This window comes from Mesoflavibacter sp. (genome assembly GCF_964226795.1).
Lineage (GTDB): Bacteria > Bacteroidota > Bacteroidia > Flavobacteriales > Flavobacteriaceae > Mesoflavibacter > Mesoflavibacter zeaxanthinifaciens.
Map to the genome: position 1 here is coordinate 230,685 of NZ_CAXQQP010000006.1, position 57,671 is coordinate 288,355.

Sequence of the window (57,671 nt, forward strand, 5' to 3'; positions counted from 1 at the left end):
AATAGATACTGTTAGTCGTAGACAATATACCATAAAAATTAAAAATTTAATTACTGGAGAGATTTTAGATGATACTATTGAAAATACTACAGGTAGTTCTACTTGGGCTAGTGATAATAAAACTATTTTCTATGCTAAAAAAGATGAAGTTACTTTAAGATCGGATAAAATTTTCAGTCATAAAATAGGAGAAAAGGTTGAAGATGATAGATTGGTTTTTATTGAAGAAGATGAAACCTTTCATACCTATGTTTACAAGTCTAAATCAAGAAAATACTTAATTATTGGAAGCTCTAGTACACAAACTTCTGAATATCAAATATTACCAGCTAATAATCCTGAAGGCGACTTTAAAGTGTTTCAATCTAGAGAACGAAATCTAGAATACTCTATAGCTCATTATGATGATAGTTTTTACATAATAACCAATAAAGATGGAGCGACTAATTTTAAAGTCCAAAAAACATTAGAAACAGCTATAGCAAAAGAAAACTGGGTAGATGTAATACCTCACAGAGAAGACGTCCTAGTAGAAGACATTGAAATTTTTAAAAATTATTTAGTCGTTAACGAGCGTAAAAATGGACTAAACCACTTACGTATAATAAGTTGGGATAAAAAAGAAGATTACTATCTTGATTTTGAAAGCGAAACTTATACAGCAAGCATAGGTAATAACCCAGATTTTAATAGTAATGTTTTAAGGTATACATTTAATGCATTAACACAACCAAGTTCTGTAATAGACTATAATTTTAAGACTAAAACTAAAGAAATTAAAAAGGAACAAGAGGTATTAGATAAAAGTTTTGATAAAAACAATTACACTTCCGAAAGGATTTGGGCGACAGCCAGAGACGGAAAAAAAATACCAATGTCTGTTGTTTATAAAAAAGGTATCAAATTAGATGGAACAAATCCTTTGCTTCAATATGCTTATGGAAGTTACGGCTCTACAATAGATCCTTATTTTTCCACAATAAGATTAAGTCTGTTAGATAGAGGTTTTATATATGTAATAGCTCATATTAGAGGTAGCGAATACTTAGGAAGACCATGGTATGAAGATGGAAAACTTCTAAAAAAAATGAACACATTTACAGACTTTATAGATTGTTCAAAATATTTAATTGAAAAAAAATATACATCTTCAGAGCATTTATACGCAATGGGAGGAAGTGCAGGAGGATTATTAATGGGAGCAGTAATAAACTTAAACCCAAAATTATATAAAGGTGTTATTGCAGCAGTGCCTTTTGTAGATGTGGTAACAACTATGTTAGATGACACTATTCCATTAACCACAGGAGAGTATGACGAATGGGGTAATCCTAACAATAAAGATTATTATCATTACATGAAATCCTATTCACCGTATGATAATGTAGTAGAAAAAGAATATCCTAATTTATTAGTCACTACAGGACTACACGATTCTCAAGTACAGTATTGGGAACCAGCTAAATGGGTAGCAAAATTAAGAGAATTAAAAACAGACAATAATTTGTTATTGTTAAAAACAGACATGGATGCAGGACATGGTGGCGCATCCGGTAGATTTGAAGCTTTAAAAGAAGTTGCTTTAGAATATGCTTTTTTATTCTATTTAGAAGGAATTACCGATTAATAAAAAAAAATGCTTATTTTTGTCAGGTTTTAGTAATTAAAACCAAAAAATAAGTAGCTTTTAAACAGCATTTATGGAACAAAGTAAACAAGTTTTTAATAGCGCATTAGATCTAATAGGTAATACGCCGCTAATAAAACTAAACAAAATGGCGACTGAGTTTAAAGGAAACTACCATGCTAAGGTAGAAGCTTTTAACCCAGGTCATTCTTCAAAAGATCGAATAGCATTATACATTATTGAACAAGCAGAAAAGCAAGGTATAATCAAACCAGGTGACACCATCATAGAAACTACTTCTGGTAACACAGGATTTAGTTTAGCAATGGTAAGTGTTATTAAAGGTTACGATTGTATTTTAGCAGTAAGTTCTAAGTCTTCAGCAGATAAAATAGACATGCTTAAAACTATGGGTGCAAAAGTATATGTTTGTCCAGCAAACGTAAGTGCAGATGACCCAAGAAGTTATTACGAAGTAGCAAAACGATTACATAGCGAGATTAAAGGATCGGTTTACATTAACCAATACTTTAATCAACTAAATTTAGATGCACATTACAATTCTACAGGTCCAGAAATTTGGAATCAAACTGAAGGTCAAATTACACATTTAGTAGCTTGTAGTGGTACAGGAGGAACAATTTCTGGTACAGCAAAATACTTAAAAGAACAAAATCCAAACATCAAAATTATTGGTGTAGATGCTTACGGTTCAGTATTAAAAAAATACCATGAAACACGTGAGTTTGATAAAGATGAAATCTATCCATATCGTATTGAAGGTTTAGGTAAAAATTTAATACCTACAGCTACAGATTTTGATGTTATTGATAAGTTTGTTAAAGTAACAGACGAAGAAAGTGCACATACAGCAAGAGAAATAGCATTAACAGAAGGTTTATTTGTAGGGTATACTTCTGGAGCAGCAATGCAAGCCTTAAAGCAACTAAACGAAGAGGACTACTTTAAACCAACAGACAAGGTAGTAGTTATCTTTCCTGATCATGGTTCAAGATACATGAGTAAGGTTTATAGTGATAAATGGATGAACGACCAAGGCTTTTTTGATAGTCAAAATGAAGCAGCAGCACAAAGCATTCAATACGTTAAGTAACGTGTAAAAAATATAAAATTAAAGTTAGCCATAATGAAAATTCATTTTGGTTAACTTTTTTGTTAATAACAGATTGACAATTTATTATGCAAGAATAGTAAAATTGCCTAATTTTGCCCAATCTAACTAAATACTAATAGCTTAAGCCATAGGCTTAATAATCATTTAAAGATGAAAGACTTATTTGAGAAAATATACAAAGACAAAGGACCGTTAGGAAAATGGGCGTCGCAAGCAGAAGGTTACTTTGTATTTCCAAAATTAGAAGGACAAATTTCTAATCGTATGAAATTTCAAGGTAAAGAAGTAATTACTTGGAGTATCAACGATTACTTAGGTTTGGCAAATCACCCAGAAGTAAGAAAGGTAGATGCAGAAGCAGCAGCAAAATATGGTTCTGCTTATCCTATGGGAGCACGTATGATGTCTGGTCACACAGATTTACACGAAAAACTTCAAAATGAATTAGCAGAATTTGTTAACAAAGAAGCGGCTTACTTATTAAATTTTGGTTACCAAGGAATGGTATCTACAGTAGATGCGTTAGTATCTAAAGACGATATTATTGTTTATGATGTAGATGCACATGCATGTATAATAGATGGAGTTAGATTACATCATGGTAAGCGATTTACTTACAAGCATAATGATATAGAAAGTTTAGAAAAAAACTTAGAACGTGCTACAAAAATGGCAGAGCAAACAGGTGGAGGAATCTTAGTGATTTCTGAAGGTGTTTTTGGTATGCGTGGTGAGCAAGGACGTTTAAAAGAAATTGTAGCGTTAAAAGAAAAATTCAACTTTAGATTATTTGTAGATGATGCTCATGGATTTGGAACATTAGGTGCAACAGGAGCAGGAGCAGGAGAAGAGCAAGGTGTACAAGACGATATTGATGTATATTTTGCAACTTTTGCAAAATCTATGGCTAGTACAGGAGCATTTATTGCAGCAGATCAAGAGATTATAGATTATTTAAAATATAATTTACGTTCTCAAATGTTTGCAAAGTCTCTACAAATGCAATTAGTAGAAGGAGCTTTAAAGCGTTTAGATATGTTACGCACAATGCCTGAGTTAAAACAAAACTTATGGAAAATTGTAGACGCTTTACAATCTGGGTTAAAAGAGCGTGGTTTTGATATAGGTACTACACAAAGTTGTGTAACTCCTGTATACCTTAACGGAAGTATTCCAGAAGCTATGGCGTTAGTTAAAGATTTAAGAGAAAATTATGGTATTTTCTGTTCTATAGTTGTTTATCCAGTAATACCAAAAGGATTAATCTTATTACGTATGATTCCTACTGCGACTCATACTTTAGAAGATGTAAATGAAACATTAGATGCTTTTGATGCAATTAGAGAACGTCTTTTAAATGGAACTTACAAGCGTATGTCTGCAGCATTAATAAAAGCAATGGGCGAATAATTTTCCCTTACATACAAAATAAAAAATCCGATTTAAATATTTAAATCGGATTTTTTTATCTATAATGTTTTTCTGTAAGTGCTTCGTTTTTTTATAATTTTTGGATCAAAGTTTTTCCAGATTTTATGTATAGCTTCATTGTTTTCTAATTCTGGCGTGCGGTAACAATCTTCTATACCCTTTTCTTTAAAAATAGGGTAATATTCGTTAAAAATAATACCGTGTACACCTTTGTTTTGATAATCAGGATGTACACCAATTAAATAAAAGTTTACGCTCTTACTTTCTTTTTTAGCTTTTAAAAGTTTTAAAAATCCAAAAGGAAATAATTTACCATTCATTTCTTTTAATGCTTCAGTAAACCTAGGCATAACAATAGCAAAAGCAACTAGATTATTTTCTTGATCTACAACAAATTTGATGTATTCTGGATTAATAAAATTGATGTATTTTTTCTTAAAATATTCTTTTTGAATGTCAGTAATTTCAACAAAAGAAGATAGTTTAGCATAAGATAGATTAAACAAGTCAAACATCTTATCTACATAAGGCATTATCTCTTTAGTCTTAGTAAAATTAAGTGGTTTTAATTTGTAACGTCTTTTAACTAAATCTTGAATTTTACTAAAAGCTTCAGGATTTACATTACTAAATTTAAAGGTGCTTTCTATATAAGTTTTTTCAATATTAAAGCCTAACGTTTGATAATGCTTTTGGTAATAAGGATAGTTATACCAAGTAATCATATCATTAGGATAATCAAACCCTTCAGTTAAAACACCAACTTTATCTAAGTTAGAGAAACCTACAGGACCTTCAACAAACTCTAAATTATTGTTCTTTCCTATCTTGATTACTTCTTCTATTAATGCTTTACTAACCTCTAAGTCATCAATAAAATCAAACCAGCCAAAGCGCATTTTTTTATCGCCTTGTTTGTTTACTTCTAACCAATTAATAATCGCAGCTACACGACCAACTATTTTACCTTCTTTGTAAGCTAATAATAATGTTGCTTCTGCATCATTAAACACAGGGTTTTTTTCAGTGTTAAAAACCTCTAATTCTTGACTTATTATTGGCGGAATCCAATACTTACAATCGTTATAGATTTTAAAAGGAAATTTTACAAAAGCTTTATAATCTGCTTTAGACTTTACTTCTTTAATGGTTATCATAGATTATAAAATAGGATTATTCGTCGTCAAAATTGATGACTTGTGTTTCTTTCTTGCGTTTTCCATCGTCAGCATTATTGTCATCACCTTTTTTCTTTTTCTTATTTCTGTTTCTGTTAGCTTTTCTTTCGTATTCATCCATCACATTAGTACCATTATCTACTTTAGGATCTTTATGAAAATCAAGCCTGTAAGATGCACCAAAGTTTAAACTAAACACAGAAGGTGTATCTTTAGTATTAAATGTAAGTGCTGTATCTAACTGAAAATCTTTTCCAAAAAGGTAAGCTCCACCAAATCTAAATAAATTATCGGCATAATAATCTCCGCTAATACCTTGAGTTTCTCCAAATAGAACAAATTTTTCGTTTAGAGCTTTTGTTAGTGTTAAAATATATTGAAAGCTAGAAAAATCTGTACCTAACCTTTCCATAGAAAAATTAGTGACAAATACCCAACCGCTACTAAAGTTATTTTGCGTAGCAACCATAGCTTTAAAATTAACGCCACCTTCATAAGCAGGACTTGTAAATGGGTTAGAATAAGGAACGTAAATATTATCTTTTGCATCCAAATTAACGCCACCGTAAACAGCTACTGCAGGAATTAAATTACTCCACTTAAATTTTCTATTAGCATGATAACTATATAAATTAGGTTTTTCTTCTTCTTTATTTTTATAAGGATCATAGACTAAATACTTGGCTCCTAAAGCAAAGTTTCTAAAGTTAGATCGGTTTGTTTCATTTGGAGAAAGTGAAGATCTATTATCTGTAAACGTATCGTTTTGATAAGTTCCTTCTAGATTAATTTCTAACTCTTCCCAAAGTAAACCGTAGCGTAACGCAAAGTCAATACCAAAACCTTTAGCTTCATTCTTTAAAGGTGTATGTTTTTCGTTTACAGTGTAAGGTCCAGCTTCAATTTGACCAACATTTACACCAACAGCAAAAGCGCTTTTAGACTCGCCAGGTCTGTTAGAGTTTATAACTTCTGTATACTGAGAAAATGCTGAAATACTGAAGAAAAATAATATGTATTTACAATAGAATTTTGGGTTAAGCATAGCTATTTGTTTAAAGTCAAATATAGAGATTTTATATTTTTTTTAGCTATTAAATAACGAAATTAAAATTAGAGAATTGTATTTTTGTATTTATAGAATAAAATTTGAATTATGGGTTTATTAAGAACCATTTTAATAATATTATTAATCTACTACGGATTTAAAATCTTATCAAGAATTTTTGCGCCTGTCTTATTTAAATACGCTGCCAAAAAAGCTGAAGAACGTTTTGGTGGTGCATTTAATCAACAACGTCAAGAACCAATTAATAAAGAAGGTGAAGTGACTATAGACAAAATGCCAGAAAATAAATCTTCAAATAAAAATGTTGGTGAGTATGTAGATTACGAAGAAATTGAGTAATTTTCAACCTCATTGAATTTATAATTATTTATGCCGTTTTCTTTCAAAAAGTTGTTGCCACACATTATTGTGTTGGTAAGTTTTATTGTTTGTGCTTTATTATATTTTAATCCTGTTTTGCAAGGAAAAACTATTTTCCAAAGTGATATTGTTCATTACCAAGGTATGGCAAAACAGCAAAAAGATTTTAAAGCTGAAACTGGAGAAGAAACCTATTGGACAAATAGTGCATTTGGCGGTATGCCAACCTATCAATTAGGCGCAAAATACCCAAATAATTATATCAAAAAAATAGATTTATCATTACGCTTCTTGCCAAGACCAGCAGATTATTTATTTCTTTACTTTTTAGGGTTTTATATTTTGCTTTTAGTGCTAAAAGTAGACTGGAAATTGGCTGGATTAGGCGCGTTAGCGTTTGGTTTTTCAACTTATCTTATCATAATACTTGGCGTTGGTCATAATAGTAAAGCACATGCTATTGCTTATATGCCTTTAGTGTTAAGCGGTATTATCCTCACCTTCAGAAAAAAATATATCGCTGGTTTTTTACTAACAGCTGTTGCAATGGGATTAGAGCTTGTTGCAAATCACTATCAAATGACGTATTATTTACTATTGCTAGTTATAGTTTTAGGTATAGTGTATTTAATAGACGCTTATAAAAAACAAGAATTACCACATTATTTTAAGTCTCTTGGTATTTTAGTTGTTGCTGTAATTTTGTCTGTAGGCCTTAATGCTACAAATATTTTAGCTACAAAAGAATATGTTAATGAAAGTACACGTGGAAAATCTGAGTTAACCATTAATCCAGACGGTACAAATCGAGAAAACACAAACGGTTTAAGTAAGGAGTACATCACAGAATATAGTTACGGTATAATTGAAAGTTTTAATCTATTTATTCCAAGATTTTATGGTGGCGGAAGCGGTGAAGATGTTGGCGAAAACTCTGCAATGTATAAATTTTTTACAGATAGAGGCGTATCACCAGCAGAAGCTAAAGAATACGCAAAAAATACACCAACATATTGGGGCGATCAAACCATAGTAGAAGCGCCAGCATACATTGGTGCGGTTGTGATTTTTCTATTTGTATTAGGATTGTTTTTAGTAGAAGGTCGAATAAAATGGTGGCTTGTTGGAGGCACAGTTTTATCACTTCTTTTATCCTACGGAAAGAACCTAGAATTTCTAACCGATTTCTTTATAAACTTTGTACCGTTATACAATAAATTTAGAGCAGTAAGTTCAATACAAGTTATTTTAGAATTGTGTATTCCTATTTTGTCAATAATTGCAATAAAAAAATTATTTGATAATACTTCTGATGAAGAAAAGCTAAACGCACTAAAGAAAACAACAATGATAACTGCAGGATTTGCAGTTTTAATTCTGTTAGGAAAACTATTTGGAGTATTTGATTTTGTTGGTGGTAATGACGGGTATTATCGTCAAAATTACGGTCAAGAATTTGTAGATGCGTTGCGTGAAGATCGTGCTAGTTTCTTAACTATGGATACGTTTAGAACGTTGATTTTCGTATTGCTTTCCGCAGGAATTATCTATTTATTCTTAAAGAAGAAATTTACCGAAACTAAAGTCATTCTTGCGTTTGCTGTTCTTATTGTAATAGATCTTGTAAGTGTAGATAGACGTTATGTTAACAATGACGATTTTGTTTCTAAAATTAAAATGGAACGTCCATATCAAGCTAATAAAGCCGATTTACAAATCCTAAAAGACGATTCTAATTATAGAGTGTATGATTTAACTTCAGGTGGCGCAAAAGCAAGTTATTTCCACAATGCTTTAGGCGGTTATCATGCTGCAAAACCTAAACGTTATCAAGATTTATACGAATTTTACCTATCAAAAAATAACATCAATGTTCTTAATATGCTTAATGCTAAGTATATTATTGGACAAGGTGAAAACGGAGAGCCTTTCCCATATCTAAACAATGACGCTAACGGAAATGCTTGGTTTGTAAAACAACTTAAAAACGTTAAAAATGCAGATCAAGAAATAAAAATATTAGATAGTTTAGATAATAAAAATGTAGCTGTTTTTAGTATAACAGATCTTAAAGCAAAAACTTTCAAAGTAGATTCTACAGCATCTATAAAAGTTGAAACTTATAAACCTAACTATATCAAATACAGTTCAAATAATTCAAATGATGGTTTTGTAGTATTTTCAGAAATGTATTATGCCAATGGTTGGAATGCTTATATTGACGGAAACGAAAAGCCTCATTATAAAGTGAATTACGCTTTAAGAGGTTTACAAATACCAAAAGGCAATCATACTATTGAGTTTAAATTTGAACCAAAAGTAGTTAAAACTGGTAGTCAGATTGCTTTAACAAGTTCGGTAATATTATTTCTTTTAATAATAGGAGGATTATTTTATCAGTTTAAAACAAGTAAACCAGAATAATATGCCTAAACGTGTTCTTATAGTTACTTACTATTGGCCACCAGCTGGAGGACCAGGTGTACAACGTTGGTTAAAATTTGTAAAATACTTACCAGAACACGATATAGAACCAATAGTTTATTGTCCTTCTAATGCTAATTACCCTATAATTGATAAGACTTTAAAGGATGAAATTCCTGAAAATGCAATCATTTTAAAACAACCCATAAAAGAGCCATATAAATTAGCTAATTTGTTTTCTAAACAAACCAAAACAATTAGTAAAGGGATTATAAAAGAAAAAAACAAGCAAAGCATACCAGAACGTTTGTTGTTATTTATTAGAGGTAACTTTTTTATTCCAGACGCCAGAAAACAATGGGTAAAACCATCTACTAATTTTTTAACAACTTATATTCAAGATTTTAATATAGATACAGTAATTACAACTGGTCCGCCACATAGTTTGCATTTAATTGGTTTAAAAATTAAACAAAAATTAGATGTTAATTGGATTGCAGATTTTAGAGATCCTTGGACAAGTATAGGTTACCATAAGCAGCTTAAATTAACCAATTATGCAAAAAAGCAACACAAGCAATTGGAAAGCAAAGTGCTTAATCAAGCAGATCAGATTGTGGTAACAAGTCCAAGTACAAAAACTGAATTTGAAACTATTACAGATAAGCCAATTAGCTTGATAACAAACGGTTACGATAAAGAAAAAGTAATAGTTAACGATTTAGATGAAAAATTTACCATATCTCACATAGGTTCTTTATTATCTAAAAGAAATCCTGAGATTTTATGGCAAGCACTTTCTGAATTTGTTAAGGAAGATGAAAATTTCGCAAAACATTTTCAGTTAAATTTAGTAGGTGAAGTAGGAGAGAACGTGTTAAACTCTTTAAAACATCATAATCTAATTGATTATGTAAATAAAGTTGGGTATGTTTCACATAGTGAGGCTGTTAAATTTCAAAAAAAATCACAAATATTGTTGCTTATTGAAATAAATTCTGAAGATACTAAAGCTATTATTCCTGGTAAATTATTTGAATATATGGTGTCTAATAGACCAATATTAGCAGTTGGACCTAAAGGAGCGGATATTGAAACAATTATTAAGCAAACAAATACAGGACAGTTTTTTGATTACTCAGAATTTTCAGCTTTAAAAACAGCTATAAAACAACTTTTTGAAGATTATCAAAATAATTCTTTAAAGGTTAATGCTATTGGATTACAACGTTTTTCGCGACAAGCGTTAACAAAACAATTAGTAGATTTGATTAATAATCTATAAATTTCAACCACAAAATTTAATTTGTAAACTTAATGGGTATAGTCGTTAATCAATCCATAAAAAACACGGTAATTACTTACCTTGGTTTTGGTATTGGTGCTATTAATGTAGTGTTTTTATATACTAAATTTTTATCCGACGACTATTTTGGATTAATTACTTTTATACTCTCTACAGCCAATATTTTAATGCCTTTAATGGCTTTTGGTACACATAATACGATAATTAAATTCTTTTCGTCATTTAAGACTAGACAATCACAAAATGGGTTTTTAACCTTAATGTTATTTTTGCCTTTAATTGTCATTATTCCGTTAGGTTTTATAGGTGTTTTAGCATATGATACCATTGGAAATTGGCTTGCAAAAGAAAACCCAATAATCAAAGATTACAGTTGGTTAATTTACGTTTGCGCTATTGCTTTTGCTTACTTTGAGGTGTTTTATGCATGGAGTAAAGTACATTTACATAGTGTGTTTGGTAATTTTATGAAAGAGGTTTTTCATAGACTTTGTATTTCTATTTTGTTGTTAGCACTTCATTTTAGATATTTAAATGTACAGCAGCTTATTTATGGTATAGTTATCGTTTATATTGTAAGAATGGTCGTGATGAAACTTTATGCATTCAATTTAAAACTACCAGTATTTAAATTTGTTAAAATTCCTAAATTATCAAGTGTTTTAAAATACTCTTCATTAATAATTATTGCAGGCTCTATCGCAAATATCATTCTTGAAATTGATAAGTTTATGATTGGTCAGTTTGAAGCGTTAAATAATGTAGCTTATTACGGCGTAGCCATTTATATAGCTACGGTTATTGGTGTACCATCACGATCTATGCACCAGATTACAAACCCATTGACAGCACAGTTTTTAAACGAAAAAAATAAAGTTGAACTTAAAAAATTATACCAAAAAAGCTCGTTAAATTTATTTATAATTAGCGGATTTATCTTTTTAGCAATTATTGTAAATATCAATCAGCTATATACAATGATTCCTGATAATTACTCAGAAGGTTTTTTAGTAGTTCTAGTTATTGGTTTAGCTAAACTATTTGATAATCTTTTAGGAAACAATAACGCTATTCTTTTTAATAGTGATTATTATAGAATGGTATTGGTCTTTGGAGTTATGTTGGCTATTTTAACCATAATTTTAAATCTGTTTTTTATTCCCGTTTACGGTATTAATGGTGCAGCTTACGCAAGTTGTATAACCATCTTTGTGTACAATACTGTAAAGTTGTTATTTGTTTATAGTAAATTTAAAATTCAACCGTTTACCAAAGAAACATTAAACTCTGCGTTACTAATTTTAGTTTGTGCTTTTGGTTTATTCTTTTGGGAATTTCCTTTTCATTCAATAATTAACATAGGTTTAAAATCAATACTTCTTGTATTAATTTATGGATTAAGCGTTTATAAGCTTAATTTATCTTCAGAAATTACAGAAATTTTAAATTCATTTTTAAAGAAATAAAAAAGCCCTATAACTTAGGTTTTATAAACCATTGTTATAGGACTTATAGTAAGTGTTATAAATATTTTATCCTCTTCTTCCAGATCTAGAAGACGATCTTGATGTACTTCTTGATTTAGAACTTGATCTGCTTGAAGAAGCTTTTGATCTTGAGTTAGATCTATTTGTAGTTGCTTTAGTAGATGTTTTTGGTCTACTTGTGTTAGCTCTAGTTTGTGTTCTAGTTCTAGGCTTAGAAGTAACAGTGTTATTTCTAACTGCTCTTGGTTTGGAAATATTACTATTACTGCGTGTTCTAGGTTTTGTAATATTTTTTGAATTACCTCTAGTTTTTGGAGCGCTAATAGAGTTATTTCCTCGTGTTCTAGGTTGCGTAGCAGAACTATTTCCTCTAGTTCTTGGTCTAGAAGCTACTGCGTTTCCTCTTGTTCTAGGAGAAGAAGTAGTTGCATTACTACGTGTTCTAGGCACATTATTTCTTGTAATATTTCTTACAGCTCTACCATTACCACGAGTAGCTAAACTTCTGTTTCTTGATATTGTATTACCACGTCTTGTTGCTACAGCAGTTGTACGTCTGTAATTGTTTACAAAAGGTCTTGTATATGCATATCTAATAGGTCTATAATATCTTCTGTATGGTGTGGTATAAACAACTCTGTATAATGGTGCAGGTACTACATAATATGAATGCCAAGGTCTATATACATAAACTCTATTATAAATATTTATAAATCCTGTACAGTGAGAAAAGCGGTTGTAACGGTTATAATGAACATAAAGTCCGCCAACTCTAGTAACAAAACCACGATTATTATAGTTAATCCTAACGTTACCAATTTGATTTACACGTCCATAATAATCATAGAATATTGGTGTGTTTTCAACTTGTATAATAGCACCATACTCATCATATTGAACATATGGGTTGTAATCATAACCAGTATTGAAACTAATAGAAGCATTTGGAGTGTTTACTGAAACATTTACGTTAGGACCATAATTTGGTATATAAAAATCAAATTGCCCATCTGCAAAAACTGAAAACTCAATTCCAGCTTCTGTAAAAATGAAAGAATTGCCATAACCTCGGTTATAAGATTCGTTTATAGTTAAACTTTCAGCGTTTTTTGTTGTGTCTGCATTAACAGCAAAAATACTTAAAGTAAATGCTGATAATAAAAGGAATAATTTCTTCATAACTAATTGTTTTATGATTGAACATTTAAATATTTACAAGCATCATGCCAAAAACCAAAACAGCCATAATTGTTATTAGGTTGTAAAATGAAAAAACCTCGTAAATAAAGACTTACGAGGTTTTTTTGTTTTGATTGAAATTATTTTTTCAATTTAGGTTTTTCGGTTTTTACACCATTTCTATAGTAGTAAAAATCGTCATTATTATAATTGTAATCATAATTATTATCTATTGGTGATCCGTATGGATTTCCGTAGTTATTATCTAACACAAAAGACGTATTGTATCTATTTACATGACCAATTGTTCTAATTAACCTTCCGTGTCTGTTATAAATCAAACGCATTCCGCCAATACGACTTACCAAGCCTTGTCTATTATAACTTACATAAACAGACCCTAATCGTTTAACCTGTCCTTGTCTATTATAATTTAAAAACACATAGCCAACACGTCTTACTTTACCAGATCTATCATGTAAAACAATGGTTCCGTTGTTTGTTGGTCCATAGTAGGTATTGTAAGTGCCTGGTGCTCCATAAGTACGATTTATACTGCTACGTCTTGTGTTTACATTTACATTGCTACGTCTGTAATAATTATCACCTTGTGTATAATCTAATTGAGTATTAAAATCAAAGCTTCCATCAGGAAAGATTAAAAATTCTACACCACGTTCTACAAACATAATAGGTTGTACAAAACGGTTTGGGTTAACAACTAAATCTTCACCTTGCGATGCAGACTTATTTTCTGCTGTTACAGTGGTTAATCCCATTAACACACCTGTAATTAATAGTACTAGTTTTTTCATAGTATTAAGGATTTAGATTTTGCCTACTATTTAGCGTTTCGGCAATCGCTATTTGATAAATTAGTTTCAATAGCTGTGCCAAACTTGAAACACGTTGGTTTTACTGGTGTTTTGATACGATATTAGATTTCTACTATTTCAATTTTAAAAAAGAAATTAGGCATCTTTTAAAGTTTATTTTTACATTTACCTAAACAATCAACCAACATGTCACTTCAATATAAAGTTTGCGAAAACTGTGAAACAGAATTTAAAGATAGCTTTAAGTTTTGTCCTTGTTGTGGTATGAAAAATAGAGAAGAGTTAACAGTTAGAAGTCTTTTTTATAATACTATTAATAACTATTTACTATGGGATTCTAAATTTTTAAAGAGCTTTTTGCCTTTAATGACAAAACCTGGGTTTTTACCAAAAAAGTTTCTACAAGGTAAACGTTTAACATATTTACATCCTGCACAGTTTTATTTATTTGTTTCGGTAGTTTTTTTCTTCATCTTCTCATTTTATATTAGAGAAACTAGAACAAAATTAGATAAAGCTATACAGGAAGAATTAGCAGTAAAAAAGGAAAAAGAATACCGTGAAGCTTTTGAAAGAGTAGCAGATTCTATAAAGTTAGATTCTTTAGTAAATGAAAAAATAGACGCTAAAGATCGAAAAGCTAATGGTAGTGTTTTTGGAACTTCTTTTACTTATGATGAAAAAGAAATAGATTCTTTAATTGATGCAGGAGCAGACAAAAAAATTATCCTAAAAAAGATGGGAATGCCTGAAGATGCAGGTTATTTAAAACGAAAGTTTTTTGAGCAAATGTTTAAATTTCAGAAAGAAAAAGGTGTCGGGTCTATTTATCAAACCATTACAGATAGTTTTCCTATAGCTATGTTTTTTTTACTACCAATTTTTGCGTTCCTTTTAAAGGTTTTCTATTTTAATAAAGGAAGATATGCTTACCACTTGGTATTTAGCTTTTATTTTTTCTCTTTTATATTTGCGGTAATGGCTATAGATTTAGGCATAAACTGGTTTTATGATATGCCCGATTGGTTAGACTTTTTATTGGTTTTATCTACCTATTTCTACTTTTTTATAGCAGTCAAAAAGTTTTACGATCAAGGTTGGTTTTTAAGTTTTATAAAAAGCGGAGCTATAACTACAATTTTTATGGGCATGATTATTCCTTTTGCTTCAATATTAATTGCAGTGTTAGCCTTTATGATTTATTAAATCTTATCTTTTAAGTATTTAGCGGTTGCGCTTTCTTTAACTTTTGTAACTTCTTCAGGTGTACCAAATGCTACTAATTGTCCTCCATTTTCGCCACCTTCAGGACCAAGATCTACAATGTGATCTGCACATTTAATCAAATCTAAATTATGCTCGACAACAATAATAGAGTGTCCTTTTTCAATTAAAGCATAAAACGATTTTAGTAATTTTTGAATGTCATGAAAATGCAAACCTGTTGTAGGCTCATCAAAAATAAATAAGGCTTTGTCTTTAGTATTTCCTTTACCTAAAAATGTAGCTAGTTTTATACGCTGTGCCTCGCCACCAGAAAGGGTAGAACTACTTTGACCTAGTGTTACATAACCTAAACCAACATCTTGTAAGGGCTGAAGCTTGTTTTTTATTTTATTTTGTTTGTGCTTGTCGAAGAAAGAAATAGCGTCGTCAATAGTCATATTTAATATATCATCAATGCTTTTATCTTCAAAAGTAACTTCTAAAACTTCCTTTTTAAAACGTTTACCATTACAGGTTTCACAGACTAAATGTACATCTGCCATAAATTGCATTTCTATTGTAACTTCGCCTTCACCTTTACAGGTTTCGCAACGTCCACCATCAACATTAAAACTAAAATGTTTAGCAGCAAAATTTCTTATTTTACTTAGTTTTTGTTTAGCAAACAAAGCTCTAATATCGTCATAAGCTTTTATGTAAGTTACCGGATTAGAACGTGATGAACGACCAATTGGGTTTTGGTCAATAAACTCAATATGCTTGATGTTACTAAAATTTCCTTTTAATTCTGAAAATTGACCAGCTTTATCACTAAATCCAGTTAGTTTTTTTTGAATGGCAGGAAATAGAATTTTTTTAACTAATGTACTTTTTCCGCTTCCTGAAACACCTGTAATAACGGTTAACATTTCTAAAGGAAAAGTAACATCAATATTTTTTAAATTATTTTCTCTAGCACCAACAATTTCTATGCTATACTTACTTGTACGACGTTTTTTAGGGACTTCAATTTTTAAAGTTTCGTTTAAATATTGAGCAGTTAGTGACTTTGATTTTAAGATGTCTTTAAACGTTCCTGTTGCAACAACTTCACCACCAAAAGTACCAGCTTCGGGACCAATATCTATAATGGTATCGGCTTGTTTCATTATATCTTCATCATGCTCTACAACAATTACTGTATTACCCAAATCGCGTAAAGATTTTAATACAGATATTAGTTTTTCTGAATCCTTTGGATGTAAGCCAATACTAGGTTCGTCTAATATATACATAGAACCAACTAAGCTACTTCCTAGTGATGTTGCTAAATTAATACGCTGACTTTCTCCTCCTGAAAGTGTGTTAGATCGTCTGTTTAAGGTTAAATAATCTAAACCAACGTTGCTTAAAAAGTTTAAACGGTTTTTTATTTCAATAAGTAAACGTTCGGCAATTTTAGTGTCATAATCATTCAATTCTAATTGGTTGAAAAAATTAGACAATTTACTTAATGGCATTTCGACTAAATCTGTAATTGTAGCATTACCCACTTTTACATAACTAGCTTCTTTACGAAGACGTTTACCACCACAAACGTTACATTTTGTTTTTCCGCGATAGCGAGATAACATTACACGATTTTGAATTTTATAAGCTTTGCTTTCTAGTTCTTCAAAAAAGCTATTTAAACCTTCAAAATACTGATTACCTTCCCAAATTAAATTTTTATGTTCTTGACTTAATTGAAAATAGGGTTTGTGTATAGGAAAATCGAATTTATGCGAATTGTTTACCAATTGATCACGGTACCAACTCATACTTTCTCCTCGCCAAGGGAAAATAGCCTCTTCATAAACAGAAAGCGCAGTATTTGGGATCACTAAATCCTCATCAATACCAATAACATCACCATAACCTTCACATTTTGGACATGCACCGTAAGGGTTATTAAAGCTGAATAGATGCACATTTGGCTCTAAAAACTGCATGTCATCCAATTCAAATTTGTTACTAAAATGTCTTATTGAGTTATCTTTTAAAGTTTCAATATAGCAATTGCCTTTACCTTCAAAAAAAGCAGTTTGTATGGCATCTGCTAATCGGTTATAAAAATCTTCGTCATCTTTGGTTACAATTCTATCTACAACTAAAAATATATCTTCTGTAGATGTTAAATCTTTTACTTGATCAATTCTTACAACTTCATCTTTTACTTTAATTCTAGAATATCCTTGAGCATTTAAGGCGCTTAGTTTATCCTGAAGTGCTCTACCTTCTTCTAAATAAATAGGAGCTAGAAGTAAAAGTTTTTCTTTTAAATCAATAGTTTTTATAAATTCTAAAACATCTGTAACAGTGTCTTTTTTTACCTCGTTACCAGAAATAGGAGAGTAGGTACGACCAATACGCGCAAAAAGTAGTTTTAAATAGTCATAAATCTCGGTTGTCGTTCCGACAGTAGAGCGTGGATTAGTAGAGTTTACTTTCTGTTCTATAGCAATTGCAGGCGCAATACCTTTAATATAGTCTACTTTAGGTTTGTTAAGTCTACCTAAAAATTGTCGTGCATAACTACTAAGACTTTCTACATAACGACGTTGTCCTTCTGCATACAACGTATCAAATGCTAAACTAGATTTACCAGAACCTGATAGACCTGTTATAACAACTAATTTACGTCTAGGTATAACAACATCTATATTCTTAAGGTTATGTAATTTAGCACCTTTAATTATGATGTTCTCTTTAGGGTTTACTTCAGAAAGCGTAGTCTTCATAGTCAATTTTCGTATAGATTTGCAAAGATAACACAACAAATTCAGCTTAAAAAATAGATTATTGTGCATTAAAATGTTAAAACTTGAAATTATGTTTGCATTTTTGGAATAATTGTTGTTACATTTGAAACATATCAATTAACCCACAAACACTTTTGCCTATAGCAAAACATTACTTTTTTAATTTATAAACCCCAAGCCCGAAACACGTTTTCTGTGCAAAAAAAGTAATGATTATGCAAAAAGAATTAATCTCTGATGCTCAATTAGTGAGTAATTATATAAGAGGCGAAGAATCTGCTCTAGAAGTTTTAATTACAAGACATAAACAAAGAATTTACAGTTTTATATACTCTAAAGTTTTTGATAGAGATATATCTGAAGATATTTTTCAGGATACCTTTATCAAAGTAATAAGAACTTTAAAAAGAGGTAAATATAACGAAGAAGGTAAGTTTTTACCATGGGTAATGCGTATTGCCCATAATTTGGTTATAGATCATTTTAGAAAAAACAGTCGTATGCCTAAGTTTGACAATTCAGGAGATTTTAATATTTTTTCTGTAATAAGTGATAATGCTTTAAATGCAGAAAAAACAATTATTAAAGGTCAAGTAGAAGCAGATGTAAGACGTTTGATTGACGAGTTACCAGAAGACCAAAAAGAAGTATTGGTAATGCGTATGTATAAAGATATGAGTTTTAAAGAAATATCAGAACGCACAGGAGTAAGTATAAATACTGCTTTAGGACGTATGAGATATGCATTAATTAATATGAGAAAAGTAATAGAAAAGCACAATATTGTTTTAACAAATTAGGATAAACAATAAAGTTAAATCGTATCCGTTATAATGTAGTAACAAACTAAAAACCTACATTAAATGGCAAAACTTTACTCTAAAAAACCTAAATCAGATTTTAAATTGAATCCAAAAGATGAAACTATAAGTTTTATCCTTAATTACTCTAAGGCTTTAAGTGTTATAAATTATAAAAGCATGAAGTTTGAATCACTTCAAAATTAAAAGAAAAACGTCCTAAAACATTAGGACGTTTTTTTATGATATTCTTTTAAAACAGTAGCTCTTCCAATAGTTTTTGTAATAATATCTTTATCTAAATCCCAACCACGAGCAGGAGAATATTCTCTTCCATACCAAATGATTTGTAGATGTAAATCGTTCCATAGTTCTTTAGGAAATAAGCGTTTAGCGTCTTTTTCGGTTTGAGCTACGCTTTTTCCATTAGATAAATTCCAGCGATACATCAAACGATGGATATGTGTGTCTACAGGAAAAGCAGGTACACCAAATGCTTGACTCATTACAACACTAGCTGTTTTGTGTCCAACAGCAGGTAACTCTTCTAAAGCTTCAAAAGATTGCGGGACTTCACCGTTATGTTTTTCTATTAAAATTTTTGAAAGACCGTAAATGCCTTTACTTTTCATTGGTGATAAACCACAAGGTTTTATTATCTCTTTAATTTCTTCTACAGATAATTTAATCATATCATAAGGGTTATCTGCTTCTGCAAATAATAAAGGCGTTATTTGGTTAACTCTAACATCTGTGCATTGAGCAGATAATAAAACAGCAACTAAAAGTGTGTATGGATCTTTATGATCTAAAGGAATAGGAATTTCAGGATATAACTTATTTAACGTATTTATAACAAAATGTACCTTTTCTTGCTTAGTCATTAATTTGTATTTTTGAATAAATCAAAATTACAACTATGAATACATTAAAACAAGGTGATAAAGTACCAAATTTTACAGTTAATGATCAAGATGGTAATGCTGTATCTTTATCTGACTATAAAGGAAAAAAATTAATTGTTTTTTTCTACCCAAAAGCAAGTACGCCAGGATGTACTGCAGAAGCATGTAACTTAAGAGATAATTATACGATTTTACAAGATAAAGGGTTTGAGTTAATAGGTGTTAGTGCAGATTCTGAAAAAAGACAAAGCAATTTTAAGAACAAATATGAGTTTCCTTTTCCTTTATTAGCTGATGAAGAAAAAGAAGTAATTAATGCATTTGGTGTTTGGGGATTAAAAAAGTTTATGGGTAGAGAATATGACGGTATACACCGTAAAACTTTTTTAGTTGATGAAGAAGGAGTAGTAGCGCATGTTATTGATAAAGTAAAAACTAAAGATCATGCAGCTCAAATTTTAGAATTAGTTTAATTGAATTTAATCTTTAAAAATAAAAAAGGCACTAATTTATATTTAGCGCCTTTTTTATTTATTGTAAACTGTATTATTTATTCTGAATTTCTTCGGTTTCGCAACCAAACAAGCTTTGTTCTGCAATTAATTTAGAGACACCTTCAGGTAACATAGGTTGCCAACCATCTTCACCTTGGGCAATCATTTTTAAAACTTTTCTTGAAAATACACTTAATGTTGATGGATCATAGTCTGCAATATCAACAACTTTACCATTGTATTTAAAGAATTTATAAAGTTCTTTCATACGAGGATGTACTTTTAAGTTATCACTTGTGGTAATGGTTCCATCTTCATTTTCCATAGGGTAAAGATATACACGTAAATCTTTAAAGAATAACTTACCAAAAGCTTCTAAAATACCACCACTTAAATGACGATAATACTTCTCGTCAAAGATATCTACAAGATTATTTACACCCATTGCTAATCCCATACGGTTTTTAGTGTATTGAGAGAAATATTCTACTAATTTATAGTACTCTTGGAAGTTAGATATTAATACGGTTTGTCCTAAAGAACATAGTAAACGTGCTCTATCCATAAAGTCTTGCTCGTCTATTTCTCCTTCTGCTCTTAGGTTTGATAAAGTGATTTCAAAAATTACTTGTGTTCTTTCTTCGTCAACTTTATTTTCTTTAATAAACATATCTAAAGACTTCTGGTACATGTCCATATTTACCTTTGTTACAGGTCTAAAACTACCACGAAGTGCTAAAATGTTTTTCTTATATAAAACTCTTGCAGGAAGTACGTTATTACCGTCTGGAGCAAACATTACAGCGTCAGTCATTCCATTTTTAACTAGCTGTAAACTCATTAAACGGTTATCTACGTTTTTAAATACAGGACCAGAAAAGTTAATTGTATCAATTTCTAATTGATCTTTATCTAAATGGTCGTATAAATATCTTAATAATTTTTTAGGTTCGTTGTATTTATAGAATGCACCGTAAATTAAGTTAGTACCTAATATACCAAGAGTTTCTTGTTGTAATCTTGCGTCATTTTCTTTAAAACGAATATGTAGAATAATTTCGTTTACTTCTTTATCTTCAGGATCGATTTGGTATTTAATTCCAACCCAACCATGTCCTTTATATTTTTTTGCAAAATCTATTGTAGCAACAGTATTAGCAAAACTAAAAAACATTCTATGTGGGTTACTTTCTCTGCCTATACGCTCTTCAATTAATCTATATTCATGATGAAGCATTTTGCGTAACCTAGCTTCGGTAACGTAGCGTCTATCATCTTCAATACCATAAATAGCATCGCTAAAACTTTTATCATAAGCAGACATTGCTTTTGCGATAGTACCAGATGCGCCACCAGCTCTAAAAAAATGTCTTACAGTTTCTTGTCCAGCACCAATCTCGGCAAAAGTACCGTAAATGTTTTCGTTTAAGTTAATACGAAGCGCTTTATCTTTTAAGGATGGAATATTTTCAAATTCTTTATCTCCTTTTAGCGTAATTTCCATAAAAAAATCCCTATAAATTTAGTGTTACAAAGGTACCAAATAACTATAGTAAACAAAAAAATTAACTTATTTTTGTTTTCAAATTTTATAGATTTTGAAAATTACTTTTTTAGGTACTGGTACATCTCAAGGAATTCCTATTATAGGAAGTACGCATCCAGTGTGTTTAAGTAAAAATCCTAAAGATAAACGTTTGCGTGTTTCAATTTTGGTAGAATGGGATGATTATACTTATGTTATAGACTGTGGACCGGATTTTAGACAACAAATGCTTCGAGCTAATGTAAATAAAATTGACGGAATCATTTTTACGCACGAACATGCAGACCATACCGCTGGTTTGGATGATATTAGACCCTTCTTTTTTAGACAAGGCGATATACCTATTTACGCACATAAAAGAGTAGTAGAACAACTTAAGCAACGTTTTGCTTATATATTTGCTACAGAAAATAAATATCCAGGCGTACCAAACCTACAGGTGAATGAAATTGAAAACAAACCTTTTAAATTGAATAATTTAGAAGTGCTTCCTGTAGAGGTTTTTCATCATAAATTGCAAGTATTTGGATTTAGATTTAACAACTTTGCTTATTTAACAGATGTTAAAACCATACCTGATGAAGAAATGGAAAAGCTAAAAAACTTAGATGTTTTAGTAATTAATGCCTTAAGAGAAGAGACTCATATTTCGCATTTAAATTTAGAAGAAGCATTACAAATTATAAATACACTACAACCTAAAAAGGCTTATTTGACGCACATAAGCCATTTATTAGGTTTTCATGAAGAAGTCCAACAAAAGCTACCTAAAAATGTGTTTTTAGCTTACGATGAGCTTCAAATTAAACTTTAAAATCAAATATTATAATGAAGAATAAAATTTTTATGTACTTGTTTATCTTTACGTTACTTGTTGTTTTGTTTCAGTACGTAAACACTAAAAACTATGTAAAAGCTAATGATAGTCAGTTTAAAAGCTTAAAAGAAAAAAATATAAGAATGAAAGATTCTTTAGCGCTTTTAAACAATCAGCTAAATGATTTTATCATGTTTGATTTTAGGTATAACCAAGAAGCTAAGGATTATTTTTATGATAGAGGTATTGATACTGATAAGCTTACAATACTTATAGAAAATGAATTATACGATTTAACAGACGCACCTGGAGAAGAACATCCGCTAATTCCTTATGCAGCTTCAGGTGGCAAAAAAATGCAATTTAATTCTATAAAAATACTAAACCATAAATGGGTTATAGCAGATTTTTCTGATGGTGTTTTTTGGGGAGAATTACTAATTAAATATGAAATTACTCCTGATAATCAGTTAAACTTTAAAGTTTTAGATCACTTATTATATCCTACAAATTAGAGTTTGCTTTTAGCCATTCTCTAAACTCATAAAAATTTTGTGGTGCAACACCATGACCAACAGGAAACTCGCTATACTTATAGTTAACTCCTAATTGCTCCATAAACGGTTTGGTTTGTCTAGCCCAATCTACAGGTATAACTTGGTCAACACTACCGTGTGAACAATAAAAATTAAGATTTTTATATGTTTCTGGATCTTTTAATTCAAATAAATCAGGATTTACATAACCGCTTAAAGCAATAACATTTTTAACTTTTTCAGGATATGTAAATGCTACAGCATAACTTAAAATAGCACCTTGACTAAAGCCTAAAAGCGTTACATTATTGTTATCTGCACTGTATTTAGCTAAAATTTCATCTATAAAATTAGCAATCAAATCTCTAGATTGTTTGGCTTGCTCGTTATCACTCCATTTTCCTTTTTCAGCATCAAAATTTATGGCATACCATGCATTACCAAAAGGCTGCATTGGGTAAGGTGCTTTAGCAGAAATTATTAAAAACTCTTCAGGTAATTCTGATGCAAAACTAAATAAGTCGTTTTCATCACTTCCATAACCATGAAAGAGTAGAAGTAATGGTGCGTTTTCTTTTAAAGAAGAAGGTCTTGATATATATTCTAAGCTTAAATCTGTCATGTTTCTATTTTCCTAATGATGAAAAAATTTTTTGAAAAAAAGGTCCTACTAAAGGTACAGCTTGCATTTTACCGCTAATAGCATTTATAATTCCGTAGAAAAATAATAAACCCATTCCTACCCAAAAAGCGACAGAGATTTGCATGTTATCAAATTGACTAATAAAATATCCAATAATCATATACATTAAACAAAGTCCTAAACCTTGACGGTTATGAAATGCTGTAAACTCGTTTTTCTTTTCATTATTCATTATGATAGCAATAACACTACCAATAATGGTTAAGTAGCTTACTACTGCTAATGTTTTTCCTTCTTCTGCTGTATTTTGATTCATTATAAAACTATTTTTTTGTTGGCATAAATACCATAAACTTTTCCTTTTAATTCTTGTCCTATAAAAGCACTATTTTTTGATTTTGATAGAATGTTTGACTTACCAAATACGTATTTTTCATTTGGATTAAATAGCGTGATGTTTGCAACTTCTCCTTCTTCAATTTTAGAAGTTATAGTACCAAAACGTTCTTTTCCTTTAGTTAATAGTTGAATAGATTTTTTTGTAGAAAATATCTGGTTTAAAGCACCAAAAGCACTTTCTAATCCAATAGTACCGTAGTTGGCGTGGTCAAATTCTACTTTCTTTTCTTCTATGGTTTGCGGGTTATGATCACTGGTTACCATATCTATTGTACCGTCTTTTACGCCTTCAATTAAAGCATCTATATCGTCTTGAGTACGTAATGGTGGATTGACTTTGTAACGTGTATCAAATTCGTTTAAAACATCGTCAGTCAAAAACAAATTATGTATAGCAACACTACAAGTAACGTCTAATTTTTTTTGTTTGGCTTCTCTAATTAGCTTTACACTTTCCTTAGTTGAAATGGTAGGAATATGAAGTTTACCACCAGCATATTCTAATATGTATAAATCTCGAGCCACTTGTAAAGATTCGGCTAAATTTGGACTTCCTTTTAGACCTAACATAGTGCTAGAAACATGCTCGTTAACAATACCTTTACCAGCAATTTTTTGTTCTAAAGGAAAACTACATACCAAGCCATCAAAATTACTAGCATATTGTAAAGCAATCTTTAATAGATTAGGGTTAGTAATTGGTTTTTTATAATCGCCAAATGCTACTGCACCAGCGTTTTTCATGTCAAAAAGTTCTGCTAAGTCAATGCTTTCGCTATTTTTTGTTAATGCGCCAATAGGTAACAAATCAACGGGTTGTGATTGTGCTTTTGATAAGACAAAAGTAACGTCAGAGCTAGTGTCGATAATCGGATTAGTATTTGCTTGCAATGCAATGCTTGTAAACCCAGACTTTGCAGCTGTTTTTAAACCGTTTTCTATAGTTTCTCTATCTTCAAAACCAGGTTCGCCAAAGCAAACGCTAGAGTCAAACCATCCTTGAGAGATGTGTAAATTTTCTAACTCAATTTCTTTATAACTGCTAGTGTTTTTAATAGATTTAGCAATTTGTGAAATCTTTCCTTTTTCAATTAAAACATCAACAATTTGATTATGAAACTTGCTTGATGTATCAATTACTGTTGCCGATTTGATTAAGACGTTCATTTAAAATATTTTAAGATGAGCATTTCTATGATTAAAAACACTAAAGCCAAAATTACAAACCATTTCCATAACTCATCAACTTTAGTGTCATTTTTTATTGTGTTAAAAGCTTCTTTAACAGAGTTTGAAACAGTGATGCCTTCTATATTTTCAAGGTTTTGATAGGTTAAATCACTTTCGTTTCTGTTATAATTAAAGCTTACGTATTCTAAAATTTCATTTTTATTCTTTACTTCATAAACACCAGCGTTTTCTGGCAAATCGTTAGTTTTTATAACCACTTTATTGTTGTAGTATTGCTGTTCTGGTATTATAGATTCGTCACTATTAACAAGAGTTAACACAGTGTCTGGTTGTAAATTTACAGACACATCAAATTGATTATTTTGACCAATTGTATAATAAAGTTGGGCAGCATTTAAGCTTTGTTTTGCAATGTTGTAAAATGTAGGTACAATTAGATTTATATTTTTAAAGTTTGAATTGTCCTCATTAATCGCAGCGCTAAAAACAAACACATTATTACGTTGAGATAAAAATGGTTTGTTATCTTCAAATTGAAGGATAGCAGTACTTTGAGATGCATTTTGAGGAAAATACAGATTGACTTTTGGATACTGAAAGTTATCTATACGTTTTTCAAAAACACCATTAGCGTAAATTGGATGTGCATAATTTATGGATGTAATGCGCTTTTCTTGCTCTAAAATTGAATTAAAACCACTAAAGTTAAATTGTTGTAAAAACGTGTTGTAGTCTGATAGATTTCCTTTAATGTTAGGTATAAAAGCAACGACGCCACCTTTGTCTGTAAAGACTTTAAGAGCAGTAATTAAAGTATTTGGTAGGTTTTCAATTTCGTTTAATATTACTAGGTTTTGTGTATCAAAAAGGGCATAATCTAATGTGTTTGGTGTTTTTTTTGTAAAATTAAACTCGTCTTCAGTAAAAATTCCATTTAAATAGTTGGCGTCATCGTTAGACACAGCTAAAACATTAATTTTTGAAGGCGTATTTATACTAAAATATAAGGTGTTATCAAATTGAAGCTGCGCCTCATCAATAGTAATTTTACCTTTTGTAGTTTGATTGTTAGGTATTGTAAAAATAGCTTTGTTTTCGTCTTTAATTTCAACTGAAACTTTTGAGACTAATTGATCATTATTATATAAAGAAACAGGTAAATTAATAGTAGTAGTTTGATTACTTTTTAATAAAGCAGTCAACTCATAATTAGTTGCGTTTTGTTTAGAAATATACAAACTATCAATAAACGCATTTGTTTTACTTACAGGGTTTAACTGAATAGAACTTAAAGTAATACTTGAATCTTTTTCAATACTAAATTCTTGTGTTTTTTGCTGAAAATCTGACACAAAAATCAAGTTTTTAGTGCTATTTGCTTTATTAGAAAATAGCTTTTTAGCTTTCAATAAAGCAGCGTCATAACTTAATTGATTTGAAGAATATTCAAGTTGAAGTAATTCGTTTTTAATTGCCTTTATAGTTGTGTTTCTATAACTATCAGTATTGGTAATTAGTGAGAATTTTTCATTCTCATCAATAGAAGTAATGATATCTTGTATTGCACGTTTTAAAAGTGGACCATTATTACCTTTAGCTTGCATACTAAACGAGTTGTCTAGGTATATAACGGTTTCCTTTTCTGTGTTAAAACTATTAGTTTTTGAAAAATAAGGCTGAGCAAAAGCAATGATAATAGCGGTTAAAAGTAGTAGCCTAGTTAATAAGACTAGCCACTTTTTAATTAGTTGACTTTTACGTGTTTGTAATTGTACCTTTTTTAAAATAGCAACGTTTGTAAAGTATTCTTTTTGAAACTTTCTTAGTTGAAATAAGTGAACAATAACGGGAATTAGCAGTAAGAAAAGCGCGTAAAGAAGTTCTGGGTTTTTAAACTGCATGTGTTATTAAAAGTTTGTCAAAGATAATAATTGAACAATTAAAAACAGCAATAAGAAATTAACATTTTAACAAAATCTTAATCTTTACGATTGTAACAAATTTTACTTTTGAGCGTCTTGTTACCAAGACCATTAACAAATAATATTTAAATATGAAAAAACTCCTATTATCAACACTTGCTTCAGGACTTTTACTAGTAGGTTGCGGTGGATCTAAAACCACTACAAGTCTTTTAGCAACACAAACACCTATTGAAACTTCAATAGACTTATCTAAAGTTACAAACGACAAAGTACCAGTAACCATTAACCCTGGTCGTTTTACTACAGAAACAGTAACTTATAGACTGCCAAGAGTTGTACAAGGAACATACTCGGTAAGCGATTTTGGTAAATATATTGATAGTTTTAAAGCTTTTAATTATAAAGGAGAAGAGTTATCTACAAGTAAGGTAGACACAAATACCTGGACAATTACTAATGCTAAAGACTTAGATTATATTACCTATTATGTAAATGATACTTTTGATCAAGAAGTTGAAGGAGGAATAGGAGGCGAGCAACCTTTTTCGCCAGCAGGAACAAACATAGAGCCAACAAATTATGTAATGAATTTACATGGATTTATAGGATATTTTGACAGTTTAAAAAACAGTCAATATAAATTAGATGTAACTGCGCCAGCAAACTTTAAACGTACATCTGCTTTGCAGGAAACTTCAAATAAAACAAGCGAGGACGGAAGCTTAATCACATCAAGCTACTTTGCACCAAGATATTTTGACATTACAGATAACCCAATGTTTTATGGTGAATTAGATGTAGAAGAATTTCAAGTAGGAGACATTAAAATTGTATTAAGTGTTTACTCTCCTAACAAAGTACATTCAGCTACAGAAATTAAAGGTGTTGTTGAAAAAATGATGCAAGCTCAAAAAACATATTTAGGCGATATAAACAGCACACCTCGTTACGATATCTATTTATACTTATCTGATGGATCAGAAGGTTCTCCTAAAGGATTTGGAGCTTTAGAGCATCATACGTCTACAGTAGTTGTTTTACAAGAAGATATGCCATTTGATGCTTTAGCAGAAAGTATGATAGATGTCGTATCTCATGAGTTTTTTCACATCGTAACACCATTAAGTGTACATTCAGAAGATGTACATTATTTTGATTACAACCAGCCAACATTTTCTAAGCATTTATGGATGTATGAAGGCGTAACAGAGTATTTTGCAACGTTATTTCAAGTAGATCAAGGTTTAGTGGATAACCAAGAATTTTACGGTGATATTTTACAAAAAATACAAACCGCTAAAAACATGAATGACTCAATGAGTTTTACCGAAATGAGTGAAAATGTTTTAGACGAGCCTTACGCACCACAATATTATAATGTTTATATGAAAGGTGCTTTAATCGGTATGTGTATTGATATCATTATGCGTGAAGAAAGTAATGGACAGCGTGGTATTTTATCTTTAATGAAAGAATTATCTAACAAATACGGAAAAAACAAACCATTTGAAGACGATAAATTAATAGACGAAATCACTGCAATGACTTACCCAAGCGTTGGAGAGTTTTTAAATACACATGTAGTTGGAGGAACACCAATAGACTATAATGTATATTTTGAAAAAGTAGGCTTAATGATGAGTGAAGGAAAAGTAAAAACTAACTACATCCAGAATGGTGGCGAGTTAATTTTTGCTCCTAATCAAGAAACTATGAAACTTCCATTTTCTGAAGCTGTAAAAAACAACAGTTTTTGGGCAGATAATGGTGTACAACCTGGAGATGTAATGAAAACCGTAAATGGTGAAGCCTTTTCTTTTATGACTGCGCAAAAAATCTTAACAGATATGTATATGTGGAAACCAGGACAAGAAGTAGAAGTTGTTATTGATAGAAATGGTAAAGAATATACTGTAAAAACAAAACTAACACAGTCTTATACTACAGGAAAAAATATTACCGAAAACCCTGAAGCAACACAAAAACAAAAAGAAATTAGACAAGCTTGGTTAAAAGGCTAATTTTATAGTAAATAATTTATAAATACTTAAAAGGCTTGGTTTTGTACCAAGCTTTTTATTTTGGTATAATAAGTGAATAATAAGTTAAATGTAAAATCAAACAGTAAAAAATTATTATATTTATTAATATTAAAATCTAAATAAGATGAAACAAATATTCCTTTTTATATTTGCTCTGTTTATAACAACAGGAGCAGTTATGGCTCAAGATAAAATGCAGGTAGAAGACGCCAATTATGTTATTTTACTAAATGAAAAAGTTTTTCATTATAAAAAAACAGGTGTAGAGTTACTCAAATCTGATTTAAAATTAAATAATGGAACAGTTGTTAAAACAGATGGAAGCTATATTACAAAAGAAGGAGACAAAATGATGCTTAAAGATGGGCAGTGTTTAGGGATGAGTGGTAAATTATACAAGGATCAAGCTACATTATCCAAAAAGCTTAAAAAAGAAATGAAATAAATAAAACATTATAATATTGTGAAAAAGCCTGATAATAATATCAGGCTTTTTTTATTTTTCTACAGAAAAACTAAAAGTCGTTCCTTCATTAACTTTTGATGTTAGACTAACTTCACCACCTAATTTTTCAACTAAAGTTTTTACAGTATACAATCCAATTCCTGTACCCTTATTTCCATACTTATCTGAATCATGCGCTGTATTAAACAGGTCAAATAAAGATTCTTTTTTACTATCAGGAATACCATTACCATTATCTGAAACAGAAAAGTGATGGTGCGTTTCATTTTCCTTATAATCTAAAACAACTAATGGATTATTGTTTGTGTTATATTTAACTGCATTATCTACCAAATTAAGAATAATTTGAGTTATAGCAGATTTATTGATGTCTCCTAAGTTGGAATTATTTTTTAACTTAAACTGAGTATCTTTTAAGCTAAGCATCTGTTTTACATCATTAAAAATATTAGACAAATCTATTGTTTGTTTCTTATCTTGTAGTAACGCTTCAGATTTATAATGTTTTAAAATTCCGTCTATGTATGCTCTTAACGTATCTGCAGACTCTTCAATAAAGTCTAAATATTCTAAATTTATTTCAGGATTAGACGCTTTTAATTCATCTTTAAATAATTGAGATAATGATGTAATGTTAGCTAAAGGCGATTTTAAATCATGAGACACTTTTCCTGCAAAAGTTTTTAAGGATTGATGCCTTTCATCTAACAAATAATATGCGTTGGTTAGTTGATTGTTTTTTAATCTTAACTCAAATAGATTAACAACTTGTTTAGCTAAAATAATCATAGCTTCTTGTTGTTGTTTTGTCAGTTTTTTGGGTTTTACATCATAAACGCATAATGTTCCTAAAGGAAAACCTTCTGGATTGATTAATGGTACACCTGCATAAAATTTAACGTTGTGATCCTTTATTAAAGGATTGTCGTAAAAACGTTGATCTTTAGTAGCATCTTCAACAATAAAAATGGAATTGTTTTCTAAAATAGCATGACCACAAAAAGATATATTTCTTGGAGACTCATTAAAAGGTATGCCATAATGAGATTTTAAAAAATTTCTGTCAGCATCTAAAAGAGTGATTAATGAGATTGGTACATCGCAAATATTAGCTACAAGGTTAGTTATATTATCAAAATCTTCTTCTGGTAATGTGTCTAGTAGTTTATATTCTTTTACTGCTTTTAAACGCTGTTTTTCGTTTTTTGGTAATTTGGGTGCAATCATTATTTGTGTAGGTAAGCTTGGTTTGTGATAAGCTTACGTAAATATAAGAGTCTAGGTTTTGAATTATGTTAAAACTTTTCGAAAACTCCTAAACCAAATAAAGCAAAGTCGTATTTAACAGGATCTATAGGATCTAATAGTCTTAAATTTTTATCTAATTCTTGTAAAGCCTTAGCATCATTTTGTTTTCTGCTTAAAAGCCCAAGTTTTCTAGCTACATTGCCAGAGTGCACGTCTAAAGGACAAGACAATTCTGAAGTTTTAATACTTTTCCAAATTCCAAAATCTACACCAGTATTATTAGGCCTTACCATCCAACGTAAAAACATGTTAATACGTTTTGCTGCACTATTTTTTAAGGGATCACTAATATGTTTTTGAGTTCTTGGTAGGTGATTAATCTCAAAAAAAATCTGTTTAAATTGAGAAATAGAATGCTGTAAATTTTCATTATTACCTTTACTGAAAACAGCTTCTAAACCATTGTGATTATTATAAATATTTTGAAGTGCTTTTATAAAAGTAATACAGTCTACACTATTAAAAGTGCGATGTACAAAGTTGTCAAAGCGTTGTAAGTCTTCTTCTTTATGGTTTAAAATGAAATCGTGTGGTGAATGATCTAATAAATCCATTAATTTATTAGCGTTATTGATTATACTTTTACGATTTCCCCAAGCAATTGTAGCGGTTAAAAAACCTGCTATTTCAATATCTTCTTTTTTAGAAAATTTATGCGGAATTTGAATTGGATCACTAACAATAAACTTAGGATTATTATAAAGAATAACTTTTTCGTCTAAAAACTCTTTGAGATTATCTATAGTCTTCAATTTTTATTTTTTGATAGAAAATTTAAAAGTACTACCAACACCAACTTTAGAATTTACTGTTATATTTCCACCTAAATTAGTAACTAATTTTTTTACTGTAGATAAGCCAATACCATGACCTTTTTGACCAAATCTATCGGTCTCTTCAATGATAGAAAATAACTTAAATATTTTTTTCTGCTTTTTTTTAGGTATACCAATACCGTTATCTTTTACTGTTATAAAGTTAAGATCTTCCTGGGTTGTGTCTAACTCTACATCTATTATAGTTTCTTCTTTATCGTTGTATTTAAGACTGTTGGTAATTAAATTAAGTAAAATAAGCTCTAAAGCAGCTCTGTTACTTGTTATATCAAAGTCTTTTTCAGGTAAATTAATGGTGCAGTCTACTTTGATATTTATAATATCTATAACTTCTTCTAGTAAATGATTAAAAGAAAAAGTATCTACAGAAGTTGAAGATGTATTACTATTTTCGTAATAGTTTAATAGGTTATTTATATAGCTACTTAAAGATAAAGATGAAGATTTAATGTTTTGTAAATAATTAATACCAGTATCATCTATATGCTTTTTATATTTAGATTTTAATATGTCTGTAGTTAAAATCATGTTAGCTAAAGGCATCTTCATGTCATGTGCTACTTGAGATGCAAATCCTTTTAGCATTTTATTTTTTTTAGTTAGTTTTTTCTTAGTTTGTTTAAGATTAAGATTACTTTTATTAAGCTCTATTAATTTTACAACTTGTTGTGCTAGTAGTTTTAGTGCTTCTTTTTGATCTTTATTTATTGCATTAGGTTTATGATCTATCACACATAAAGTACCAAGTTTATGGTTGTCTTTATCTGTTAGACATACACCTGCATAAAAAGCTATAGATTTATCTCCGTTTTTAGTATAAGGATGGTTTACAAAACGCAAATCTTTTTTTGTGTTTTCTACTATGTAAACATCATCATCACTAGCTATTGCATAACTACAAAAGGATAATTCTTTTTCAGAGCTGCTAATTTGCATGCCTTTTGCAGATTTAAACCAAACTTCGTCCTTATCTACTATAGAAATTAATGAGACAGGCATATTGGTTATTTTTGTAGCCAGTGCAGTTATATTGTTAAAACTAATGTCTTTTTGACATCTGTTTAGCTTATAACTTTTTACAGCTAAAAGCCTTTCTTTATCATTTTTAGGAATCGTGTTTAGCTGCATTATTTTGAGAGTCAGAAATTTTGTTTAACTAAATTAGTAAAAATATAAACACGGATAACAAAAAAGTTAAACAATTTTTCCATCAACCATTGTAAGTTTTCTATCTGCTAGATTGGCTAACTCTTCGTTGTGTGTTACAATCACAAAGGTTTGTCCAAATTCATCACGAAGTTTAAAGAATAGATTATGAAGGTTTTCTGCACTTTCGCTATCTAAATTACCAGAAGGTTCGTCTGCAAAGATTAGTTCTGGGTTGTTAACTAGTGCTCTTGCTACTGCAACACGTTGTTGTTCTCCTCCAGAAAGCTCGTTAGGTTTATGGTTGTATCTGTGTGACAAACCTAAAAAGTCTAATAATTCTTTAGCGCGTTTATTGGCTTCTGTTTTATTAGTTCCTTTTATAAATGCAGGAATACATACGTTTTCTAAAGCTGTAAACTCTGGTAATAATTGATGAAACTGAAAAATAAAACCTATGTGCTTGTTTCTAAATTCTGCTAATTGTTTTTCGTTTAAATCAGTAATATTTTTATCATTAATAATTAGCTCTGTTTCTGAGCTTTTATCAATAAAATCTAAAGTGCCTAATATTTGAAGTAAGGTGGTTTTTCCTGCTCCAGAAGCACCAACTATAGAGACAATTTCACCTTTTTTAATAGTAACGTCTACACCTTTTAATACATGTAAATCGTCATAATATTTATGAATGTTTTTTGCTTTAATCATAGGCTTATATAAAGCTTGAAAATTACTACTTTAAATTAGCTTTAGCAAGGTTAGATTAAGTTACTTTTTTTAGTAAATACCTTTTTTAAATCGTTATAATCTATAAAATAAACCATTCTTAAAGATACAGTGTTACGCTGCTTTTGCTTAAACAAATCGTCTAAAGTATCAAAATAACTAGCTTCTGAATTTGAAGATTGATTAAAAATCTGATTACGGTATAATGCGGTTAATTGGCTACCAGGAGCAAATTGCCAAGTATAGCTTAAGTCCAAATTCCATGTATTAAAATTAATGTCTGGATTAAAATTAGGATTGTAACTTATGTTATCTTTTGTATAAACTTCAGACTGTACAAGACTACCGTTGTTTTGTAATACATACATTTGAGAGTCATAGGTTACAGTACTTACATAGTTTCTAAAACTTAGTGTTAATGCGTTAAAAGAGTTAAAATTGTAGCTGCCGGATATATTTGAGGTTATTTGCTTTCTGTCGCGTTGACCAAATATTATACGATCGTAAATTTGTTGTCCGTTTACATAACCTCTATCTGCTGTGTAATCGTCATAATCAAAACCTAGTAATAGTAAAAACTTGTCATTAAACTTAAACCTTGGATTGATACCAAACCAATAATTATTAAAATTATCTCGTTCTTTATCAAAAAATCGACCGTAACCAAAGTTAGCATCTATTGCAAAAAAATTGTTGTAATTGGAAGAAATCCACATGTTTGCTTGAGCGTAATTTTTGGTTGTAAAGAAGCTATTAAAACCATTACGAGGCTCGAAGTAGTCATGTTGTTCGCCAATATTCCAATTACCATTAATACCAAAACTGTGTAGTTTTTTATTAGTTGCATTAAAGTTAAAACCAGTGTTTTTTCCTGTATACACGCTTGGCGTAGCTAGCATGTTATAATTAAACCATGTGCCTAAATACATATTGTTTAGATGCTTAGTAGGCTCAAAAATACGGTAACTAGCGTCAAAGCTATAGTTACTGTAGTTATTCCTGAATTGAATACCTAAATCGTTTGGATCAAAATTAACATCTGCATAATTATAGTCTAAAGATACACGATATTTACCACTAATTTTTCCAATTCCTGCTTCTACAGCATAGCCGTTTTGTTTATTAGATACGTCATTAAATGTGCTCATCTTTCCGTTGGCATAGACGCCATAAGTGTTCTTTTTATTAACGATATTGGTTAAAAAACCAGTAACGTTAGCATCTCTAAAATCGCCATCTCTTGTAACATTGGTGTTGATTAAAGTTACAGACGAGTTTTTATTAAACTGCTGGTCTAAAACCATGATATTGTAGTTTGCTAATGGCTCTACTATAGCGCGTCTATTAGATTTTCTAATTTCTTCAGCTTCAGAATTTGGGTTTAAAACTTCTGTTTTTTCAATATCTACATAGGTTTTTTCTGTAATAGCATTAAAAAACCCAATACCTAAACCGTTTTTTGTGCGTCCGGAAATTTTAACTGCATTTAATAGCTGAACTTTTTCAGGATATTCAACAATATCTTCATCTTCATCTAAAATAGGAAATCCGCTAGGCGCATCACCAATACGTCTAGAGTAGAAGAGGTTACCTTTGCTAAATAAATCTATACCTTCTGTAAAAAATTGGCGTCTTTCTGAAAATTGTTGCTCAAAAGGACCAAGGTTTAATATTACATTGTCAAAACCAGCTTGGCTAAAATCTGGTATTAAAGTAGCATCTAAAGTAATATTTTCTGTAATCCCATATTTTACATCCATACCTGCAGCAAGTTCGGTTTCTGTTTCTCCGTCAAAAGAGCTTGTTAAACCAGATGCGTAAGGAAAAAAACTAAGTCTTATTGGAGGCGAAATGTTTTTTAATCCCTTTAATTCTGCATGATATAATCCATTATTTCCTTTTGTTGGATCTAAAGGATTCCATGTCATTTGCTCTCTTGTTTTACGATAATGTCTATGAAATTGTATACCCCAAGTTGGGTTTTCTTGTTGTGTAAAACGTAAAGCTCTATATGGTATTTTAACCTCTACAATCCAACCGTCATTTTGCATTTTTACACTACTTTCCCAAACAGCGTTCCAGCCTAAATCTTCACCATTATTTGGGCTTTCTACAGCATCTGCTTGTGTACCAGAACTAAATACAAAAAAATTAGTGTTGTTTTGCGCATCATTATTTGGATTAAAAATAATACCAAAAAAGTCTGATTGTCCAAAGTTATCACGTTGTGTAAACTGCGTCATTATATCTTCTGGATTATCATAGCAGTAAGCTGCAATGTAAATTCCAGAATCATCATAAGTCATTTTAACTTCTGTTCTTTTCTCTTTACTTGGTAAATCGCCTAAATCAGGTCTAAACTCGGTAAAATTTGTAGCAATTTGTGCGTCATTCCAGGCTATATCATCTAGAATACCATCTATTTTTGGAGCTATATCAGTACGTTTGATTTGATAAGTTTTTTTGTCTTGAGCTTGTAATTGACAACTTAAAAAAATGAAAAATAGCGCTTTAAATAAAATTTTCATGATGGTTTAAAAATTTCGGTATTCTCAATAAAGAGTATACAAAACTAAAAATGTTACACTTACGGACACAAAACTAACTTTGTTGTTATACTTTTCTCATAATATAACGTTAAAATCTTTTTTGAGACTATAGATTATAGCCTGTAAATTAACAGAAAACAATATTTTTATTGTAAAGTGATTTGACATTATGTTATATCAAGGATTTTAATATAAAGGTCAAAATTGATGTTTATAAAGAGCAATTTACATTAATAGTGAGTAATAATGGTGACTAATTAAGGTTAGTAATTTACTACTATTTTATCTTGTTTATTTTGGAACACTATTTGCTTATAACTTGTTACAATTTAAAATCTTATAAATGAACAACACAAACAAATACACAAAACTGTTTTTAGGTTTGCTTTTTGATGCTTTAGGATATGTTACTTTTATTATACCTGGTATTGGCGAATTTGGTGATATTATTTGGGCACCAGCATCTGCATGGTTAATGACCAAACTTTATAAAGGTAAAACGGGTAGAGTAGCAGCAGTAGTGTCTTTTATAGAAGAGGCGTTACCTGGTTTTGACGTTATACCAACCTTTACCATTATGTGGTTATACACTTATGTGTTTTCAGGTAAAAAACAAGATAAAACTATTGAAGTGAAATAGGATTAAAACCTTAAATTATAAACTAAAAAATCCCGCTATTTGCGGGATTTTTTAATATAAAAGTGTTTAACAAATTACTGTACAGTAACATTAAAAGTTACTTCAATATCTGTTTCTCCACCTGCATTTGTAATGTCTCCAGCGCTTACACCAGCAGCATCTTTACTAGGCTCGTGTCTTAAAGTAATAGTAAATGCTTCTGTACCAGTTGTAGCATCTGTTGTAACGATAAAATCTAATCCAATTGGGTTACCGTCTGCATCCATATCATCATAAGCTACGCTAAATAAATCGTTAGATACATCAAAGAAAAATTGGTGTTCTAAAGCTTCTTCTTCAATTTCTTCTGTAATAGACTCAGCAGGAGATTCAGTTTCATTTAATAAATCTAAGCTACCGCTGTAAGTTGTATTTGCAGCTAAATTACCAGATATAGTAATTACAGGTGCATCTGGTCCGTCTCCATCTAAATCTTGAGATTGTAAAGTAACAACTGTACCACCACCAGCAGGTGTTAAAGTAGCTGTTACAGTTGTAATTACTTCTTCTTCGTTTACAGGATCAGGAATGTTGTTGTTATCGTCATCATCAGAACATGATACAAAGATTAAAGAAGCGATTAATAAGTAAGATAAATGTTTTAAAGTTTTCATTTTTGTGTTTTTAATAATTATACTGAATTTTTAAAGTGAAATTTCTTCCTACGTCATCAGCAAAAAAACGTAATCTGTTTAAGTAAGACCTGTATTTTGTGTCTAATAAGTTAGATACACCAAACGCAAGATTTAATCTAGAATTTTCTGTTATTTTAAAATCTACATTACTATCAAAGTGTAATAAATGATAGGCGCTTGGTGGCGTACTTATGTCTACTAATACATTTTGGTTTGTTGTTGGGTTTAGTGTTTCAAAATTAAAATTTGGATAATCTGTTTGTTCTAAAACCCATTCACTTTTTAGACTAATACTTAAATTATTTAAGTCTGAATTAAAGTACTTTATTTGATTAGATATGTTTATTGGTGGTATATCAATAAGGTCTTGGTTGTCGCTTAAGTCGTTTCCTTTTGTAAAAGAAGACTTGTTTGTAAAACTAAACCTATCATTTAATTGATAGTTAACCGCTAGATCTAAACCGTACAAAGCAGCATTTGTGGTTTGGTATTCCCATACCGGAAATGCACCTCTAATAGTAAACTCTACACCTGTTGGCTTTAGATAAATAAAATTATTTATGTGATTATAAAAACCTTCAATATTTAGTTGAAACTTATTTTTTGAGTAATTGTAAGTTGAAGAAATTCTGTTAGAAACTTCATGTTTTATTCTTAAATCACCTAATTCTATTCTTGCTGCCGAATGGTGTAAACCATCACTAAATAACTCTGATGGGTTTGGTGGACGTGTAGTTAAACTATACTGTCCGTTTATATAAGAGTTGCTATTTAAATTATATTTTGCACCAGCGCTAAGCGATATATTATGAAACGTAAACTCTGGATTAACCAATAATTGTGTGCCAAGATCATCAATAATTAAATCATTAAACTCTTGATCATAATTACGTTCTTCCCATCTACTTGTTTTATAATACTTGTATGCATTTATAAAGTTGTAATCGTATCTTATACCAGCATCAAGACTTAAGTTACTATTTACATTCCAATTAGTTGTAAAATAAGCACCAAAATCATATTTTTCGTAATCTGGTATTAAACGTCTTACACCAGTGTCTGGATTAGCAAAATTATCTTGAAATCTAAATAAAACACCTGCGTTGTGCTCAAAATTATTTTTTGCATCTAAAAGTATATTACTTGTTAGTGTATGTGTTGTTAAATTAAGGTCTAAAGCAGGTTTATCACGATCGTCACCAACTCTTATGTCATACTCAAATCGTTGGTTTTCTTGATAATCATACTGAATATCAATTTTACCAAAGTTTTTAAAACGCTTATAATAATTAGCTTTAAAAATTTGATGTGTAACGTCTTGTTTTGGATTGTTAATATCATAGCTAAAATCTTCGGCAACTAATGGTTGATTAGAGTTAATAGCATTGATTAAATCGTTAATATTTCCTATATGAGATGCTCTTAAAATACCTATTTCGCTATTTAAATAGCTGTAATAAGCCTCAAAACCAGACTCAAAAGATTTTTTACCTGCTCTTAGCGTTATTCCTTTAGAATTTAAACCTGTGTTGGTTAAATAATAATCAGGAGACTTTAAATCGCCACTTTTTTTAAAGCTTCCTTGTACATTGGCAAACCAACCACTTTTAAAGCTTTTGTTTAAAGATGAATTTATTAAAAATCCACGACCATTACTATAACCATTAATAGAGGTTTTACCGTATAATGTATCTTTAACAATAACACGGTTTGGATTAACAACAATTATACCTCCAATAGCATCTCCACCATAAGCTAATGTACCAGAACCTTTAATTACAGAGATTTGATCTGCGGAATTTATATCTATATTTGGCGCGTGCTCAATTCCCCAATCTTGGTCTTGTAACCTAACATTATTGTTTAAAACAATTAGTCTGCTACTATGTAAACCATTAATTACAGGTTTAACAATAGTACTTCCTGTATTTATTGAAGATACACCAGGCACTTCTTTTAGAGCATCACCTAAGCTTAAGGTGTTGTATTTGTATATATCTTGAGATTTTAAGATAGTTTCTTGACCAGAATTAGTGTTTTCTTTAACAGTTTTACCGTTAATTGTTACTTCTTCTAAATCTTCAATATGATGTTCTAATAAAATGGTTTCATAAGTATCAGAATTAATGCTAAATGACACAGATTTTGTATCACAAGCTACATGACTTATGGTCAAATTTAAATTACCTTCACATAGGTTTTCAATTTTAAATTTTCCATTAACATCAGATACAACATATTTATCCAAATTCTCTATATGTACAGTAGCACCAACAATAGGTGTAGCATCATGAAAATCTGAAATCTCTCCAATAAAAGTATATGTACAGTTTTGAGCACTTATAGTTTTTGGTACTACAAATGCTAAAATAATTAGCAAGTATTTCATTTTAAATATTTAAGTGAATGAGTTTTTAATCTACAAACAGATTAACAACTTGGTGGTCCTCTTAAATACGTATATGATTGCTGATGATTAAAAAGAAATTTATAGTAATGATAATTTGTAGAATAAAAATTATCATTAAAACTTATGTCAAATGAAGTAGGTAAGTGGTAGTATGTATTGTTTAGTTTAAACTTATAAAACTCGCAGTCTACATCTACTTGGTGTAAATGGTGGTCGCTAGTTTTTTCTGTACAAATTTCATGTTTATGGTTTTCAAACACATGCATTGCTTTAACTGTTGCAGGTAGTAATACCGTAACAACAAGTATAAGCGCTAAGCTTTTTGATATGATGTGTTTAATAGTGTACATTTATTCGTTTAAAAAACGTCCTAAACCAAAACGTTTTAGCATTTTCTTTTCAAAGTTCCAAAAAAATTGAAATTGACCAAATAACCAACCATAAAATACTAGTAAAACTTGGTAAAAAATGAGGCCAATAATAATATATAAAATCCAATAAATAAAAGGATTTAAGTTTTCTTTAGTAATTCCTATATATTTTATTAAAGGTCTTCCAATAAACACAGAGGAAGATCCTGTAATGGCAAATACTATAAAGATAGCTATTAATTCCCATTTATAAGTTACTTTCCATTTGTTTTCTAATTTGCTAAACAAGAATAAAGTAACCTTTAATAATAGGTAGGTAATAATAATAGTAAAGCTAATTTTGAAGTAAATATTTTCAAAAAATAAATTAGCTAGTTTATATCCAGAATAAAGTAAACCTAATAAGCCTAAAATAGGAAATAGAAACTGCCAATTTTTTTGAATTTGCCAGCGTTGTTTAAATACTTTCATAGCTGTTTTTTAAGTTTGCAAAAGTACAAAACGATTTAAAAAGGAGGCACACGACCACCTAAAAGATTTTGATTATATTTATTTTGGAAATAAATAAAGTAATTATATAATTTATAATTAAGCTCATAACCATAATCAATATTCTGTCTATAGTCAATTTGCATCTCATATAAATTAGGATTGTAACGTTGTGGTTGCAAAACTCTGTTATTCCATGCTTGTACATAGAAAATATTTTTATTTTCTAAATAAGTTTGATTGTAAAACCCTTCTGGTCTTGCAGTTGTATTTAACCAAACATTAAAACCTGGTTCTATTATGATTATTTCGTATTCTGTTTTATCACTAGTTATTTTAATAGTATCTCCAATTTGTGCAGAACTGTTATCTGCTTCTACAGTTTTTTTAGATGTAGTACAGCTATAAACAATTAAAATAATGCAAGCAGCTAAAGCTAAATTTTTCATCGTTCTGTTTTTACTAAAGTTACTAAAATTATAGCATAAAAAAAGCCAAACATTTTGTTTGGCTTTTTCTTGAAATATTTAATAATAATTATTTTCCAAATAATCCTCCTAAAAGTCCGCCAAGACCGCCTTTTTTCTTAGCTCCTCCTAAAACCATACCAGCTACGTCATCTACAACGCTACCATCGCCATCTGCATCTAATATTTTTTCTAAAAAGCTTTGTTCTTCTTTAGCTTCACTACCACCAAGTAAACCACCAAGTAAACCACCTAAATCATTAGTAGAACTAACGTTATTTTGTCTTGCTTGTTTACCTAAAACACCCATTAAAATAGGTGCAGCTACTTTAAGAATATTACCAACAGAACCAGCATCTAAACCAGCTTTTTGTCCTATTACTTGTTCTACACCTTGCTTTTTTGCACCTAAAACATGACCTAAAATTTTATCACCATCAGTTTTTACAGACTCATCAACACCGCCATTAAATAATCCTCCAAGGTTATCTAAAATACTACCATCATGTTTATCCATTATAGCTCCAAGTAATCCTTGAGCGCCTTCTGGAGATGCAGAAGCGTTACGCTCCATAGCTTTCATTAATACAGGTAAAGCCATAGTTAATACGCTTCCTGTTCTGTTTTCGTCTGTTCCTGTAGATCCAGAAACACCACTAATTATTGTTTTTCCTAAATCTGAATTTAATAAGTCTAAAATACCTGCCATTTTATTATGTTTTAAAGTTTGTTTAAAATTTGTGATTGTAAATTACAAAAAAAAAGTCCCAAGCTATTCTTGAGACTTTAATTAATAAATTTTTTAAAAGAAAACCGATAAAAAGTAAATTTTAATCGTTTAAAAGCAAGCTTTTAATCTGGTCTGCTAACTCAACTCCAATTCTGTCTTGTGCTTCGTTAGTTGCTGCACCAGTATGCGGAGTTAAAGATAAGCTACTATTCATTAATAATTGAATTTCTGGTTGAGGCTCTTTTTCAAAAACGTCTAGTGCTGCTCTTGCTACTTTTCCGCTTTCAATAGCATTAACTAGAGCGATTTCATCTAAAACACCACCACGAGCTGCATTTACAATAATAACACCTTCTTTCATTTTATCAAATTCGTCTTTACCAATCACATATTCTTTTTGTGCCGGTACATGAAGTGTTAAAAAGTCTGAGTTTTTGATAACTTCTTCTTTAGACACAGTTTTAATATCGAAATTTAGTTTTTGACCATCAAAAAACTCTAATTCTAAATCGGCTTTTTCAATAAATGGATCAAAAGCAATTACTTTCATTCCTGCGCCAATAGCTACTTTTGCTGTAGCTTGTCCAATACGACCAAAACCAATAATACCTAGTGTCTTACCTTTTAATTCTGTTCCTTTAGCATAAGCTTTTTTTAATGCCTTAAATTTAGTGTCTCCTTCTAAAGGCATGTCTCTATTGGCATTATGTAAAAATCTTGCTAAACCATAAAGATGAGCAAAAACTAGTTCTGCAACAGAATGAGAAGATGCTGCAGGAGTATTGATTACGTGTATACCTTTATTACGTGCATAGTCTACATCTATATTATCCATACCAACGCCACCACGACCTATTATTTTTAGTTCTGGACAAGCGTCAATTATGTCTTTTCTAACTTTTGTTGCGCTTCTTACTAAAAGTACAGTTATATTATTGTTATTAATATAATTTATTAATTGTTCTTGTGCTACAGTAGTGGTATTAACTTCAAATCCAGCAGCTTCTAAAGCTTCGATTCCGCTATTTGATATACCATCGTTTGCTAATACTTTCATTATTATATTTTCTTTTTCTGTTTAAAAATGATTAAGCTTTACTTTCTAATTCGCTCATAACTTCTACTAATACTTTAACACTGTCTAGTGATAAAGCATTATACATACTTGCACGGTAACCACCAACACTTCTGTGTCCGTTAAGTCCGTTAATACCAGCTTCTTTCCACATGGTATCAAAAGTTTCTTTTAAATCGTCGTTTGTTAATGTAAAAGTTGCATTCATGTAAGAACGATCTTCTTTAGCTGCAAATCCTTTAAATAGAGGATTTAAATCTATTTCAGAATAAATTAATCGCGCTTTCTTTTCGTTTTCTTCTTCAATTGCTTTAATACCTCCTAAATCTTTTAACCATTGTAATGTTAACATGCTTGTATATACTGCAAATACTGGAGGCGTATTAAACATTGAACTTTTTTCAATATGCACTTTGTAGTCTAACATAGAAGGTATTTTGCGTGATACTTTACCTAAAACATCTTCTTTTACTACAACTAAAGTAGTACCAGCAGGACCCATATTTTTTTGAGCACCAGCATAAATAATATCAAATTTTGAAAAATCTAAGGTTCTTGAAAATATGTCAGAACTCATATCACAAACCATTGGTATTGGTGAGTTTGGAAACTCTTTTATTTGTGTTCCAAAAATGGTATTGTTAGATGTACAGTGAAAATAATCGTAATCTTCTGGGATTTCGTATCCTTTAGGGATATAATTGTAATTAGCATTTTTAGAAGACGCGACTTCAATAATGTCATCAAAGATTTTAGCCTCTTTAATAGCTTTGTCAGACCAAGTTCCTGTATTTAGATACGCAGCTCTTTTTTCCAACATATTTTGAGCAACCATTAAAAATTGCATACTTGCGCCACCTTGTAAAAATAAAGCTTTATAACCTTTGCCTTCTAAACCAAGTAATTCTAAAGCCAAAGATCTTGCTTGCTCCATAATATCTACAAAGGATTTACTTCTATGAGAAATTTCTATTAAAGATAATCCGTTGTCATAATCTAAAACCGCTTGAGAGGCTTTTTGTAATACTTCTTGAGGCAATACGCATGGTCCTGCGCTAAAATTGTGTCTTTGCATTTTTTAATATTTTATGCATACACTGTAAAGGATTTACAGTATATATAGTTTGTTTAGCATTACAAAGGTGCTAATTAATACTGTAAAAAATGTTATTAATATGATAATTTATCAACTATATTTTTAACAAAAACTCAATAGTATTAATATCATCTGCATAGTCCCAAAGTTGTGGTTTTTGGGTCATGCCAAAATCTACATCGTTTTCGGTTAGCCCTTTAGACACAACACATTGAATTAAATCTTTATCAATGTTTAGTTTGTTTTGAAGTTGTTCTAAGCTATCATAGTATTCATAAAAAACAGTTGCGATAGGAGATGCATAGCTTTGGTCTTCTTTTATCATTAAAAAACCATTTTCTAGCATGTCAAATTCGCTCATTAAATAGACTGCTTTATTATAATCATAATTATTAGCGTATTTAGCCTCTTCAATTATAGTATGCCATTTATACATCGCGTTAAAAAAGCCATCAAAATTGTAATTTTTTGGAACAAATAATTTAGAAACGTTGCGACAACCTAATCCATAATATCTAAAAATATCTTCTGATAAGGCATTAAGTTGATCTTCAGTTTCATCACCAGTTAAAATTGCTACTGAGTTTCTGTTTTGCCTAATTATTGATGGTTTATTTTTAAAATAATACTCAAAATACCTAGCAGTATTGTTACTTCCAGTTGCTATCACAGCATCAAAATTTTGAAGTTTGTCTTCGGTAAATGTTATTTTTCCTTTTAATTCAGGAGAAACATATTCTAAATATTTAGCTAAAAAAGGTAAAAGATGTTTATCGTTAGACGATTGTTTTACCAACACATCATGTCCAGTGATTAAAACACTTAAAAAGTCATGAAATCCAACCAAAGGGATATTTCCTGCCATTATAATAGCTACTTTTTTTGGTTGGACTTCACTTAAATTATAACTTGACAACCATTGTTTTAAATTATTTTCAGTCAATAAATTAGCCCAACCTTCTAAAGCGAATAAAATATTGTTTTCAGTAAACCAGCCATTATGTTCTTTGGCTAATTTTATTTGATGTTTAAATCCATCAAAAAACAAGTCATTATGTAGAACATTTTCTTTTTTTTCAATTCCTTTAGTGGTAAATTGGCTTAAAAATTGGCCTAATTCGGCGAAAGCTTTAGTTATGTAATATTTGTTACCCATTATAATTTGTATAACCGTATTTTTGGCTTTATTTTTGTACAAAGTTAAGTAAACAAAAACGAAATTACGCTATGGCAATTATTATAACAGACGAATGTATTAACTGCGGAGCTTGTGAGCCAGAATGCCCAAACACTGCAATTTACGAAGGTGCTGACGATTGGAGATATAAAGACGGAACAAGTTTAGAAGGTAAATTGGTTTTACCTGATGGAAAAGAAGTTGATGCAGATGAGGCGCAAGAGCCTTTAAGTGATGAGATTTATTACATTGTCCCTGATAAATGTACAGAATGTAAAGGTTTTCATGAAGAGCCACAATGTGCTGCAGTTTGTCCTGTAGACTGTTGTGTACCTGATGATGATCATGTAGAAAGTGAAGAAACCTTACTTGGTAAACAAAAATTTATGCATCCTGATGGATAACATAATATTTATGTAAAAAATTAAAATCTCAAGTTAACACTTGGGATTTTTTATTGGATTAATGTGTACATTTGCACTCGTTAAAAATAAAATATAACAATGAAAGCAGGAATTGTAGGCTTACCAAACGTAGGAAAATCGACTTTATTTAATTGTTTGTCTAATGCAAAAGCGCAAAGTGCAAACTTTCCGTTTTGTACGATAGAGCCTAATATTGGTGTGGTAAATGTACCAGATCCAAGGTTGGAAAAGTTAGAAAGTTTAGTAAAACCAGAACGTGTTTTACCAGCAACAGTAGAAATTGTTGATATCGCAGGATTAGTAAAAGGAGCTAGTAAAGGAGAAGGTTTAGGTAATCAATTTTTAGCAAATATTAGAGAAACAGATGCAATTTTACACGTGTTACGCTGTTTTGATAACGATAATATTGTACATGTAGATGGTAGTGTTGATCCAATTAGAGATAAAGAAACTATAGATATAGAGCTGCAATTAAAAGACTTAGAAACAGTAGAAAAAAAGCTTGACAAAGTAAAAAGAGCTGCAAAAACAGGCGATAAAGAAGCTCAAAAAGAAGAAGCTGTTTTATTAAAAATAAAGGAAGCTTTAGAGGCAGGAACATCGATTAGAGCTTTAGATTTTTCTGAAGAAGACCATAAAGCTTACGTAAAACCATTACAGTTTATTACAGAAAAACCAGTAATGTATGTGTGTAATGTAGACGAAGGTAGTGCTGTTTCTGGTAATGAATATGTCGAAAAAGTTCGTGAAAACGTAAAAAATGAAAATGCTGAAGTTTTAGTATTAGCAGTAGGTACAGAAGCAGATATCAATGAATTAGATGATTACGAAGAGCGCCAAATGTTTTTACAAGATATAGGATTAGACGAGCCTGGATCTGCTAAATTAATCCGTTCTGCTTATAAATTATTAAACCAACAAACCTACTTTACTGCAGGAGTTAAAGAAGTAAGAGCTTGGACTGTAAATGTCGGTGCAACTGCACCGCAAGCTGCAGGAGTAATTCATACCGATTTTGAAAAAGGATTTATTAGAGCAGAAGTTATTGCTTACGATGATTATGTACAATTTGGTAGTGAAGCTAAAGTAAAAGAAGCTGGTAAAATGCGTGTTGAAGGTAAAGAATACATCGTAAAAGATGGCGATGTGATGCATTTTAGATTCAATGTGTAATTTACATTTTAGATTGCTTCACAATTAGATATTAAGATTTAAGACATTAAAAACGAGATGAAAATTCATCTCGTTTTTTGTTTAGAAGTGATTGAATTAAAATGTAAAACACTAGATGATTTTTGAAAATTCGTGAAATTTGTGTCGATAAAAAATAGTTTACTACTTATCAAAATATATTGTTAATTAATTTCATAGTCTACTATTTCATTTTTTACTGGGTTGTATTATATTAGCAACATATCTCACATTTTGCACCTAAATTTATGTCAGAACAAACAAATTATACCGAAGACAATATACGCTCGTTAGACTGGAAAGAACACATCCGTATGCGACCTGGTATGTATATTGGTAAACTTGGTGATGGATCTTCGCCAGACGACGGTATATACATTCTGCTTAAAGAAGTATTAGACAACTCGATAGACGAGTTTGTTATGGGCGCAGGAAAAACCATTGAGATTTCCATACAAGGTAATAAAGTAATCGTACGCGATTATGGTCGTGGTATTCCATTAGGAAAAGTGGTAGACGTCGTATCTAAAATGAATACCGGTGGTAAATACGATTCTAAAGCCTTTAAAAAATCGGTTGGACTTAACGGTGTTGGTACAAAAGCAGTTAACGCTTTATCAACATATTTTAGAGTAGAATCATCTCGTGATGGTAAAAGTGCATCTGCCGATTTTGAACAAGGAAACCTTGTAGATCAAGAGTTTTTAGAAGAAACGTCAAGACGAAAAGGAACAAAAGTCTCATTTATTCCTGACGAAACTATCTTTAAAAATTACAAGTTTCGTCATGAGTATGTAGCAAAAATGCTTAAAAACTATGTGTACTTAAATCCAGGTTTAACCATAGTTTTTAATGGCGAAAAATACTTTAGTGAAAATGGATTAAAAGATCTTCTTTCAGAAAAAATTAAAGAAGACGATCAACTTTATCCAATAATACACTTACGTGGTGACGATATTGAAGTAGCAATAACGCACAGTAAAACACAATATAGCGAAGATTACAACAGTTTTGTAAACGGACAAAACACAACGCAAGGAGGAACGCATTTAAATGCTTTTAGAGAAGCAATTGTAAAAACTATCAGAGATTTTTATGGTAAAAATTACGATGCTTCAGATGTTAGAAAGTCTATTGTTTCTGCAATTGCCATAAAGGTAATGGAACCAGTTTTTGAAAGTCAGACTAAAACAAAATTAGGTTCTACAGATATGGGTGGAGATTTACCAACTGTTAGAACTTATGTTAACGATTTTATCAAAACTTACTTAGATAACTTTCTACATAAAAATACTGAAACAGCCGAAAAGCTTCAACGTAAAATATTACAAGCAGAACGAGAGCGTAAAGAGCTTTCTGGTATTAGAAAATTAGCTAAAGATCGTGCTAAAAAAGCAAGTCTTCATAATAAAAAATTACGCGATTGTCGTGTGCATTTTGGTGATACAAAAAACGAAAGAAACCTAGAAACTACATTGTTTATAACTGAGGGTGATTCGGCTTCGGGAAGTATCACAAAATCTAGAGATGTTAATACGCAAGCGGTTTTTAGTTTAAAAGGAAAGCCGTTAAACAGTTACGGTTTAACCAAAAAAATAGTTTACGAAAACGAAGAGTTTAATCTACTTCAAGCAGCTTTAAATATAGAAGAATCTTTAGAAGATTTACGTTACAATAACATCGTAATTGCAACCGATGCCGATGTAGATGGTATGCATATTAGACTGTTGTTAATTACTTTTTTCTTACAGTTTTTTCCAGAAGTTATTAAAAACGGACATCTTTACATCTTACAAACACCATTATTTAGGGTAAGAAACAAAAAAGAAACTATTTATTGTTACAGTGAAGAAGAACGTCGTAACGCTATAGAAAAACTAAAGCCAAAACCAGAAATTACACGATTTAAAGGTTTAGGTGAAATTAGTCCAGACGAATTTAAACATTTCATAGGTGACGATATAAGACTTGATCCTGTAATGCTTGACGATAATATGTCTATAGAAGAATTATTGTCTTTTTATATGGGTAAAAACACACCATCGCGACAAGAGTTTATCATAGATAACTTAAAGGTTGAAATGGATATAATTGAAGAAGGGAAGTAGGATGAAATATAAAGCTATATTAAATTTATTATTTGTTTTATTGTTATGTTTTAATTGTTCTTCTAGCGATGAAAACGAAGATTCAATTCAAAGTTGTACAAAAACAATAACCATAACTCAGTTTTATATTCTTGACGGAGCATCTTACAGCTATAACACAGAACAAGAAGTGCCTTGTGATTTTTCAGAGCCAACTAGTGCAGAACAAATAGAACCTCAAAAACTAGAAGACTTTAGCTATGATGTAATTCAGTTTGAATACACACAAGACACAGGTAATAATACGTCTAGATTACAATTTGAAATTCAATTAAATAACCTTAGCGACCAACCAGTAGAAGGTATACAAAGAATAACTATTAATTCAGATAATATTCAATTTTCAACTAATTATGGCATAAATTCTTGTACATCAATTGATGCAAATTCAAGTTGTATTATTACATATGATGTTGAAGAGCCACATTCAACAGGCATATCAAATACTTTTGAATTGATAGATGTAGAATATTATTTAACTATCGAATAATTAAAACTTATATTTAAGTCTAAATAAATAATTTCCTTTAGACAGGAATAACAATATGGCAGAAGAAGAAAACGAAGACTTAACAAACGACCAAAACCAAGACGCAAACGAAACCATTACCAGGATTACTGGTATGTATAAAGAATGGTTTTTAGATTATGCGTCTTATGTTATTTTAGAACGTGCAGTACCAGCAATAGAAGATGGTTTTAAACCAGTGCAACGTCGTATCATGCATTCTATGAAAGACTTAGATGATGGTCGTTACAATAAGGTGGCTAATATTGTTGGTCATACCATGCAGTATCATCCGCATGGTGATGCCAGTATTGCAGATGCTATGGTACAAATTGGTCAAAAAGACCTGTTAATTGATACGCAAGGTAACTGGGGAAATATCCTTACCGGAGATAGCGCAGCAGCATCACGTTATATCGAAGCACGTCTTTCTAAATTTGCTTTAGACGTAGTTTATAATCCAAAAATTACCGAGTGGCAAGCGTCTTACGATGGTAGACGTAAAGAGCCAATCAATCTACCAGTAATGTTTCCGTTATTGTTAGCGCAAGGCGGAGAAGGTATTGCAGTAGGATTATCAACAAAAATATTACCACATAATTTTATAGAGCTTATCGATGCGTCTGTCAAGCATCTTCAAGGTAAGCGTTTTACAATTTTACCAGATTTTCCAACAGCAGGTATTGCAGATTGTGGCGATTATAACGACGGTATGCGTGGCGGAAAAGTTCGTGTGCGTGCAAAAATTTCGCAATACGATAAAAACACATTGGTAATTACCGAAGTACCTTTTGGTACAACAACATCGTCGTTAATAGATTCTATCTTAAAAGCGAACGACAAAGGTAAAATCAAAATCAAAAAAATAGAAGATAATACTGCTGCAGAAGTAGAAATCTTGGTGCATTTACCGTCAGGAATTTCACCAGATAAAACTATAGATGCACTTTACGCATTTACAAATTGCGAAATCTCTATTTCGCCATTAGGCTGTGTGATTGAAGATAACAAACCTTTATTTATAGGTGTTTCTGAAATGTTGCGTCGTAGTACAGACAACACAGTTCAGTTATTAAAACAAGAATTAGAAATCAAACTTAACGAGTTTGAAGAGCAGTGGCATTTTGCATCGTTAGAACGTATTTTTATAGAAAACCGTATCTATCGTGATATTGAAGAGGAAGAAACTTGGGAAGGTGTTATCCAAGCAATAGACAAAGGACTTCAACCACATATAAAACATTTAAAACGTGCCATTACAGAAGAAGATATTGTACGTTTAACCGAAATTAGAATTAAACGTATTTCTAAATTTGATATCGATAAAGCGCAACAAAAAATTGACGCTTTAGAAGATCAAATTGCCGAAGTTAAACATCATTTAGCTAACCTAATAGATTACGCAATTGCTTATTTTAAACGCTTAAAAGACACGTATAGCGAAGGTAAAGAACGTAAAACAGAACTACGCGCTTTTGAAGATGTAGATGCTACAAAAGTGGTGATTAGAAACACAAAACTTTACGTAAATAGAGAAGAAGGTTTTATTGGTACATCGTTAAGAAGAGACGAGTATGTTTGCGATTGTAGTGATATAGACGATATTATTGTATTTACTGCCGAAGGTAAAATGATGGTCACTAAAGTAGATAGCAAAACCTTTATTGGTAAAAATATTATACACGTTGCAGTCTTTAAAAAGAAAGACAAACGTACTATTTACAATATGATTTATCGCGATGGAAGCAAAGGACCTTCGTATATCAAACGTTTTGCCGTAACTTCCATGACTAGAGATAAAGAGTACGACTTAACTAATGGAAACAAATCGAGTAAAGTTTGGTATTTCTCTGCAAACCCTAATGGAGAAGCCGAAGTCATTTCGGTATTTTTAAGACAAGTAGGAAGTATTAAAAAACTTAAATGGGATATAGATTTTGCAGACATTTTAATAAAAGGTCGTGCAAGTAAAGGTAATGTGGTTACCAAATACGCCATTAAAAAAATAGAATTAAAAGAAAAAGGTGTATCTACGTTAAAACCGCGTAAAATATGGTTTGACGATACAGTACAACGTTTAAATGTAGATGGAAGAGGCGAGTTGTTAGGCGAGTTTAGAGGTGAAGATCGACTATTGGTAATCAACCAACGAGGTTATGTAAAAACTATAATTCCAGAAGTAACAGCGCATTTTGATGACGATATGATTGTGCTGGAAAAATGGATACCAAAAAAGCCAATTTCAGCTATATATTATGATGGCGATAAAGAACGTTACTACGTAAAACGTTTTTTAATTGAAAATGAAAGTAAAGAGGATTTATTTATTTCGGAACATCCAAAATCACAATTAGAAATTGTGTCTACCGACTGGAAACCTATGGCGGAAGTAGAATTTACTAAAGAAAGAGGTAAAGACAGAAAGGATAATTTACAAGTTAATTTAGAAGAATTTATAGCAATTAAAGGTATAAATGCACTTGGTAATCAATTAACTAAAGATAAGGTAAACCAAATAAGTCTTTTAGATCCTTTACCATATGAAGCGCCAGAAGACGTTCCTGCAGATAGCATTGATGTAATAGACGAAGAAGATGTTTCTTCAAAACCATCAGAAGACTTAGAAGAAGGAAGTAACCTTGATGATTCTGGTCAACCTACACTTTTTTAGTAGGTTTTTTGCTTATTTTCTGATTTAAAAATTCTACAAATAAAGAAAATGCAATAGCAAAATATAGGTATCCTTTAGGTATTGCGCCCACCTTTTTGTCAAAGAAAGTTGTGTGAGATAAATGACCAGCTTCTGTAATTAGCATAAATCCAATTAAGATTAAAAAAGAAAGCCCAAGTATTTGTATACTTGGGTTTTTGTCTATAAAACGTCTAATTTTATTAGCAAATCCAATCATTATTATTATTGAAATAACAACCGCAATTATCATTAAAATTAAATTATAATTGTGATTGTCTGATAAACCATTAGTCATACCAACAGCTGTTAAAATAGAATCTATAGAGAAAATAAAATCTATAATTAATATTTGTATAATAGCTTGTTGAAACGATTTTATAGCTTTTCCTTTAACTTCATCTTCATCATGTTTTGGATCAGATACTTTTTCTCTAATTTCAGAAGTACTTTTGTATATTAAAAATAATCCTCCAACAAATAAAATTATAGCTTGCCAGCTTAATTCTAAATGCATCCAATTTAAATCTAAAGTATAAAAAGGCTTAGATAAACCAACTAAAAAAGACACAAAAAACAAAAGGATTATTCTTTGTACCATTGCTAATAATAATCCAATATTTGTGACTTTACCACGTTGTTCTTCAGGAAGTTTATTTGCAGCGATAGAGATAAACACAATATTGTCTATTCCTAAAATTATCTCTAAAAATGTAAGCGTTAGTAATGCAAAAATGGCATCACTAGAGGTTAAAAACTCTATCATGGTTATTGTTGTTTATAAGCTATACCTTTTTGTTTTTTAGATTCGCCAACATAAGAATATTCAAAGGTATAAGTAGAATCTGTTGTGGTTAATATCTTTAAATGAATGTCTTTTTGCTCTGCCATACTCTTTGGATTTATAGTTTTAAAAATAACTTCGCAATTATTAATCCATCGCAAAGAAGAACTATCGGTTTTACCTTCGTAAGTTTCTACTTGTAGCGTATCATTTCTAAAAAATGTAGACTTATACAGTTTATCATTAATGGTTACTTCACTTGTAAATTTACCTGTTTTAAAATCTTTACAATTTCTTTCAACCTGATAACAACTAAATAGACTTAATGTTAAAAGCAAAAGGATAAAATGTTTCATAAAAAAAATATTTACTACAAAATTACAAAACTAGCTTATTAAAATCGTATAATATTTCACCTACTTATAACTTTCGTATTTGAAAATTTTGTGGACTTAGTTACGAATTCTCAAAATTTTGAAAACTACCATCTTTATAAAAAATCACAATACGATCAATTTCTTTTTTTGAATTTTGTTCAATTCGTGAAATTGAAGTCGAATTTGTTTCTTGAGTTTTCTCTTCAACTTCAGAAAATAAATTTTGTGATTCTGGTCGAGTAGGAATTTCAGATTTAATTTCTGTTGAATTTTTTTCAGCAGGAAAATTTCCTTTGCCATTTAACAACCAATACAATTCTACTTCAGGATAAGAGGATAGGACTTTTAAAACAAATTCTAAACTTGGTTTATTTCTACCAGATAGTATGTGCGAAATACTTGAGCGTTGCACACCGATTTTTTCAGCAAAAGAAGAGCCACTTTCACCGTAATAATCTATGACTTTTTGAAGTCTTTTAGCAAATTCTGTATTGTTTATCATAGTGATACAAATGTAAACAAAGCAGTTCAAATTTCAATGTTACAATTGTAAAAAAATAGTTAATTATGTAAATATTATTGCTTATTTACAGTTAAAATATTTAAACTTAAACTTTAAATAAACTACATAAATAACTGATAGAGAGTTATTAATATGTGTTTTTTATTTAATATAGCTTTCAACTACTTTCTTAATTAAAAAAGCCTTTAAGATTGATTGCAGGTGTTTACAAACGTAAATTACAATTGTAAATTATGTTGTTTACATTTGTAAAATTTAGTTTGTTTACATTTGTAACGTATAAAATTTAATATGACAATTACAGACTTAAACACTAGACATAAACAAGATAAAGAACACACTTTATTTGGGCGTTATATTTCATTAAATGATATAGTTCCTTTAATAGATAAATTACCTTCAAATTTTATAACTGAAATTATTGGACGTTCTGTATTAGATCAAAAGATCTATGCTATAACTATTGGTAATGGACCAAAAAAAATACTAATGTGGTCGCAAATGCATGGTAACGAGTCTACAACCACCAAAGCAATTTTTGACTTATTAAACAGCTTTAAAAACAATTATTTTGATGATATATTAAAATGCTGTACTATTAAAATAATACCCATGCTTAATCCTGATGGAGCTAAAGCTTATACTAGACTAAATGCTAATAATGTAGATTTAAATAGAGACGCTCAGGATTTATCTCAACCAGAAAGTAAAGTATTATTAGATTGTTATAATGCTTTTAAGCCTGACTTTTGTTTTAATTTGCATGGGCAACGTACCATATTTAGTGCAGGTAAAACAAATAATGTTGCAACATTGTCTTTTTTATCTCCAGCAGTAAACACAGAAAGAGATATTAATAACACAAGAGCTATAGCTATGCAGATTATAGCCTCAATTAATAGTTTTATGCAAACCGAGTTACCTAATCAAATTGGTCGTTATGATGACGGTTTTAATGCTAATTGTGTTGGTGATAGCTTTCAAATGAAACAAACTCCAACAATTTTATATGAAGCTGGACATTACAAAGATGACTATAATAGGGAAGAAGTAAGACGATTCACATATCAAGCTATAATAGCAGGGTTATTAAGTATAACTAAGGAAGATGTGAAAGGTGACAATTATAAGGCTTATTTTGATATACCAGAAAATCAAAAACTATTTTATGATGTTATTATAAAAGACGCATTAATAGACGGAGAAATTAAAGATGTAGCAATTCAATTTCAAGAAAAATTGATTGATAATAAGCTGAATTTTATTCCTAAAGTTGAGAAAATTTTTAAAAATGATTCTTTTTTTGCTCATAAATGGATTGAAGCCAATAATTTAGAGGTAAGGACAGTAAATAAGGAACAGTTATATGAAGGTTACGAAAACGATTTCGTTTTTGTGAATAATGTGAAAAAATCATTAAAACACTAAAAATCTTTGTTTAAAATACAGAATAATCAAAGATTTTGTACTATTTTTGCCTAAAATCTATTAATTCAATAAAATGGCAAAGTTTAAATTAGACGAAATTGATCATCAAATTCTTGACATGTTAATCGATAACACAAGAGTTCCTTTTACAGATATCGCTAAAAAATTATTAATCTCTGCTGGTACAGTCCATGTACGAGTAAAAAAGATGGAAGATGCAGGTATTATTAAAGGGTCTTCTTTAACTTTAGATTATAAAAAATTAGGATATTCTTTTATTGCTTACGTAGGAGTTTTTTTACAAAACACATCTCAAACTACTTTTGTTTTAGAGCGTATAAACGAAATACCTTTTGTTACTGTTGCACATATTACTACAGGAAAATTTAATGTATTCTGTAAAATTAGAGCAAAAAATACAGAACACGCAAAAGATGTAATTTTTATGCTAGATGATATTGAAGGTGTTTATAGAACAGAAACAATGATATCTATGGAAGAAAGTATTAATGATAAAAAGCGTTTAATGCACAGTATTTTTAATGAGCTTTAAGCTTTTTTCATTTTTAAAATATTAAAAACGCTTCAGGTATAATTATCTGAAGCGTTTTTTTTTATTCTTCCTCATCAATTAAAACGATATCATTACTTAGTGTTGTGTCTTTATTAAAATCCATCACAACATGTCCGTCGCTATTAGTTGTAAAATCTAAATTGCTATCAAAATTTGTCATAGTGTAGTGTAGTTTACTACTAACTTTTACAAGATAAATAGCATCTTTTGTTTTTACTTCAATAGCTTCAATACTGTGGTTGTGATGATCATCAAACTTGATAATATCATCATCTCCATAACCATCAGGAAATTTTTCTGTAAGTAATTGTAATACTTCAGGCGTTAATTTTTTGTAATCGACAATAACTTTTTTCATACCTAATAATTTAAAAATTAAGAGGTTAGTGTAGTCATGTAAAAAGTAAAGTATTTAAAATTACAATTTATTTTAATATAAAGGTGTTAATTATTATAAAATTCAAAAGATTTGATAACCAGATCATTAGGTGCTTCTTGATTAATTTTACAGGTTCCTATATTTTCTAAAAACACAAATTTAATTTTACCATTTTCATTTTTCTTGTCATGTTTCATAAGCCTTATAATTCCTTCAAAGTCTTTTGGGTCAATTTTAGGTTGACCAAATGTTTTAATTAAAAATGACTTAATTTTTTCGACAGAATTAATGTCTAATCCAAGTATTTTGTGTGATAAATAACTTTCTAAAATCATTCCTATAGCTATCGCTTCACCATGTAATAACGCTTTATCTACTTGGTTTAAGTAGTAAGATTCTATAGCATGACCAAGTGTATGGCCAAAATTTAAAGTTTTTCTTAGGTTTTGCTCTGTTGGGTCTTTTTCAACAATTTCTTTTTTAACATTAATAGAGTCATAAATTAACCAATCTAAATCTTCAAGTGTTAAGTTAGATAAGTTTTGTAAATCACTATAATGCTTTGGGTTATTTATTAGTCCATGTTTAATCATTTCAGCTAATCCAGAACGCAAATCGCGTTGTGGTAAACTGTTTAAAAATGAGGTGTCAATTAAAACCATAACAGGTGTTTTTATTATACCTATTTGGTTTTTTAAAGCCCCTAAATCTACACCATTTTTGCCTCCAATAGACGCATCTACCATAGATAATAGGGTAGTGGGTATATTTATAAAATCAATACCACGTTGGTAGCAACATGCAACAAAACCACCTAAATCTGTAACAACGCCACCACCTAAATTAATCATTAAACTTTTTCTGTCTGCTCCAAGTTCGCTTAAAGCTTTCCATAAACTACTACAAGTATCTAAGTTTTTATGCTGTTCTCCAGGCTCAATCTCTAAAACCTCAATTCTAATATCTGTATTTATATTGGCTAAAAGTTGTGATGAGCAATGTTTATTAGTATTACTATCGGTTAAGATGAAAATTGAAGAGTAATTTTTATTATTTATTTGTTGGTTAAGATTATCATAAGATTTTTGATTAAAATAAATAGTGTAATCTTGTGTTTGGATAGCTGTCATATTGTGTAAAATGAAGTGT

General features: G+C 30.2%; 53 protein-coding genes (1 of these 53 only partly in view). 23 read left to right on the forward strand and 30 right to left on the reverse strand.

Features of this window, described 5'->3' with window-relative positions:
* The 3 genes from ACEQT4_RS04850 to ACEQT4_RS04860 form a co-directional block, all read left to right on the forward strand.
* On the forward strand, nt 1-1,627 hold the 3' portion of the coding sequence (locus tag ACEQT4_RS04850; RefSeq protein ID WP_370226331.1) for a S9 family peptidase. 443 nt of this gene lie to the left of the window's left edge; only the last 1,627 of its 2,070 coding nucleotides appear in the window; its start codon lies beyond the left edge, outside the window; its stop codon occupies nt 1,625-1,627.
* A 73-nt stretch (nt 1,628-1,700) separates the two neighbouring features.
* The gene (locus ACEQT4_RS04855; RefSeq protein ID WP_027878908.1) at nt 1,701-2,741 is read left to right on the forward strand and encodes a PLP-dependent cysteine synthase family protein; all 1,041 of its coding nucleotides are present in this window, start codon (nt 1,701-1,703) and stop codon (nt 2,739-2,741) included.
* 171 nt (nt 2,742-2,912) lie between these two features.
* Nucleotides 2,913-4,172, forward strand: a complete 1,260-nt coding sequence (locus ACEQT4_RS04860; protein WP_370226332.1) for an aminotransferase class I/II-fold pyridoxal phosphate-dependent enzyme — start codon at nt 2,913-2,915, stop codon at nt 4,170-4,172.
* Between the two features lie 59 nt (nt 4,173-4,231).
* On the opposite strand, the gene ACEQT4_RS04865 is transcribed toward ACEQT4_RS04860, so the two are convergent.
* Both ACEQT4_RS04865 and ACEQT4_RS04870 read right to left on the reverse strand, forming a co-directional pair.
* Nucleotides 4,232-5,350: a GTP cyclohydrolase gene (locus ACEQT4_RS04865; protein WP_370226333.1), complete on the reverse strand. Its 1,119-nt coding sequence runs from the start codon at nt 5,348-5,350 to the stop codon at nt 4,232-4,234.
* Nucleotides 5,351-5,366: 16 nt separating this feature from the next.
* Nucleotides 5,367-6,416: a transporter gene (locus ACEQT4_RS04870; RefSeq protein WP_027878911.1), complete on the reverse strand. Its 1,050-nt coding sequence runs from the start codon at nt 6,414-6,416 to the stop codon at nt 5,367-5,369.
* Between the two features lie 111 nt (nt 6,417-6,527).
* Here ACEQT4_RS04870 and ACEQT4_RS04875 point away from each other — a divergent pair, with 111 nt between their 5' ends.
* From ACEQT4_RS04875 to ACEQT4_RS04890, 4 genes are read left to right on the forward strand one after another with little or no spacing between them, the layout of a single operon-like run.
* Nucleotides 6,528-6,779: a DUF4834 family protein gene (locus ACEQT4_RS04875; RefSeq protein WP_106677929.1), complete on the forward strand. Its 252-nt coding sequence runs from the start codon at nt 6,528-6,530 to the stop codon at nt 6,777-6,779.
* Nucleotides 6,780-6,809: 30 nt separating this feature from the next.
* Nucleotides 6,810-9,224, forward strand: coding sequence for a YfhO family protein (locus ACEQT4_RS04880; protein WP_370226334.1), 2,415 nt, complete (start codon nt 6,810-6,812; stop codon nt 9,222-9,224).
* A gap of 1 nt (nt 9,225) precedes the next feature.
* The gene (locus ACEQT4_RS04885; RefSeq protein ID WP_370226336.1) at nt 9,226-10,509 is read left to right on the forward strand and encodes a glycosyltransferase family 4 protein; all 1,284 of its coding nucleotides are present in this window, start codon (nt 9,226-9,228) and stop codon (nt 10,507-10,509) included.
* 32 nt (nt 10,510-10,541) lie between these two features.
* Nucleotides 10,542-11,996 carry a lipopolysaccharide biosynthesis protein gene (locus tag ACEQT4_RS04890; RefSeq protein ID WP_370226337.1) on the forward strand — a complete coding sequence of 485 codons (1,455 nt, stop codon included), beginning with the start codon at nt 10,542-10,544 and terminating at the stop codon, nt 11,994-11,996.
* A gap of 66 nt (nt 11,997-12,062) precedes the next feature.
* Here ACEQT4_RS04890 and ACEQT4_RS04895 read toward each other — a convergent pair whose 3' ends face one another.
* Nucleotides 12,063-13,196 carry a hypothetical protein gene (locus ACEQT4_RS04895; RefSeq protein WP_370226338.1) on the reverse strand — a complete coding sequence of 378 codons (1,134 nt, stop codon included), beginning with the start codon at nt 13,194-13,196 and terminating at the stop codon, nt 12,063-12,065.
* Between the two features lie 140 nt (nt 13,197-13,336).
* On the reverse strand, nt 13,337-14,011 hold the full coding sequence (locus ACEQT4_RS04900; RefSeq protein WP_370226339.1) for a hypothetical protein: 675 nt from the start codon (nt 14,009-14,011) through the stop codon (nt 13,337-13,339).
* A gap of 207 nt (nt 14,012-14,218) precedes the next feature.
* Between ACEQT4_RS04900 and ACEQT4_RS04905 the strand changes: the two genes are divergently transcribed.
* On the forward strand, nt 14,219-15,238 hold the full coding sequence (locus tag ACEQT4_RS04905) for a DUF3667 domain-containing protein (RefSeq protein WP_370226341.1): 1,020 nt from the start codon (nt 14,219-14,221) through the stop codon (nt 15,236-15,238).
* Here the strand turns inward: ACEQT4_RS04905 and uvrA are convergent.
* Nucleotides 15,235-18,018 carry an excinuclease ABC subunit UvrA gene (gene uvrA / locus ACEQT4_RS04910; protein WP_370226342.1) on the reverse strand — a complete coding sequence of 928 codons (2,784 nt, stop codon included), beginning with the start codon at nt 18,016-18,018 and terminating at the stop codon, nt 15,235-15,237. The genes ACEQT4_RS04905 and uvrA overlap by 4 nt on opposite strands.
* A 236-nt stretch (nt 18,019-18,254) precedes the next feature.
* On the opposite strand from uvrA, the gene ACEQT4_RS04915 reads away from it, so the two are divergent.
* Together ACEQT4_RS04915 and ACEQT4_RS04920 are read left to right on the forward strand one after the other, a co-directional pair.
* Nucleotides 18,255-18,839, forward strand: coding sequence for an RNA polymerase sigma factor (locus tag ACEQT4_RS04915; RefSeq protein WP_027878920.1), 585 nt, complete (start codon nt 18,255-18,257; stop codon nt 18,837-18,839).
* Between the two features lie 63 nt (nt 18,840-18,902).
* Entirely contained in the window at nt 18,903-19,046 is a 144-nt protein-coding gene (locus ACEQT4_RS04920; protein WP_181256112.1) for a hypothetical protein, read from the forward strand.
* Nucleotides 19,047-19,066: 20 nt separating this feature from the next.
* On the opposite strand, the gene nth is transcribed toward ACEQT4_RS04920, so the two are convergent.
* Nucleotides 19,067-19,723 (reverse strand): endonuclease III, encoded by a 657-nt coding sequence (gene nth / locus ACEQT4_RS04925; protein WP_370226343.1) that lies wholly within the window; start codon nt 19,721-19,723, stop codon nt 19,067-19,069.
* A 35-nt stretch (nt 19,724-19,758) separates the two neighbouring features.
* Here nth and bcp point away from each other — a divergent pair, with 35 nt between their 5' ends.
* The gene (bcp, locus tag ACEQT4_RS04930) at nt 19,759-20,217 is read left to right on the forward strand and encodes a thioredoxin-dependent thiol peroxidase (protein WP_370226344.1); all 459 of its coding nucleotides are present in this window, start codon (nt 19,759-19,761) and stop codon (nt 20,215-20,217) included.
* Between the two features lie 73 nt (nt 20,218-20,290).
* Here the strand turns inward: bcp and ACEQT4_RS04935 are convergent, their stop codons facing one another.
* Nucleotides 20,291-21,742, reverse strand: a complete 1,452-nt coding sequence (locus ACEQT4_RS04935; RefSeq protein ID WP_223076806.1) for a TonB-dependent receptor — start codon at nt 21,740-21,742, stop codon at nt 20,291-20,293.
* Nucleotides 21,743-21,836: 94 nt separating this feature from the next.
* Here ACEQT4_RS04935 and ACEQT4_RS04940 point away from each other — a divergent pair, with 94 nt between their 5' ends.
* Complete coding sequence (locus ACEQT4_RS04940; protein WP_370226345.1) at nt 21,837-22,598, forward strand: MBL fold metallo-hydrolase; 762 nt, start codon at nt 21,837-21,839, stop codon at nt 22,596-22,598.
* 14 nt (nt 22,599-22,612) lie between these two features.
* Nucleotides 22,613-23,116, forward strand: coding sequence for a hydrolase (locus ACEQT4_RS04945; RefSeq protein ID WP_244906269.1), 504 nt, complete (start codon nt 22,613-22,615; stop codon nt 23,114-23,116).
* On the opposite strand, the gene ACEQT4_RS04950 is transcribed toward ACEQT4_RS04945, so the two are convergent.
* The 4 genes from ACEQT4_RS04950 to ACEQT4_RS04965 are packed head-to-tail and all read right to left on the reverse strand — an operon-like array spanning nt 23,106 to nt 27,271.
* Nucleotides 23,106-23,759: an alpha/beta hydrolase gene (locus ACEQT4_RS04950; protein WP_370226347.1), complete on the reverse strand. Its 654-nt coding sequence runs from the start codon at nt 23,757-23,759 to the stop codon at nt 23,106-23,108. The genes ACEQT4_RS04945 and ACEQT4_RS04950 overlap by 11 nt on opposite strands.
* Nucleotides 23,760-23,763: 4 nt before the next feature.
* Nucleotides 23,764-24,096, reverse strand: a complete 333-nt coding sequence (locus ACEQT4_RS04955; protein ID WP_336128994.1) for a hypothetical protein — start codon at nt 24,094-24,096, stop codon at nt 23,764-23,766.
* Nucleotides 24,096-25,346: a dihydroorotase family protein gene (locus ACEQT4_RS04960; protein ID WP_370226348.1), complete on the reverse strand. Its 1,251-nt coding sequence runs from the start codon at nt 25,344-25,346 to the stop codon at nt 24,096-24,098. The genes ACEQT4_RS04955 and ACEQT4_RS04960 overlap by 1 nt, the downstream gene beginning before the upstream one ends.
* Nucleotides 25,343-27,271: a BatA and WFA domain-containing protein gene (locus ACEQT4_RS04965; RefSeq protein WP_370226349.1), complete on the reverse strand. Its 1,929-nt coding sequence runs from the start codon at nt 27,269-27,271 to the stop codon at nt 25,343-25,345. Before ACEQT4_RS04965 ends, ACEQT4_RS04960 begins: the two co-directional genes overlap by 4 nt.
* 152 nt (nt 27,272-27,423) lie before the next feature.
* Between ACEQT4_RS04965 and ACEQT4_RS04970 the strand changes: the two genes are divergently transcribed.
* Both ACEQT4_RS04970 and ACEQT4_RS04975 read left to right on the forward strand, forming a co-directional pair.
* The gene (locus ACEQT4_RS04970) at nt 27,424-29,316 is read left to right on the forward strand and encodes a peptidase M61 (RefSeq protein ID WP_106677886.1); all 1,893 of its coding nucleotides are present in this window, start codon (nt 27,424-27,426) and stop codon (nt 29,314-29,316) included.
* A gap of 145 nt (nt 29,317-29,461) precedes the next feature.
* A complete protein-coding gene (locus ACEQT4_RS04975) occupies nt 29,462-29,782 on the forward strand; it encodes a DUF6799 domain-containing protein (RefSeq protein WP_370226350.1) in 321 nt (106 codons plus the stop codon).
* Nucleotides 29,783-29,833: 51 nt separating this feature from the next.
* Here ACEQT4_RS04975 and ACEQT4_RS04980 read toward each other — a convergent pair whose 3' ends face one another.
* From ACEQT4_RS04980 to ACEQT4_RS05000, 5 genes are all read right to left on the reverse strand, one after another.
* A complete protein-coding gene (locus ACEQT4_RS04980; protein ID WP_370226352.1) occupies nt 29,834-31,030 on the reverse strand; it encodes an ATP-binding protein in 1,197 nt (398 codons plus the stop codon).
* 68 nt (nt 31,031-31,098) lie between these two features.
* Nucleotides 31,099-31,863: a TIGR02757 family protein gene (locus ACEQT4_RS04985; protein WP_370226353.1), complete on the reverse strand. Its 765-nt coding sequence runs from the start codon at nt 31,861-31,863 to the stop codon at nt 31,099-31,101.
* A 3-nt stretch (nt 31,864-31,866) separates the two neighbouring features.
* Nucleotides 31,867-33,075 carry an ATP-binding protein gene (locus ACEQT4_RS04990; protein WP_370226354.1) on the reverse strand — a complete coding sequence of 403 codons (1,209 nt, stop codon included), beginning with the start codon at nt 33,073-33,075 and terminating at the stop codon, nt 31,867-31,869.
* A 66-nt stretch (nt 33,076-33,141) separates the two neighbouring features.
* Entirely contained in the window at nt 33,142-33,801 is a 660-nt protein-coding gene (locus ACEQT4_RS04995; protein ID WP_370226355.1) for an ABC transporter ATP-binding protein, read from the reverse strand.
* A 50-nt stretch (nt 33,802-33,851) separates the two neighbouring features.
* Complete coding sequence (locus ACEQT4_RS05000) at nt 33,852-36,347, reverse strand: DUF5916 domain-containing protein (RefSeq protein WP_370226357.1); 2,496 nt, start codon at nt 36,345-36,347, stop codon at nt 33,852-33,854.
* A gap of 364 nt (nt 36,348-36,711) precedes the next feature.
* Between ACEQT4_RS05000 and ACEQT4_RS05005 the strand changes: the two genes are divergently transcribed.
* Complete coding sequence (locus ACEQT4_RS05005; RefSeq protein WP_370226358.1) at nt 36,712-37,008, forward strand: hypothetical protein; 297 nt, start codon at nt 36,712-36,714, stop codon at nt 37,006-37,008.
* 74 nt (nt 37,009-37,082) lie between these two features.
* On the opposite strand, the gene ACEQT4_RS05010 is transcribed toward ACEQT4_RS05005, so the two are convergent.
* The 9 genes from ACEQT4_RS05010 to ACEQT4_RS05050 form a co-directional block, all read right to left on the reverse strand.
* Nucleotides 37,083-37,661, reverse strand: a complete 579-nt coding sequence (locus ACEQT4_RS05010; protein WP_370226359.1) for a type 1 periplasmic binding fold superfamily protein — start codon at nt 37,659-37,661, stop codon at nt 37,083-37,085.
* A 10-nt stretch (nt 37,662-37,671) separates the two neighbouring features.
* Complete coding sequence (locus tag ACEQT4_RS05015) at nt 37,672-40,071, reverse strand: TonB-dependent receptor (RefSeq protein ID WP_370226360.1); 2,400 nt, start codon at nt 40,069-40,071, stop codon at nt 37,672-37,674.
* Nucleotides 40,072-40,112: 41 nt separating this feature from the next.
* On the reverse strand, nt 40,113-40,442 hold the full coding sequence (locus ACEQT4_RS05020) for a hypothetical protein (RefSeq protein ID WP_370226361.1): 330 nt from the start codon (nt 40,440-40,442) through the stop codon (nt 40,113-40,115).
* Nucleotides 40,443-40,934, reverse strand: a complete 492-nt coding sequence (locus ACEQT4_RS05025) for a DUF6787 family protein (protein WP_370226362.1) — start codon at nt 40,932-40,934, stop codon at nt 40,443-40,445.
* A gap of 35 nt (nt 40,935-40,969) precedes the next feature.
* Nucleotides 40,970-41,401 (reverse strand): DUF6146 family protein, encoded by a 432-nt coding sequence (locus ACEQT4_RS05030; RefSeq protein ID WP_370226363.1) that lies wholly within the window; start codon nt 41,399-41,401, stop codon nt 40,970-40,972.
* An 88-nt stretch (nt 41,402-41,489) separates the two neighbouring features.
* Entirely contained in the window at nt 41,490-42,128 is a 639-nt protein-coding gene (locus ACEQT4_RS05035) for a DUF937 domain-containing protein (RefSeq protein WP_027878944.1), read from the reverse strand.
* A gap of 121 nt (nt 42,129-42,249) precedes the next feature.
* Nucleotides 42,250-43,206 carry a D-2-hydroxyacid dehydrogenase gene (locus ACEQT4_RS05040; RefSeq protein ID WP_027878945.1) on the reverse strand — a complete coding sequence of 319 codons (957 nt, stop codon included), beginning with the start codon at nt 43,204-43,206 and terminating at the stop codon, nt 42,250-42,252.
* A gap of 31 nt (nt 43,207-43,237) precedes the next feature.
* Complete coding sequence (gene serC / locus ACEQT4_RS05045; RefSeq protein WP_223076787.1) at nt 43,238-44,299, reverse strand: 3-phosphoserine/phosphohydroxythreonine transaminase; 1,062 nt, start codon at nt 44,297-44,299, stop codon at nt 43,238-43,240.
* A 115-nt stretch (nt 44,300-44,414) separates the two neighbouring features.
* Nucleotides 44,415-45,476 (reverse strand): acyl-CoA reductase, encoded by a 1,062-nt coding sequence (locus tag ACEQT4_RS05050; RefSeq protein ID WP_370226365.1) that lies wholly within the window; start codon nt 45,474-45,476, stop codon nt 44,415-44,417.
* A 71-nt stretch (nt 45,477-45,547) separates the two neighbouring features.
* Between ACEQT4_RS05050 and ACEQT4_RS05055 the strand changes: the two genes are divergently transcribed.
* The 5 genes from ACEQT4_RS05055 (at nt 45,548) to ACEQT4_RS05075 (ending at nt 52,439) form a co-directional block, all read left to right on the forward strand.
* The gene (locus tag ACEQT4_RS05055) at nt 45,548-45,901 is read left to right on the forward strand and encodes a 4Fe-4S dicluster domain-containing protein (protein ID WP_106677846.1); all 354 of its coding nucleotides are present in this window, start codon (nt 45,548-45,550) and stop codon (nt 45,899-45,901) included.
* Between the two features lie 99 nt (nt 45,902-46,000).
* Complete coding sequence (gene ychF, locus ACEQT4_RS05060; RefSeq protein ID WP_027878949.1) at nt 46,001-47,095, forward strand: redox-regulated ATPase YchF; 1,095 nt, start codon at nt 46,001-46,003, stop codon at nt 47,093-47,095.
* Between the two features lie 266 nt (nt 47,096-47,361).
* Nucleotides 47,362-49,221 (forward strand): DNA topoisomerase IV subunit B, encoded by a 1,860-nt coding sequence (locus ACEQT4_RS05065; protein WP_370226366.1) that lies wholly within the window; start codon nt 47,362-47,364, stop codon nt 49,219-49,221.
* A 1-nt stretch (nt 49,222) separates the two neighbouring features.
* Entirely contained in the window at nt 49,223-49,750 is a 528-nt protein-coding gene (locus ACEQT4_RS05070) for a hypothetical protein (protein ID WP_370226367.1), read from the forward strand.
* 55 nt (nt 49,751-49,805) lie between these two features.
* Nucleotides 49,806-52,439 (forward strand): DNA gyrase/topoisomerase IV subunit A, encoded by a 2,634-nt coding sequence (locus ACEQT4_RS05075; RefSeq protein ID WP_370226369.1) that lies wholly within the window; start codon nt 49,806-49,808, stop codon nt 52,437-52,439.
* Here the strand turns inward: ACEQT4_RS05075 and ACEQT4_RS05080 are convergent.
* The 3 genes from ACEQT4_RS05080 to ACEQT4_RS05090 form a co-directional block, all read right to left on the reverse strand.
* Entirely contained in the window at nt 52,426-53,223 is a 798-nt protein-coding gene (locus ACEQT4_RS05080; RefSeq protein ID WP_370226370.1) for a TerC family protein, read from the reverse strand. The two genes, ACEQT4_RS05075 and ACEQT4_RS05080, sit on opposite strands and share 14 nt — an antisense overlap.
* A gap of 2 nt (nt 53,224-53,225) precedes the next feature.
* Nucleotides 53,226-53,597 carry a hypothetical protein gene (locus tag ACEQT4_RS05085; RefSeq protein ID WP_027878954.1) on the reverse strand — a complete coding sequence of 124 codons (372 nt, stop codon included), beginning with the start codon at nt 53,595-53,597 and terminating at the stop codon, nt 53,226-53,228.
* A gap of 100 nt (nt 53,598-53,697) precedes the next feature.
* Nucleotides 53,698-54,120, reverse strand: a complete 423-nt coding sequence (locus ACEQT4_RS05090; protein ID WP_027878955.1) for a helix-turn-helix domain-containing protein — start codon at nt 54,118-54,120, stop codon at nt 53,698-53,700.
* 312 nt (nt 54,121-54,432) lie between these two features.
* Between ACEQT4_RS05090 and ACEQT4_RS05095 the strand changes: the two genes are divergently transcribed.
* On the forward strand, nt 54,433-55,569 hold the full coding sequence (locus ACEQT4_RS05095; protein WP_370226371.1) for a M14 family zinc carboxypeptidase: 1,137 nt from the start codon (nt 54,433-54,435) through the stop codon (nt 55,567-55,569).
* Between the two features lie 73 nt (nt 55,570-55,642).
* Entirely contained in the window at nt 55,643-56,122 is a 480-nt protein-coding gene (locus ACEQT4_RS05100; RefSeq protein ID WP_027878957.1) for an Lrp/AsnC family transcriptional regulator, read from the forward strand.
* 61 nt (nt 56,123-56,183) lie between these two features.
* Here the strand turns inward: ACEQT4_RS05100 and ACEQT4_RS05105 are convergent, their stop codons facing one another.
* Together ACEQT4_RS05105 and aroB are read right to left on the reverse strand one after the other, a co-directional pair.
* Nucleotides 56,184-56,501 carry a hypothetical protein gene (locus ACEQT4_RS05105; protein ID WP_027878958.1) on the reverse strand — a complete coding sequence of 106 codons (318 nt, stop codon included), beginning with the start codon at nt 56,499-56,501 and terminating at the stop codon, nt 56,184-56,186.
* A gap of 86 nt (nt 56,502-56,587) precedes the next feature.
* On the reverse strand, nt 56,588-57,652 hold the full coding sequence (gene aroB / locus ACEQT4_RS05110) for a 3-dehydroquinate synthase (RefSeq protein WP_370226373.1): 1,065 nt from the start codon (nt 57,650-57,652) through the stop codon (nt 56,588-56,590).
* Nucleotides 57,653-57,671: the final 19 nt, after the last annotated feature.

Excerpts from the sequence above, each read along its gene's own strand:
- ACEQT4_RS04855 (WP_027878908.1), top strand. The coding sequence starts at position 1,701 with ATGGAACAAAGTAAACAAGTTTTTAATAGCGCATTAGATCTAATAGGT.
- ACEQT4_RS04860 (WP_370226332.1), top strand. The coding sequence starts at position 2,913 with ATGAAAGACTTATTTGAGAAAATATACAAAGACAAAGGACCGTTAGGA.
- ACEQT4_RS04865 (WP_370226333.1), bottom strand. The coding sequence starts at position 5,350 with ATGATAACCATTAAAGAAGTAAAGTCTAAAGCAGATTATAAAGCTTTT.
- ACEQT4_RS04870 (WP_027878911.1), bottom strand. The coding sequence starts at position 6,416 with ATGCTTAACCCAAAATTCTATTGTAAATACATATTATTTTTCTTCAGT.
- ACEQT4_RS04875 (WP_106677929.1), top strand. The coding sequence starts at position 6,528 with ATGGGTTTATTAAGAACCATTTTAATAATATTATTAATCTACTACGGA.
- ACEQT4_RS04880 (WP_370226334.1), top strand. The coding sequence starts at position 6,810 with ATGCCGTTTTCTTTCAAAAAGTTGTTGCCACACATTATTGTGTTGGTA.
- ACEQT4_RS04885 (WP_370226336.1), top strand. The coding sequence starts at position 9,226 with ATGCCTAAACGTGTTCTTATAGTTACTTACTATTGGCCACCAGCTGGA.
- ACEQT4_RS04890 (WP_370226337.1), top strand. The coding sequence starts at position 10,542 with ATGGGTATAGTCGTTAATCAATCCATAAAAAACACGGTAATTACTTAC.
- ACEQT4_RS04895 (WP_370226338.1), bottom strand. The coding sequence starts at position 13,196 with ATGAAGAAATTATTCCTTTTATTATCAGCATTTACTTTAAGTATTTTT.
- ACEQT4_RS04900 (WP_370226339.1), bottom strand. The coding sequence starts at position 14,011 with ATGAAAAAACTAGTACTATTAATTACAGGTGTGTTAATGGGATTAACC.
- ACEQT4_RS04905 (WP_370226341.1), top strand. The coding sequence starts at position 14,219 with ATGTCACTTCAATATAAAGTTTGCGAAAACTGTGAAACAGAATTTAAA.
- uvrA (WP_370226342.1), bottom strand. The coding sequence starts at position 18,018 with ATGAAGACTACGCTTTCTGAAGTAAACCCTAAAGAGAACATCATAATT.
- ACEQT4_RS04915 (WP_027878920.1), top strand. The coding sequence starts at position 18,255 with ATGCAAAAAGAATTAATCTCTGATGCTCAATTAGTGAGTAATTATATA.
- ACEQT4_RS04920 (WP_181256112.1), top strand. The coding sequence starts at position 18,903 with ATGGCAAAACTTTACTCTAAAAAACCTAAATCAGATTTTAAATTGAAT.
- nth (WP_370226343.1), bottom strand. The coding sequence starts at position 19,723 with ATGACTAAGCAAGAAAAGGTACATTTTGTTATAAATACGTTAAATAAG.
- bcp (WP_370226344.1), top strand. The coding sequence starts at position 19,759 with ATGAATACATTAAAACAAGGTGATAAAGTACCAAATTTTACAGTTAAT.
- ACEQT4_RS04935 (WP_223076806.1), bottom strand. The coding sequence starts at position 21,742 with ATGGAAATTACGCTAAAAGGAGATAAAGAATTTGAAAATATTCCATCC.
- ACEQT4_RS04945 (WP_244906269.1), top strand. The coding sequence starts at position 22,613 with ATGAAGAATAAAATTTTTATGTACTTGTTTATCTTTACGTTACTTGTT.
- ACEQT4_RS04950 (WP_370226347.1), bottom strand. The coding sequence starts at position 23,759 with ATGACAGATTTAAGCTTAGAATATATATCAAGACCTTCTTCTTTAAAA.
- ACEQT4_RS04955 (WP_336128994.1), bottom strand. The coding sequence starts at position 24,096 with ATGAATCAAAATACAGCAGAAGAAGGAAAAACATTAGCAGTAGTAAGC.
- ACEQT4_RS04960 (WP_370226348.1), bottom strand. The coding sequence starts at position 25,346 with ATGAACGTCTTAATCAAATCGGCAACAGTAATTGATACATCAAGCAAG.
- ACEQT4_RS04965 (WP_370226349.1), bottom strand. The coding sequence starts at position 27,271 with ATGCAGTTTAAAAACCCAGAACTTCTTTACGCGCTTTTCTTACTGCTA.
- ACEQT4_RS04970 (WP_106677886.1), top strand. The coding sequence starts at position 27,424 with ATGAAAAAACTCCTATTATCAACACTTGCTTCAGGACTTTTACTAGTA.
- ACEQT4_RS04975 (WP_370226350.1), top strand. The coding sequence starts at position 29,462 with ATGAAACAAATATTCCTTTTTATATTTGCTCTGTTTATAACAACAGGA.
- ACEQT4_RS04980 (WP_370226352.1), bottom strand. The coding sequence starts at position 31,030 with ATGATTGCACCCAAATTACCAAAAAACGAAAAACAGCGTTTAAAAGCA.
- ACEQT4_RS04990 (WP_370226354.1), bottom strand. The coding sequence starts at position 33,075 with ATGCAGCTAAACACGATTCCTAAAAATGATAAAGAAAGGCTTTTAGCT.
- ACEQT4_RS04995 (WP_370226355.1), bottom strand. The coding sequence starts at position 33,801 with ATGATTAAAGCAAAAAACATTCATAAATATTATGACGATTTACATGTA.
- ACEQT4_RS05000 (WP_370226357.1), bottom strand. The coding sequence starts at position 36,347 with ATGAAAATTTTATTTAAAGCGCTATTTTTCATTTTTTTAAGTTGTCAA.
- ACEQT4_RS05005 (WP_370226358.1), top strand. The coding sequence starts at position 36,712 with ATGAACAACACAAACAAATACACAAAACTGTTTTTAGGTTTGCTTTTT.
- ACEQT4_RS05010 (WP_370226359.1), bottom strand. The coding sequence starts at position 37,661 with ATGAAAACTTTAAAACATTTATCTTACTTATTAATCGCTTCTTTAATC.
- ACEQT4_RS05015 (WP_370226360.1), bottom strand. The coding sequence starts at position 40,071 with ATGAAATACTTGCTAATTATTTTAGCATTTGTAGTACCAAAAACTATA.
- ACEQT4_RS05020 (WP_370226361.1), bottom strand. The coding sequence starts at position 40,442 with ATGTACACTATTAAACACATCATATCAAAAAGCTTAGCGCTTATACTT.
- ACEQT4_RS05025 (WP_370226362.1), bottom strand. The coding sequence starts at position 40,934 with ATGAAAGTATTTAAACAACGCTGGCAAATTCAAAAAAATTGGCAGTTT.
- ACEQT4_RS05030 (WP_370226363.1), bottom strand. The coding sequence starts at position 41,401 with ATGAAAAATTTAGCTTTAGCTGCTTGCATTATTTTAATTGTTTATAGC.
- ACEQT4_RS05035 (WP_027878944.1), bottom strand. The coding sequence starts at position 42,128 with ATGGCAGGTATTTTAGACTTATTAAATTCAGATTTAGGAAAAACAATA.
- ACEQT4_RS05040 (WP_027878945.1), bottom strand. The coding sequence starts at position 43,206 with ATGAAAGTATTAGCAAACGATGGTATATCAAATAGCGGAATCGAAGCT.
- serC (WP_223076787.1), bottom strand. The coding sequence starts at position 44,299 with ATGCAAAGACACAATTTTAGCGCAGGACCATGCGTATTGCCTCAAGAA.
- ACEQT4_RS05050 (WP_370226365.1), bottom strand. The coding sequence starts at position 45,476 with ATGGGTAACAAATATTACATAACTAAAGCTTTCGCCGAATTAGGCCAA.
- ACEQT4_RS05055 (WP_106677846.1), top strand. The coding sequence starts at position 45,548 with ATGGCAATTATTATAACAGACGAATGTATTAACTGCGGAGCTTGTGAG.
- ychF (WP_027878949.1), top strand. The coding sequence starts at position 46,001 with ATGAAAGCAGGAATTGTAGGCTTACCAAACGTAGGAAAATCGACTTTA.
- ACEQT4_RS05065 (WP_370226366.1), top strand. The coding sequence starts at position 47,362 with ATGTCAGAACAAACAAATTATACCGAAGACAATATACGCTCGTTAGAC.
- ACEQT4_RS05070 (WP_370226367.1), top strand. The coding sequence starts at position 49,223 with ATGAAATATAAAGCTATATTAAATTTATTATTTGTTTTATTGTTATGT.
- ACEQT4_RS05075 (WP_370226369.1), top strand. The coding sequence starts at position 49,806 with ATGGCAGAAGAAGAAAACGAAGACTTAACAAACGACCAAAACCAAGAC.
- ACEQT4_RS05080 (WP_370226370.1), bottom strand. The coding sequence starts at position 53,223 with ATGATAGAGTTTTTAACCTCTAGTGATGCCATTTTTGCATTACTAACG.
- ACEQT4_RS05085 (WP_027878954.1), bottom strand. The coding sequence starts at position 53,597 with ATGAAACATTTTATCCTTTTGCTTTTAACATTAAGTCTATTTAGTTGT.
- ACEQT4_RS05090 (WP_027878955.1), bottom strand. The coding sequence starts at position 54,120 with ATGATAAACAATACAGAATTTGCTAAAAGACTTCAAAAAGTCATAGAT.
- ACEQT4_RS05095 (WP_370226371.1), top strand. The coding sequence starts at position 54,433 with ATGACAATTACAGACTTAAACACTAGACATAAACAAGATAAAGAACAC.
- ACEQT4_RS05100 (WP_027878957.1), top strand. The coding sequence starts at position 55,643 with ATGGCAAAGTTTAAATTAGACGAAATTGATCATCAAATTCTTGACATG.
- ACEQT4_RS05105 (WP_027878958.1), bottom strand. The coding sequence starts at position 56,501 with ATGAAAAAAGTTATTGTCGATTACAAAAAATTAACGCCTGAAGTATTA.
- aroB (WP_370226373.1), bottom strand. The coding sequence starts at position 57,652 with ATGACAGCTATCCAAACACAAGATTACACTATTTATTTTAATCAAAAA.